Below are 53,642 nucleotides of genomic sequence, written 5' to 3' on the forward strand. Positions count from 1 at the left end.
CGAAAGGCAGCTGAACGCAGTGTCGAGGCAACATGGCAACGTATCGGAAGCCTGCTGGACCGCTTCCCGCCACAGGAATGCGCAAACTATCTCAGGAACGCTGGCTATGCTTCGATCTAACGGGATTCCGGTCTAGGCGCCGACCAGCGCGCCATCCTCATCCGATTGAGGATCTCCCTTCTTGATCCGGAGGCGGCCGCGGCCATCGACCCAGAGGCGATATTCGCCGAGCCGGGGCAGATTGCGACTGCGGTAATCGCTGCCCAAGCGGATGCCGCTGCCATTGCCGCCGATCTCGATCGGCTCGAAGCCATTCTCGGTGTCCACGCGCCCGGTGCAGCCGAGCAAGGTGATCTGCGCTTTCTCGCGGCTTCCATTCAGCCTGGCCAGGCCAGCTTGCTTGGCCTTACCCCCGCCAAAGCCGGTGCAACCGACCATCACCAGATGGCTGATGATGAAGCTGCGGACCAGATGCGTCTGCTGGTAGACCGAGTAGGCGGTACAGCCGATCATGGTGCCGAAATTCTTGATCATGGCGCCGGCATCGCCCTGCGAGAAATCCCTCGCGCCTTGATGATTGTTTTCGAAGCCGCAATTGGACAGCAGGGTACAGCCATTATCCGCCAGCAATCCGAATTGGCGATTGAGCAGGAAATAGCAGCCATGAAAGCTGACGTCGTAGCATCGGTTGACCATCGCGGCGCCATGCTCGCCATTATTGCCGAACACGGATCCGAAAACGTGAATGGCGGACAAAATGCCGCCTCCCCGGCCATGGGCGAAGGTGATCCCGTTACCCTTATTGTCCCGGAAGTAGCAATTGACGAGCTGGCCTTCGAATACATTGCCAATGAGGCGGCAGCCATCGCCGCCACATCCCTGCACAACGATGTCGCGCAGGCAAAAATTGTAGAAGTAGCGACCCTCAGCCTCGCAGGCGATCGAGATGCCATGACCATCGCGTCCGGAACCACGGATTTCCAGCCCTTCGACCAGAATGAAGCGAGTGGTCGCATTGCTGACCAGTTCCACCACACTGGCGCCATTGTCGATGGCCGATATCAGGCGCGCCCCATGCGCAACGATGCCGCTGAGCCGCGTAACGTTGGCACGCGGCGCAATCCGCAGCGGCCGGCTGACCCGGTATTCGCCCGGAGGGATGGTCAGCATGCCGGGGGGCTCATCGAGCAGAGCCGCATCGAAAGCACGCTGCAGCGCATGCGTATCGTCCGCCCGGCCATCTCCGACGACACCGAAATCCCTGGCCGAAAGCTGTCGGCCTACCGGCCGGTCTTCCCCCCTCCCCGTCGCCGCATGAGCCGAGGAAAGCATCCCACCGAGCGCCAAGCCGCTGCCGAGTGAAAGGAGGTCTCGTCGCTGCATCGTTTTTCCCTCAGTAATGTCGAGCCAATCCCGGCTGACGCAAGCGGCCGCCGAGCCGCAGCGGCGAGAGCGGGCCTCTGGATTGCGGCAAAGGAACAACGTTCGGCGCCAGCGTTCTGCAGCACAGCGCGCCCAAACCGGCCGCCATCAGCAGGACGACCCAGGTTTTTGGCCCGACATAGGCGCCGGACGCTTGGCCGAAAATGACCCACACCCCCCAGCAGAACAGAACGCTGGGCGCTCCAATCACGCGGAGCCACAACGAGAGGGCGGCCAGTGTCGCGATGCCCCAGACCAGGCCGAGGTAGATCCAATGGAGCCAGAAGTAATTGGTCAGCACCTCGGCAGCCTTCGAGAAACCCCAGGCGGCCGAGTACATCGAGGACTTCATGAACGTGGTGGCGACCAGATCGCCGAGGAAGGGCTCGCCGGTCAAACCCGCTCCGGCCCAAGGGTAGGTTTTCAGGACCTCGAAAGCGACCATCGCCGGCCCGACCACACGGTAGAAGAAGCTGGGATCCTGACCAGTGGCGATCTGGCTGAAGCGCTCGGCATAAATGGTCGTGCCGAGCAAGAGGAAAACAGCCAGCAGGATTGACCCAAAGATCAATATGCCGGCCCGATAGCCGGGTATTCGCAGATGCGGCGGTGTCGCCAGCGGCGTGATGAAAAAGTAATAGAGCGGCAGGATCACGAGGGACAGAAGCAAGGTCGGTCCCGGCATCACCGTCAGACCTGCAGCGAGAAACCCGACATAGACCAGGGGCTTCCAGCGCGACGTGCTTGCAAGAAACCATCCGAACAGGAAAAGAGTGTAGCCAAAAGTGACGGCTGACGGCTCGGAGGTGAACAGCTTCGGGCGAATCTTGCCATACAGAAGCTGATCGCGCAGATCCGCGTCATAAACGCCGGAGCTGTAAATTTGTCTTCTTACCGCATCGCTGATCTTGTCCAGCCCGGCATATTGCTCGAGCAGGCAGCCAACGATGATAAAGATCAGGAACCAGAAGAACAGCCGCGAAAGCTGCTTTCTGTCCGCCTCCAGGATCGTCAGGAACATCGCATAGGAAATCACCAGCGAATACACGAGCTGAATGAGCCCGGTGAAGCGTTTGCCCAGAAACTCCAGATTGGTGGCGGACAGGATGGCTGCTACGTAAATGGCGACCACGAAGAACAAGGCAGAGACATGCTGTGCTGTGATACGATCGCGCCGGCGCCAAAGCAGTACGATGCCGGCCAGTCCGGAAGGCGCCGCCGGGAAGGGGATTCTATCCGTTATGGGAATCGCGACGCCGAGATATATCCCGGCAAAGAAGATGACGAGCAGCAGGATATCGACGCCGCCGAGCCGCCGCTGTTCAGCAATAGCCATCATGCGGCACCAATCGCGTTCATGAGCTGACGCCCCCGGCTGGGCCAGTCGAAGGCATCCTGACAGGAGGCAAAGGCCCGGTCCTGCAGTCGATTCAAACGATCGCAATCGTCGATGACACGCAGGACGCCACGGGCCAGGGCCTCGAGGTCCGGGTATAGCAGAATGCTGTCCTCCTGCTGCAACGGGACACCGGCCACGGATCCGTACAAGGCCAGGATCGGCATCCGGTTGAAAACGTAATCCAGCACCTTGAGCTTGAAACCGCCGCCATGGCGTTCCGGCACCAGGGCGATGCGGGATTGCCGCATGTAGGGGTCGATATCCTCTACCGCTCCCGTGAACTGGGTGGCGTGTACCCGCTGGCGCAGACGCTTAAGGAATTCCGCTTCGGCGCTGCCGACGACCTGCAGCTCCGCGCCATGCTCGGCGAAAAGCGGATCGGCGATCGAGATGAATTCTTCCAGATTCATGCGCTTGGCGATCCAGTCGAAGCTGCCGACGATGATGGCGCGCCGCGGCAGATCCTGCGTGATACGGCGTTCGTCGAGGCGGTCGCCGTCATAGCCAGGCGGCAGAACCTCGATCGGACAGCGGATCTTTTGCTGCAGATAGAGCTTACGGTCCTCAGCCGTGATCGCCGTGACGAGATCGACGGTATCGAGCAGCGCGCGCTCCAGCATGACCGCTTTCGCCGCATCGTATTGCAGAATCTGGCGCTTGATCGGATTCTGCTGCCCGCGCGCCACTTCCGGCCGCAGGCTGGTCTCGTGGTTATGAGATACATAGACCAGCTTCGGCCGCCGGCCTGCTCCGTTATAACACTTCAGCACCGGCCGGAGCGCCCAGGCCGCGGAAATCCCATCGAACACGATCACATCGGGCGTTTCGGATGCCAGTCGGCTGGCGAGCATGCGCTGCAGGGCCGGGGTGCGGCCGCGATCGGCGACATGCGGCAACGGCGAAAGCAGGCTCATCCAACTTGGCTTCGCCTGAAAGTCCGCCAGCCACCACCGCACCGCATCGGTCGATCGTTTGGTGCTCGCGCTCTGTCCGGGTCGCGCCAAGCCGACAACGTCAACCCTTGCCCCGCTGCCCGCCAGCGCATCGATCAGGCCACCGGAATAGACATACTGACCGTTATGTCTCGGCTCGGGATCGGCATAGGTCACCCAAAGGCAGTGCATGGGATGATCGCCCTCCGGTCAGTAGGCCTGGCGTCCGGTGAAGCCGCCGAAGATCGTCCGAAAGATGATCAGAAAATCCAACCAGATAGACCAGTTCCGGATATAATAGAGATCGTACTCGACGCGTTTCTCGATCTGCTCGACCGTCTCCGTCTCGCCTCGCCAGCCATTGACCTGCGCCCAGCCGGTGATGCCGGGCTTCATCCGATGGCGCGCGTCGTAATAGCGGACCGCCTCCTGATAGAGCAGCCCGCCGGCTTTCGCCGCCAGCGCATGGGGCCGCGGCCCCACGACCGACATCTCGCCGCGCAGGACGTTGATGAACTGCGGCAACTCATCGAGGCTGGTCCGGCGCAGAAAGGCGCCCAATCGCGTGACACGAGGATCATTCCGCTGCGTTAGCTGCTCGGCCTTGGGATCGCTCGCATGGTTGTGCATGGTGCGAAACTTCAGCACTTCGATCAGCTGATTGTTCAATCCATACCGCTTCTGCCGGAAGAAGACGGGCCCCGGACTATCCAGCTTCACCAGCACGGCGATCACGGCCAGTATGGGCGAGATCAGCATGAGGATGATCGCCGCAACCACGCGGTCCTCGATGTTTTTCGCAATCCCGCGCCAATCCCTCAAAGGGCGCTGCTCGGCGCATAGCAGGTTCACGCCGGCAACATGCCAGGTCTCATCACCACCTCGAGCCAGGCCATTGCTGCTTAGTTGAAAACCATACTGGTCCGGACAAAGGCAGATATCGACCGCCGCCTGGCGCAGTTGCGCCATGATTTCAGCAATGCGCCGCTCCGCCGATAGCGGCAGCGCAACAATCACCATGTCGATTCCGCCATGACGCACGCGATCGATCAAATCAGCTACCGTGCCAAGCACCTTGTGGCCCATGCAGCGCTCCGGCAGACGTGCCAGCCTGTCGTCGTAGACGCCGACGACCACGACATTCCGATCAGCCTGTGCATTGATGCGCCGCAACAGGCGCTGGCCGATGGCGCCACTGCCTAGAACGGCTATGCGCCGCTGCAGACGCCCCTGGCGGCGCCACCTGATCATCAACAGGGCACAGACGGCGCGGGATAGCAGCGACAGGATTGCCCCATAGCCGAGCCAGGAGGCCAGCCAGGTGCGTTCGGGTCCAGCCGGAACATGGCTCAGCAAGATCACGCCACCTGCCGCCAGCGCAGCAGCGCCCCAAGCAAGCAGCAGGTGAGTGGCGGACAGGCTGAAGGATCGCACCACCCTGGTGTGATAAGACCCGAGCAGGTGCAGAATGTTGACGACGAGCAGAGCGCCGAAAAGAGATATTGCCAGTGGCAACGGTGCGCTGGCATCCGCTCCGCCAGCCGGTGTGAATGCGGTTGCGGCGAATCCGGCGGAGAAAGCGACCGCGGCATCAAATCCGCGCAATATTCCGGCCACGACGATCAGGGAGATACGCCCCGGCAGCCGCTCCGGCTCCGTGGCAGGTGCCTGCGCCGCGCGGCGGGTCTGGACGACCGGAAACGATGCCGTTCCAGCATTGCGCAGCGCCAGCCCCGAACGCTCGACGGATGCCCTCTCGTATGCGGCATTGCGCGCCAAGGGCCCGCGCGGCTGTGGCGCATTGATGGCGGCATGGGCGCGGGCCTTGACCGCAGGCTTGGCAAGGATTTCGAGCGTCATCAAGAACCCTCTTTCTGCCTCGTATCAACGGCGCCGGCATCGTCCCGTTCGAACCGGGAATGCCGGCGGATACAACTTCTGCGGCCGTTGCCTCCCAAGCAGGATTTGCCACAGCCGCAGGGGCCGGTGTTGTGACCAAGATGGGGCCCGCAAAGCCCTGATCGTCGCGAAGAAATCGTTCTGGATCTGCGGCCTAGGACGTGCGCAGGCTGCCGAAGACATGGGCAGCGAATGCTTCCGGCGTTCGGTCCGATACAAACTTGGCCGCCGATTTCTGATCGAAGAATCGATCCGGTCCCTCGATCGCCAGTTTCGTCAGCGCAGTCGCCAGCAGGCTCGGCTGGGTCACATCAGCCGCGAGCCCGAGGCGATAATCCTGCACCAGGCGTCCCACCAATCCGTAATCCTGGGTCAGCAGCGGTTTTCCAGCCCTCGCCGCCCATAGCAGAACACCGCTCGAGCCGACGAATCGCTGATATGGCGCCAGCACGACGTCGCAGCGGCCGATCAGCGTCTCGATTTCCTCGCTGCTCAGCCAGCGATCCTCGATACGCAACCAGAGCTGTTTCTGCTCTTTGCGCAGTGCTGCTTCAAGTTCCGCCAATTGTCGGCTCACATCAGGCGCAACCTTGCCGGCGATGACCACCGCCACCCTGCCGGCAATATCCTCCGGCAGCAGCCGCAATGCCTCCAGCAGGGCGAGGACGCCTTTACGCGCCGTCAGAACGCCAAACATCACGAAGGTAATCCGCTCGTTCGGTATCTGAATCGACGCCGCCTTGACGGATATCGCCATGCGGGGATGCGCCGGGTCTGGGACGGCATGGACCTTGTGCCCCCCCAGGTAGCGCTGCGCGGCATAATCCGGAAAGAACGGATCCAAGGTCAGGACGGTATCCACGGCGCGATTGAGCAGCATCATGCGATAGAGCAGCGCCTTGCGCAGGTCGCGAATGCGCTCTCGCAATGTTGGCCGATAGCTCCCGAGCGAGGGATAGTGCACCGAAGGCCGAAACAGGATTCCGCTCAGCTTCCGTCCGGAGGCGCCGAGCCCGAAGGCCAGCGGCAGGGACAGATGATCGAGCGACAGAAAGCAGCCGGCATCGGCCCCGGTCCGGCGAAGATAGCGTCGCATCACCCACCATCGGGCAAAGCCGCTGACCGGCAAAATCGAGTGGGTGCAATACCGCCACTCTGACCGGGTCAGGGCAATCAAATGAATCCGCGGCCGCAATTCGCTGGAAATTTCCGGTTCCAAAACAGCCTTCAACTCGCCGGAAACAACGAGCCACATTTCCTCGATCCTGTCTTCGGCCTCGATGTGCCGCATCAGATGCTCCAGCCACTCCCGCGGATGACCGTCGCGGTCCGGCTCCAGGATCAGGACCCTGTGCCGCTGCCGCTCGAGCCGGTCGAGCATCGCAACGAACTTGGCCAACAGCCGGTCGCGGGCATGCTCTGCCTCGATGTAACGGCGTCCGCGCCGCCCCATCTCGACCCGCTCCTCCTCGGCCTCCAGAAGCTCCAGCGCGGTCCGGCAGAGCGCCTCACGGTTATCCGGCGGCACGCAGACGAAGGCGCCGGTTTCCTGAGACAGGCGCCATAGAGCGCTGCCCGGACCGGCCGTTGCAATGAACGGCCGGCCAGCGGCCATGATGCTGTATATTTTGGAGGGAATGGCGAAATCGGCGGCAAGCGGATTTTGCGGGACCAGATGGATATCGCCATGGGCAAGGCCATCGTTCAGGTCCTCCCGCGGCAGCAGGCTCTCGAAACGGATATTGGATAATTCCCGCTGCGCCACCCAATCGGTCATGGCGCCTTTTTCGCTGCCGTCGCCACGCAACAGGATCGCCACGTCCGGTCTGGACTGCGCGATATCTTCGGCAAGCTCCAGCACCTGCCGCAATCCCTGCTTACGCCCGAAATTGCCGCTATAGAGCAGCGTCGGCGCATTTGCCTGCGCATCGGCCTGCGGCTTGATATGATCGGTATCGACCCAGATAGGCAGGATTTCGATCGGCGTCCTCACTCCGATGCCGAGAAGCTGCGCCCGCATCTCCTGGGTCAATACCAGAACGAGATCGACCCGGTTGAGGGTGATTCGCTCGCACCAGCGCATGATCCGCAGCATGGCGCCGGAGCGCACCATATTCAGCCCCTGCGCCAAGCCGGACTGAATGTCATGCACCAGGGCGATATGATGGCCGCCGCGGCGGGTGGCGACCACCCCCAGCATCACGGCGAAGATCGATGGCGAAAGCGAGACGACGGTGGTGTGGCGCGACACGCGCCCGCTCAGTACGGCGATCATGCCGACCAGCAGGAACAGGCATTCGCTGATGATTCGCAGCATTGCGGAGCGGCGCTCCGGATGCCAGCTGCGCAACCGTTCCACAGTCACATTGCCCTCGGTTTCCCGTTTCGGAACCGAAGCATTGAAACTGCGGAACTCGGCCGTATTCGGGTAATGTGCGAGTCCGGTCAGGACGGTGACGGCACGGCCCTCCCGGCCCAGCCACTCCGCCAGGTCGGTAACATAGGACGCCGAACCGATGACCTCTGGCTTATAATGCTGGGTTACAATCAGGACTGGATCGGCCATAGACCTATGCCCAATCGGCAGTCTTAACCAGCATTGGCCGTTCGTATTCGTAGCTCAGATTGGTGTAAGCGTATTTGCGATACTGCTTCGGATCGACCCGGGCCAGTACGAGACCGGCGATATCGGCATTCACCTCCAGCAGTTCCTTCAACCCCTCCATCACGGTCTCGCGGCGTGTGGCCCCCCAGCGCACGACAAACGCAACCTTGTCCACCATGCGCGCAAGCGTGAGGACCTCGGCGCCCACCAGCACCGGCGCCGTATCGATCAGAACCAGATCGTAGCGCGGCGCCAAGGCGTTCAGGATCAGCCGCATGCGCTCGGATGTCAGATACCGCATTGCCTCCGGCGTAAACATGCCGGCCGGGATCACATCCACGCCAGACAGCGAATCGGTGAAGATCGCCTGATCGAGGTTATCCTCCTCGTCCCGGAGCAGCGCCGCCAATCCCCGGCTGTTGGCGCAGCGGAAGAGTTGATGCAATCGGGGATTACGCCAATCGCAATCGATCAGCAGGACCCGCCGCCCCTGGCTCGCCAGCATACGGCCAAGCGACGCCACCAGAACCGACTTGCCCTCTCCCGGAATCGCCGAGCCGAACAGAACAGTTTTGGGCGATTGCGAGGCCTCGGACAGTTCGAGGCCGATATGCAGCTTCCGCAGAGCTTCGGTATAAGGCGATATCGGCCGGCGCAGCACATGGACAATCGGCTCCATGCGTCCGCGGATGGAGGGAACGAGCGCCAGTACCGGCAGCCCGGTCATCGACTCGACCTGGTCTCCGCGCCGAAACGTCTGGTCCGCACTGTCACTGAGCATGGCAATGACGACGCCGATCAAAAAGCCTCCGAAAACCCCGAGGAAGAGGATGAGGGTTTTCGGCGGGAAGCTCGGCCATAGCGGCGAGGCAGCGTTGGAGATCAGTTTCGCATTCGGCTTCTGCAGCTGGTCCTGGCCGATCGTCTCCTTCGCCCGCCCAAGCATCTGCTCAAGCAGATTGTGGTTGACGGTTGCCTCTCGCTCCAGTGCCTCGAGGTGGATCGACTTCTCGTTCACCCCGCCCAGTTGCTTCTGCAGCCGCTCGAAGTTCTGGCGCAACGCTTCATAACGGGCCGTTGCGGTCCGCGCCTCATGCCGCAGGCCACCTATGATGTTGTTCACCTCATTGCGGATCTTGCCGCGAATATCGGCGACCTCCGCCCTGGTGCTGATCACCTTCGGGTGGCGGGGGCCAAAGCTGCTGGACAGATCGGCCAAGCGGCCGGCCGCCTCGGCTTCCTGCTGCTTCAACGCCTGGATGGTCGGCGAACTGAGGACTTGCGGCACGCTCTCGCCAGTGATGCCGGTCTTGCTCAGGGCCTGCGCTTCCTGCAGCCGTGCATCTGCCTCGGCCTTGGCGGTCTGGGCAACGATCAACTGCGTGTTGAGCTCGGTCAACTGCTGCGTGGTGACGCCGGAACTGGTGCCCTGGTAGAGCTTGTTCTCGCGGCGATATTCCTCGACCGCCCGGTCGGACTCTTCCACCTGTTTGCGCAATTGGGCGATCCGGTCGGCAAGGAATTTCTCGACTTCTTCGGTCGCTTGGATCTTGTCGCGCCGCTGCCGAGCCAAATACTGATCCGCAAGGGTGTTGGCGATATCCGCCGAGGTCTGCGCATCGACGGATCGGGCCTGGATGGCAAGGACGTGGGAACGCCCGAGCGTCTCCACGTTCACCTTGTCGAGCAGCGAATCGATGACGGCCGTCATCTCGCGTTCACGCGGATCTGCCTCGTCCGTTGCACTGGCCGGCTCACTCCCGGTTATCGCCGACAGCCAGGAATCCGGGATGTAGCGCAGCGGATTGAGATACGAGAGCGCGACGGCGACAAAGGACGGCTTGCGCAGAAACGGGTTGAATTCCGGATTCTTGTCGAGATGCAACTTGCCGATCGTGGCCTGGGCCACCTCGCGCGACGTGATGATGTAGCTTTCGTTCTGCACGAGATCGGCATCGGGGGCGATATCCGCGATAATCGACTCGATGTTGAGCGCCCGCAGCGGCGGGATTCCGATCAGCACGCGCGATTCAGCTACGTAATAGGATGGCAGCGTCTTCACGATCACGAAGGTGATGATGGCAAATGCCATCGTGACCAGAAAAATCAGGCCACGTCTGCGCCAGAGCTTGCGCAGGACATCGATGAAATTCGGCGGCTCCTGCGGCGGTGCATAGACCGGCGGCGGGGCCGCTTGCAGACCGGCGATCTGCGTCGCCGGCTGCATCCACGGACGGAAACGATCAGGTAGGGTCATTAGAAATACCGCTCGCGTACGGTTATGACATCGCCCGGCAGGACCGGCGTATCCGGCGATGCGCTCAGTTTGGTTTTTTCGCCATTCTCGCCGGTACGAGTGACGTAGAAGGAATTTTCTTTGGCGCGATAGGTAAAGCCACCAGCCAAAGCAACTGCGTTGATCACCGTCATGCCGGAGACGTAGGCGTAGCTGCCTGGGGTACGAACTTCCCCGACGATGTAAAACGGACGATAGGTGAGGACTTCAACGCTGACGCTCGGATCCTTCAGGTAGTCCGGCTTCAATTTGCTGACGAGCAGTTGTTCAAGCGAGGCTGCCGTCAGACCACCGGCCTGAACCTGGCCGATCAATGGAAAGGCCAGGGAGCCGCTACCGTCGACTGAATACTCGCCGGTAAGTTCTGGCTGCCCGTAAACGGTGATGCGAACCCGATCGCCCGATCCCAGACGATAACCTGGCTCTACCTGCGGATGGGCGCCTGGCATTGTCTGAGGCGCGGCGCGAGAATCCGTCGAAGCGTTGGTTGTGCGGGCGGCTTGTCCCCAAGCTGCTCCAGCAGCGAAGGCGACGACGGCCAAAAGCATGACCGCCAGGCTGGCGAGCCGCCGCAAGCTCGCTGCCGCTGTTCCGGTACTGCTGTTCGACATGGCTGGCTTCCCTGCAAAAGATAAGACCTGCGCGCCGCGCTTTCGCGGCTACGCAGGTCTCAGCTCTTACCAACTCTGGGAGCCAGTCTGGTGTGACTAAACAGGGGCAAACAATTGCCCCTGTAAGTAGTCGAAAACCCTAAAAAATTACAGGTGTCCGGTCACCCGCAGGAAGACCACATTTTCGTCAAAATCAGCCCCGCTCTGATCGGAGTTGCGGGTCCGATAGCCGTAGCCGCCGGACAGCGACAGATAACGGTTCATCAGATATTGCGCCCCGATGCTGGCCAGGTAGTAATTGTCGGTCCGCGAAACGCCCTCGAAATCGTCGTTCTGATAGGCCAGAGACGCATTCAGTATCAGATTGCGCAGCAATTCGTGGTCGGCCCGCACTTCCGCCTTGGTGGAAAAATATCCCGAGGCGTTCGACACCGTGGTTTCTTCAACCGTGCGCGACAATGTACCCGTGACGGTCGTCAGGCGGGTGACATTCCAGGTCAGCTTCAATGCAGATGCCCAGCCGCCAAGGCTCTTGAGTGCCGGATCGTCATAATCCTGGACGCGGTAGCCGACGTAACCCTCAAGGAAGGTGACGCCATCAATGTCGTAGTCAGCGCCGACGGCCAACAGGTAGCCGGTCGAATCGCGATCGAAGCCGCTATTCACCTCGGAGTCGTAGTTACGCCAGTTGTAAGCGCCGAGCAGATAAACCTGGCGCAGCGGCGCCAGCTCGTAACCGGTGCGCAACGAAACCTGGGTCTGATCGCGGTCGCGGTCGCTGAGGTCGGACACGGTGCCGTTCGACAGCGTCACGTCACCGTAACGGAACCGGTCGAACTGGCCGTCGAGGCGGGTCGAAAGGCGGTTGAACACCTTCTCGATGCCGGCCGTGGCCTGATAATCGTCATACCGGGCCCGCTCGGTGCTGCCGCTGACATTGTCGGGCGACGACCGCGCCTCATGGCGCCGCAGGTAACCGGCGCCGCCGTATAACCGCAGATCGTGCAGAACATCCAGGCGGCCGTCGGTGGTGAGCGTGTAATCCTCGATGTCCTCGCTCGAGTGATCCGCATAACGCTCGATGCTCGAGTCGGCGTGGAAATTCAGCGCATGATTGTTCCAGTTCGAACGCAAATTGGCGGACGGCTGGATCGTCGTGATGAAATCGTCCTGGGTATTATTCTCGGTGGCGAAGATGTTGCTGTTATAGCTTTCGCCGACCGTGAGGCCGGGCAGCAGCATGAAACCGCCGAGGCGAATCCCGATAGGATCGTAGTCGGGTCTGGGCCGTTCCATCACGGTCTGTCCGCGCGGCACCTCCTCCGTCAGCGGCGCAGGGTTGGTCTGCGCCGGCGGCGTGGCGGTCTGGGCTTTGACCTCAATGGCCGAAAACGCCGACACGGCAATCGGAATTGCAACAGAAACCAGAAGTTTGCGAGCCAACATCTCCCCCCGCTCCGGCGGTTAATCCCGTGCAGCCCGTCTACTGGGCGGCTTGTGCCCGGGATAATACACGCTGATGCCAGCTCCATGCAGTAGAAATCATGGCATCTAACCCAGAATGAAGGGGGTTCCAGCCCAAAAGCTGGCGCGCCCTCGTCGGGTCGGCGAGCAGCACCGCGGGGTCGCCGGGGCGGCGCGTCTCTACTCTTACGGGAATTATCTCTCCGGTTATACGCCTTGCCAGGTCGATCACCTCGCGCACCGTGGCGCCGTTGCCGCTGCCCAAATTGAATACATGGGCTCCGACCGACTTATCGAGATAGCGAAGCGCCGCGACATGGGCGGCTGCCAGATCGCAGACATGCACGTAGTCGCGCACACAGGTGCCATCCCGGGTTGGGTAATCCGCCCCGTAAATGGCGACATGCGAACGGTATCCGGCCGCAACATCTAGAACCAGCGGGATCAGATGCGTCTCTATATGGTGGGCCTCGCCGATTTCCCCCTCCGGATCCGCCCCGGCGGCGTTGAAATAGCGCAGCGAGACCGAATGCAGTCCATAGGCTCGCGCATAATCTTGTAGGACCCGCTCGACCATCTGCTTGCTGGTGCCGTAGGGGTTGAGCGGCCGCTGGGGATGGCTCTCACCCATTGGCATGGTTTCGGGTTCGCCATAGACCGCGGCGCTGGACGAAAACACGATCCGGTCGACGGCATTGCGGCGCATGGCGTCCAACAAACAGAACGTTCCGGCGACATTGTTCGTATAATACTGTCCCGGATCGACAACCGATTCGCTGGAAATGATCAGTCCGGCCAGGTGGATCACCGCCGTCGGGCGATATTGCCGCATCACCTCGTCCAGGCGTCCGGCATCGACCAGGTCGCCGCATTCCAGCGGTCCCCAGCGCACGGCCCAATGATGCCCGGCCGAAAGATTGTCGTAAGCCACCGGCAGAAAGCCGGCTTCGGCCACGGCCTTGCAGACATGGCTGCCGATATAACCGGCGCCGCCGGTTACCAGCAGAGCGGGACGGGGATTAGCAACGGCCATAGGTATCCGCCAGGCGCACGATGTCGTCTTCGCCGAGATATGAGCCGGATTGCACCTCGATCAGGTGTAACGGCAGCTTGCCGGGATTCTCCAGCCGGTGCGCCGCACCGATCGGGATGTAGACGGATTCGTTTTCGCGCAGCAGCAGGGTCTCCTCGTCGCGCTGCACCAGCGCAGTGCCATGCACCACCACCCAGTGTTCGGCACGATGGAAATGCTTCTGCAGGCTGAGCTTCGCCCCCGGTTTCACCATCAGCCGCTTGACTTGGAAGCGCTCGCCTATATCCACGGACCGGTAATAGCCCCAGGGCCGGTAGGTGGTGGTATGCGAAACCGGCTCCGGCCGATTGCGCTGCCGCAATTGCTGCACGATTCGCGATACGTCGTCGACGCAGTCGGCGCGTGCGACCAGCACGGCGTCATCCGTCGATACCACGACGACATCCTCCATGCCGATGACCGCCAGCAGCTTGTCCTCGGTGCGCAGATATGAATTGCGCACATCCTGCGCCATTACATCGCCGGCGATGACATTGCCATCCTGATCCCGTGCTCCGGTGTCGCGCAAGGCCTGGAACGAGCCGAGGTCGCTCCAGGCCATGTCGACTGTCACCACCGTCGCCGTGTCGGTCTGCTCCATCACGGCCCGATCGATCGACAGCGCCGGCGCCGCACTGAAGCTTCCAGCGTCAAGGCGGAAGAAGCCGAGATCGTCATTGCCGGCGGCGACCGCCCGTTCGCAGGCCTCCAGCATGGTCGGATGCAATTCGCGCAATTCTTCGAGATAGCGGCGCGCAGACAGCAGGAAGATGCCGCTGTTCCAGCAGAACGCACCGCTTTCCACATACCGCGTCGCAGTCGCAGGGTCCGGCTTTTCGACAAAACGGTCGACAACGCGGACTTGATCTGATCCGTCGAGCAGCGGCCCGACTTTTATGTAGCCATAGCCAGGCTCCGGCCGGGTCGGCTTGATGCCGAAGGTGACCAGCCGTCCCTGCTCGGCCGGTCCGATTCCGGCCTGGATGGCGCGATGGAATTCGCCGATGCCGCCGATCGCATGATCGGCCGGCTGCACCAGCATCATCGCGTCCGGTTCGAACTGGCTCAGCCATAGGGCAACAGCGGCGAGAGCCGGACCCGTATTGCGGGCGACCGGCTCAAGGATGATCTTGCGCGGCTGAATACCGATCTCGCCGAGCTGCTCTTCGATCAGGAAGCGATGCTCGTCGTTGCAGACAAGAATGGGCGCCGAGAATCCGACGTCGTGCGCCGTACGCTCGACCGTTTCCTGCAACAGAGTCCGATCCGAGGTCAACGCCAGCAGCTGCTTGGGATAGACGGACCTGGACAGCGGCCATAGCCGCGTACCCGATCCCCCCGCGAGTATGACCGGGTGAATGCGGAAGCTGTCCTGCTCCAGCATCTGGCTCGTTTCGATCACGGCGTTCATATCGACCTCGTCGACAGGGATTTGGGGAGGGAAGCCCTGTGACTATGGACACTTATGCCTGGAGCGACCAGTGATCAAACTGTGGCGTCCTCGTTGGACGGCAAAGCCGCCTCAATCGGCGGCAGACAGCATGACCTGCACACTCAGACCGCCGGTGATCCGATTCATCGCAGCAACGCGTCCGCCCAGCGCCTCGACATTGCGCCGCACGATCCATAGGCCGAGACCGGAATGATCGAGATTGCGGCGCCCCTCGCGCCGGACGTCTTCGATCTTCTTGGGCCGCAGCGAGAAATAACGCTCGAAGACATGCACAACCTTGTCTGGTGCAATGCCGGGCCCCTCATCGTCGATGCGCAGCAGGATCTTTCCATATTCCTGGGTCAGCGTCACCGTGATGGTGCTTTCCGGCGGCGAGAAGCTGATCGCATTGTCGAGGATGTTCTCGACGACAACATCCAGAACGCCTTTGCCGGCATGTACGATGACGTTGTCCGCCAGGGTGCGGACCAACCTGATCTGGCGCTCCGCAAGGGTTTCCCGATAGCGGAAGAGAACGTCGGCAATGACGTTGGTGAGGTTCACCGCTTCGCGCGGCGCATCGATCAAATCGGCGGTGTTATAATCCAGGCGCTGCGAGGCGTTGACGAGGGCATGCAGCCTCTGGATCGAGGATTCGATCAGCACGATGGCGCGCTTGGCGCGTTCGCTGCCTTCCGGAACGATCCGCTTCAACGGCTCCAGCGAGGATTGAATCGTGCAGATCGGCGCCTTGAAGGAATGGGCATTGTCCTCGGCCGTCTGGCGGATCTCCTGCGCAACCTTGTGCAGATCGCCGACGAAACGGTCGAAATCGGCCGCGACACTGGTCAGTTCGGGCACCACATTGCGGTCGGCGAATGTGCGGCCGTCGGCGCGCCCCTGCCGGACCTGGCGCGCGACGCGGCGGAAGTGATGCAGACTCCGCCACACGCTCCATGCGATCAGGATCGCCAGCAGCGCAAAGGTGAAATAGATGGCCGCGGCGATGCGAATTTCCTGCGTCTGCCAGTATGAACGGCCGATCGACACATTGAGGAATTCCGATACCGGATGCGCCGATATCAACACCCAGCAGCCCCAGCGCGTCTGGATCGGCTGCAGCGCGGTCATGATCTCTTCCTGCCCATTGGCTTGCCGATAGCGCAGATCGAGCGACGATGACCATTCGCAGCTTTGCGACAATCGCTGCAATATGCCGTGCCCGGCGAGGCTCTCAAGCTCGGCGCCGACCTGATCCGGCGTCGCCTCGGGCGAGGACGCCACGTAAAAGAAGCGGTCGCCGGTCTTCTCGCTGGCCGGCGAATACATCAGCTTGAGGATCGTGCGGCCGTCGTTGTAGCGCTGCAGCTCCTTGTTCAAGGCGGAGTGCAGCGGGCCGGAAGGACTGTCAAGCATCGGCGACAGTGCCTGCGCGATCAGCCAGTTGCGATGCTGTATGCCGCGTACGACCAGTTCGCGACGCTGTGCATCAGCGCTTTCGAACTGGCCATACAGGACTATCGGCAACGCAATGAAGACAGCGACCAGACCGACCAGTTTCAGCGTCAGCGATGCGCCGAGGCGGCGCAGCCGACGCCAAAAATCAGGCCGGTTCGCTGACGGTATGGACGTCGGCGGCGCCTCGCCAGCGGTAGCCGAAGGCAAGGAAGTTTTCGATCTGGGAAAAATCTGGATCGAGGGCGCGGAACTTATTGCGGATGCGTTTGATCGAGGATCGTACGTTTGTCCGGTATCCATCTTCGCCATTCCCTGCGATGAAACCCGCATGATGAACGCAATCGTATATTGACCGGTACGTGACGTATTCGCCTGAGCTCTGCACCAGAAGAGAAACGATGTTGTACTCGACCACTGTGAGGTTGACGTCCTCGCCGCGCCACAGAGCGCGGCTGACCTGCGGCCGCAAGGTCAGATCGCCGCAATGAATCACTTCCTGACGCCGCTGCTCAGCCGGCAGTTTGGCCGGACTCAGGCTGAGGCGGATGCGCTTGGCAAGGATCGCCGCACCGCGCGACTTGTTGACGAAATCGAGAGCGCCGCTGTCAAGCGCCGCACTCTCATAGGCAGTCGCCGGCATACCGGTCAGGAAAATCGCCGGCAGCATGATGCCGCGGCGACGCATCTGGCCCAAAAGATCCAGGCCGGACAGCCCCGGCAGGCGCCAATCGAGGACGATGACGTCGCCCGTGCCGCCCTGGCTGAAGTAGTCGAACATGCTGGCGCCGTCGCTAAAGCCCTGCACGCTGAAGCCTTCATCGGTCAGCTCGCCAGTGATCGCTTCCCGGAAATCGTCGTCATCGTCAACTAGGATAACGCGAACTGTCTCTTCATTGCGGAAGAGTTCATTTCGACCTGGCATGGGAGCGTAGCTCGGACCAGCATTGGCGCTTTCCCTGATCAGTGTCGTCATTGCTTTTCACCTCGTAGCTTAGGATTCGGAAAACCCTGGTTTCTACATCGGGGTAAAATGAGACATTCAGATGGCAACTGGCCTGTTTGTACCGCCAAATTTTTGCCGGCGGACGATCTTCGACAACCGTTGGCTTGCCCAACAGATCACGCAACTCGTCTTCACGAAGACCGGACAACGACATGTCGCGATCTTCGCCAACTGATGGTGGTACGGCTGAAGTGAGAACCACGCTGGTATCGCCCGGAGAGGACGATTGTTCGGAAGCGTTCGTCGCCTCGTTCTTTTCTGCCTTGTCTGCCCCCTTTTTATGTTTGGAACCAGATCCAGACTGATGTGACGATGCGGCCATCGGCTGCGTCGCCCCCGGCCATTTACTGCCCATCGGCCAATACCGTGCGTCGCAGCCACCCAGCAGAACCAAGCAGCCACTTACAAGCAACCACGACGCACACCCCCTCGCAGAACGGTCCTTCATGGCCCGCCTCGCTGTGCCGGCGTCGTTGCCGGCCTGCGTAGACCTCATCCACACAGAATTGGTAGCGCCGGTTGTCATTGCGCTCGGTCTCGCTCCACGACAATCCATTCGCCAGGCATCTCCCGATGCCCAGCATCTGCCATCTCAAGCTTTCCCCCGGTCATCCCTTTGCGGGTTCGTGCCTGCATCGCTGCAGGGCGAGCATGATTTGGCAACGGCCGTCATAGAACAGGGCCGAAAAGCCGCCGTCATTCTATGAGTGCCGCTGCCGCGTTCAAGCACGGAGAGGCAAAACGATGACTGGGCCACGGAAAAGTCACAGCAATCTCGTTTATGTCATGACCACACAATTAACACACAGCATAGATGATGGTTTCGCCTTAATGTGCGCGACCTTGCACGAGGCCGCCGCGCGCCAGTGAAACGGCGCGAATGTCTCGCCGCGTCTGCCGCCTGTTGAAAGGAGTGAGGTAATGTCCAGGCACCAGTTCGATGCCAGCATCCTGCGCGAATACGATATCCGCGGCATTGTCGGATCGACGCTTACCGTAGCGGATGCGCAGGCGCTCGGACGAGCGTTCGGCACCTTCGTCGCCGACAATGGCGGCCGCGTCGTCGCGCTCGGCCAGGACGGCCGGCACAGCTCGCCGGCACTGGCCAACGCCTTTTCAAAAGGCCTGCGCATGGCCGGGATGGACGTCCTGCGCATCGGCGTCGGGCCGACGCCGATGCTGTATTTCGCCGGCCGGCATCTCGGCGCCGATGCGGCGGCGATGATCACCGGATCGCACAATCCGCCCGAATACAACGGCTTCAAGCTGGTCCTCGGCGGACGCAGCGTGCATGGCGCAGATATCCAGCGGCTCGGAACGCTGATGAGGAACGGCGAATTTGCCAGCGGCAACGGCCGCTCGATCCGCCGCTCCGTCTTCGGCGCCTATGTCCGCCGCCTGATGCACGACGCGGAACTGGCGCGTTCGCTATCGGTCGCCTGGGATCCCGGCAACGGCGCTTCCGGCGCGGTGGTCCAGCGCATCACGCATTATCTTCCCGGCCGGCATATCGTGCTCAACGGGACGATCGACGGCAGCTTTCCCGCGCACCATCCCGATCCGACTCTGCCCGAGACCTTGGAGCAGCTCCGCGCCACGGTGCTGAGCGAAGGATGCGATCTTGGCATCGCCTTCGATGGCGATGGCGACCGGCTCGGCGTCATCGACAACCGCGGCAACATTCTCTGGGGCGACCAGCTGATGATCCTCTGGTCGGAGGAAATCCTGCGGCGGCAGCCGGGCGCCACGATCATCGCCGATGTGAAGACCAGCCAGACGGTCTTCGACGCGATCGAGCGCTTGGGCGGCAATCCGATCATGTGGAAAAGCGGCCATTCGCTGATCAAATCCAAGATGCAGGAATGCGGTGCCGTCTTCGCCGGCGAGATGAGCGGCCACATCTTTTTCGCCGACCGATATTTTGGATACGACGATGCGCTCTACGCCGCGGTGCGGCTGTTGAACATCGTCGCCCGCAGCAGTCGCAGCCTGGCCGATCTTCACGACCGGCTGCCGCAGACCGTCAATACACCCGAGTTGCGCATCGAGGTGGACGAAGCGCGCAAGTTCGCCATCATCGACGAGGTGAAACTGCGGCTCAAACGCAATGGCGCCGAGGTCAACGACATCGATGGCGTGCGTGTGACGACACAAGATGGCTGGTGGCTGCTGCGCGCCTCGAACACCCAGAATGTTCTGGTCGGACGGTGTGAAGCCGCCGATCCTGCCGGCCTGCAGCGGCTGAAGAATGCCCTCGCCGAGCAGATGGCGGCGAGCGGCATCCCTGCCGAAGAGCTGGGGCCGATCCTTGGGGATGGCTCGATGCCGATCGCAGACGTCCAGGGCAAAAAGCCGCCTGGCGCCAAATCCGTCGAGGCGGTCGCCTAGGCGGCCGTCTTCTGCCTGTACTGACGGCAGCTCAAGATTGCATTCCGAGCTACGAACAAGAAAAGGTCTACGACCGAAGGACTGGGGGCGGAGCCCTTCTTTTGGATACAAGTGTAGTTCTTCCAAACGCCAGGCATGCTGCGGCGCAATATAGCCAATCACGAATAAATCGACTGTAGGCGGCAGCCAATCCATCTTTGGTTGCGTGCGGCCCGGGTTCAACGGTATACAGATAGAACCTTAGCGTGGGCACGCCGATTTCGGGCGTTCGCTCGCAGCCTGACCGCCCCATCGGGACCCCGGCGGCCGAACCCACCGCCGAAAATCCTGATGTCGCGACCGAGCATGGAGCATTCACATGGCCCGCATTCTTCTGGTTGACGACGAACCCCTGCTGCGCGAGACGCTGAAGACGGCGCTGCAGGCGGCCGGCCACACGGTCGCCGTCGCGCCGAATGGCGATGCGGCGCTGAAGACGCTGGCGACCGGGGCCTTCGATGTGATCGTCACCGATGTGCTGATGCCGGAAACCGACGGGCTGGAAATGATCATGCGCATCCGCAAGCAGAGCAACAATGTGCGCATCATCGCCATGTCCGGCGGCGGCAGGATGCGCAACATGGATATGCTGGAATTCGCAAAGAGCTTTGGCGCCGACACGGTCATCGCGAAGCCGTTCCTGCCGAAGCAACTGATCGCGGCGATCAGGACCCTTCTGGGGGAGGCGATCTGAAGCCCTGGCGGGCCCCAGGTTATTGTTTTTCTAAGTTGTCGGCCGGCGCCGACATATCTAGGTTCAAACGGTATTCGCAGGAGGGGGGCCGGATGCGGCAGGCGGGGGATGCCAAGCCTGATTTTTGAGCTGGACCGGCAACGATTCGCCATCGGCATCGCGGCCGTCGAGGAGGTCCTGCCGTTCGTGCCGGCACGGCATGTTCCTCAGGTCCCCGCTATCGTCGAGGGCATCGTCGATCTGCGCGGCGCCGCCCTGCCCGTTCTGGACATCCGCGCCCGCTTCGGCCTGCCGCCCAAACCCGATGCGCTTTCCGATCACCTGATCGTCGTCAGGATTGCCGGCCGCAGGCTCGCCCTGCATGTCGACCGGGCCGGCACGGTCGCCGAACTGCCAGACGAGGCCGTCACCGCCGCCGCCGCCATCGTGCCCGGAAGCCGGTACATTTCCGGCGTCGCGCAATTCGATGGCGACATCATCTTCATTCACGACCCCGAGCTGTTCCTGCGCGAAACCGAGCTGGCGGCGCTGGCGGAATTCGATCAGGCGGTCCCATGAGCGCCGAAACCGAACTGCACTGCGCCGACGTGCTGGAATGGTTCGCGCATTTCAGCGGCGGGACGATTCCCGCCAACCGGCGCGGCGAACTGGAGGCCGGCATACGGCGTGTCATGAGCGCCAACAAGATCGCCAGCCCGGCGCGCCTGAAGGACGCCCTGCTTGCCGGCCATCCGGTTCTGGACAGCCTCGTCTCCGAACTGACGGTTGCGGAAACCTATTTCTTCCGCGATCCGCAGCATTTCGACCTGATCCGGGAACGGGTCATTCCCGAGTTCACGGCCACCCATCCAGCGAATGCCGTCTTCCAGAGTTGGAGCGCAGGATGCGCGACCGGAGAAGAGGCCTATTCGCTGGCGATCCTGCTCGACGAGCTCGGTCTCGGCGAGCGCTCCTGCATTCTTGCCACCGATATCTGCCGCGCTTCCCTGCAGAAGGCGATGCGGGGCAGTTACAGCGACTGGTCCTTCCGCGGCGAGGCCGCGGCGGGAGCCAGGCGGTTTTTCCGCCGCTATGGCGCCCGTTTCGTCCTGAGCGAGCGTATCCGCAGCCGCGTGTCCTTCCAGTTCGGCAATCTCGCCGCCGATCCGGGCGATGCCGCCGCCGGCAGGGCCGGCAGCGACATGAATCTGATCCTGTGCCGGAACGTGATGATCTATTTCGATCCGGCGGCGATCCGTCGACTGGCCGGCCAGCTCTTCGAGGCCCTTGCGCCGGGCGGCTGGCTGATCATCGGCCCATCGGATCCGCCATTGTGGGATTTCGCGCCGTTCGAGGTGGTCTCGACCGGCGCGGGCCTCTTCTACCGTCGGCCGGCGCGGGCATTGGCGGCGGCCTCCCGGATGCCGGGCGCGAGCATCGCCGCCGCGGCCAGGCGGCCCGAGCGCGCCCGGGCCGCCACCCCCCCGCTGGCTTCGATGCAACCGCCAATGCCGGTGCCGCGCGCCAGGCCGCTGGCCCTGGGCCGAGCGGCAGCGCGGACAAAGCCGCAGAACCCCGCCCGCACGTCGGAACAGGCCGCCGAGAGCGAGGCGGCACGCGCCGCGCAGCAGGTCCGCGCGGCGGCCGATGCTGGCACGCCGGACTTCAGCGCCCTGGCACAGGCTGCCGCCAAGGCCCATCCGCTGAATGTCGAAATCCAGTATCTGCATGCCATGGCCCTGCTGAGCGCGCGGCGCTTCCAGGCCGCCTGCGCCATTGCGCGGCGGGTCGTCTATCTCGATGGCTCTCTCGTCATGGGGCATTTCATCCTGGCGACCGCGCTGGCCCGGACCGGCCAGAAGGAGGCGGCTCGGCGTTCCTACCGCAAAGTCGAGGCGCTCTGCGCGGCGCTGCCGCCGGAAGAGAAGGTCCGCTTTGCCGATGGCGAGACCGCCGCCATGCTGCGCGAGGCGGCGCGCCACCATCTTCAAGCGGAAAGGATGATGTGATCCGATGCTGACCGCAGCGACAATCCGGCATAGCGAAGCGCCATGAGCACAGATCGGACCGCATCGGCGACGCTTGCCCCCGGTTTCGATCCGATCGAAGCCAGGATCATCGAGGAACGCGCCCGCCGGCTCGCCGCGCCGCCGGCAGCGGCTGGCGACGATGCGATCCATGTGATCCTCGTTTTCCGGGTCGGCGCCGAATTATATGGCCTCGATCTGGCCTTCGTCGCGCAGGTGGTCCGGGTCGGTTCTCTGGTGCAGATTCCCGGCGCCAGACCGCCCTTCGCCGGTATTTTCACGCTGCGCGGCGGTATCGTCAGCGCCTTCAGCCTGAGCCAGGCGATCGGCCAGCCGCAGAAGCCGATGACCGAGCAGACGCGGGCCATCGTCTGCGGGACGGAGACGTCCCGCTTCGCGCTGCTTGCGGACGAGGTGCTGCAAGTCGAATCCGTGCGGGCCGGCGCGCTGACGCCGCCGGAAAGCACGGCGGCGCTGACCGGCTGCACGCGCGGCCTTACCGCAACAGGCATCATTGTGCTCGACGGCGAGCCGCTGGCGAAAACCGGCGGGCCGCTATTCACCGGCCCCGAAGGGCTTGGAAGCGTTGGTCAAGACTAGAATGTCAGGGGGAAACATGACCCGGTTCACCGTACAGCAGAAGCTCATACTGGGATTCCTCATCGGCCCGGTCATCTTGGCGATCGTAGGCTGGATCGCCTACAACAATACCCGCAGCCTGCTCGACAGCCGCGAACCGATCGTGGGTGCCTACAGCATTCTCGTCGACCTGAACGCCGTCGAAGCAGACCTGCTGGGGACGGAAAACAACGCCCTCACCTACCTGTTGACGAAAGATCAGCGCTATCAGGCCGATTATACGGCGGCGGTCGCAAATTTTGACCGGCATGTGCAGCACCTCACCGATCTGGTGCGCGGCGCCGATTACAAGCTGCCGGAATTGCAAAAGATACTCCGTCTCATCGCCGAGCGGCGCGGCATCACGCGGGAGGCCATGGAGACTTTCGGTACCGCCGGTGCGGACCAGGCGCTGGCGACGGCCGCGCGGGCCAAGCAGCTGACCGCCGAAATGCGGGCATCGCTCGACGACATCGAGCGCGAACTGCAAGCCCGGCTGGAGGCCAGCAAGCAGGACTCCGCCGCCATCGCGAACCGCAGCTTCGATGCCATCATCTGGGGGACGGCGCTCAGCTTCGTGCTGCTGGCGGTCGGCGGCTTCTATCTCATCCGCAGCATCACCGTCCCGATCGGCGGCGCCGTCGACGCCCTGGCCTCGGCATCGGCCGAAATCCTGGCCGGAACCACGCAGCAGGCGAGCGGCATGCGCGAACAGTCGACGGCGGTATCCGAAACCGTGACCACGGTCGATGAGGTGCTGAAGACCTCCGAACAGGCTGCACAGCGGGCCCAGTCGGTGGTCGAGGCGTCCCAGCGCGCCGTCGAGGCCGGCAACAACGGCCGTCGGGCGATCGGCGAATCGATCGAGGTGATGGGGGCGGTCAAGGATTCGGCGAACTCCACCGCCGAGGCCATTCTTGCTCTGGCGCGGCAGGCGCAGTCGATCAGTGAGATCACGGCTTCGGTCAACGAGATCGCCGAGCAGACGAACCTGCTGGCGCTCAATGCCGCGATCGAGGCGGCCCGCGCTGGCGAAGCCGGGAAAGGCTTCGCGGTTGTCGCGAGCGAGATCAAGGCATTGGCGGAACAGTCCAAGAAAGCCACCGGGCAGGTCCGCCAGATTCTCGGCGAGATTCAGCAGGCCACCAGCGCGGCGGTGATCGCGACCGAAGAAAGCGGAAAGAGCGTCAGCGGTGCGATCGACACCATCAATGCCGCGGGCACCACGATCAATGAACTGGTCGAAACCATCAACAGCGCGGTGCAGGCTGCCGTCCAGATTGCCGCCTCGGCGAACCAGCAGAATACCGGCATGGCGCAGGTGCATCAGGCCATGGCCCAGATAAATCAGGTTGCAAGCCAGAACCTGGCGGCGACCAAGCAGTCCGAGCAGGCCGCGCAGAATCTCAACGCGCTTGGCGCTCAGCTCAAGCAACTCATCAAGGGCTGATCGCCTTGGCGGTTGACAAGGACAGGCTGGCGAAGCGGCTCCTGGCCACGTTTAGGACGGAGCTGCAGGAGCATTGCGGCAACCTGGAACGCGGGTTGCTGGAGCTCGAGGCGTGCGATCTGGAACGGCGCCAGCATGTCCTTGAAAGCCTGTTCCGCACGGCGCACAGCCTCAAGGGTGCCGCACGATCGGTCAATGTCGAACTGGTCGAGCATTGCTGCCACTGGCTGGAGGAGGTGTTCGGCGCCGAACGGCGGGGCACCATCCATATCGACAATGCCAGGCTGGAGCTCTGCCTGAAGGCCGCCGACGCCATCCGCGACGCGGGCTTGCGGCTGGAGCGCGAGCAAGACCTGTCTTCCGGTCCGCTGCCTGTGCTGCTGCCGCAACTGGCGGCCATGGCGAGCGATGCCAAGGCCAGTCCGCAGCGGCTGGAAGTCCCCGCCGCCAGGCCGAAAGCTGCGTCGGAGCCCGCCGCCACGGATATGGCCGTCCGGCTCCTTCCGGCGCAGCTCGATGCATTGAGTCAGAAAAGCACCAATCTGGTGATGGTCGGCCGCCGGCCATTGGCACAGCTGGACCGCATGGCCGATCTGATCGACCGGGTCCGGCAGCGTCGCCTGGACCGCGGGCTGCGCGGCACGGCGGACAGGCCGGCAGCCCCGCAAAGCGTGGCGGCCGGCACGACGGAAGCGGCTCCGGCCGGGGGCAGCCGACTGCGCCGCGATCTGATCGATCTGGAGAAGGACCTGCAGGCCATCGTCAGAGTGCTGACCGAGGATCTGCATGATCTTGGGCTGGCGATTTCCGAACTGGACGGCGACGTGCAGAGCATACGGATGTCGCCCTTTTCGGAAGCCTGCGAGCGTCTGCCGCGGGTTTTGCGCGACCTCGCCGCCGCCACCGGGAAGAAAGTCGAGCTGATCCTTCGCGGCGAGGATGTGCGTGTCGATAGAACGATCCTGCAGCGCCTGCGCGATCCGCTGCTCCACATGGTACGCAATGCCGTCAGCCACGGCATCGAATCGCCCGAAGTGCGTGCCGCCGCGGGAAAACCCGCCACCGGGCGGATTACGGTGAGTGCGCGTTTGCGCGGCTCCACGGTGGAGATCATGGTCGGCGACGATGGTGCCGGCCTCGATTTTTCCAAAATCCGCGAACATGCGCGTGCCCAGGCCATTCCTGAAGTCGCCGATGAAAGAGGGCTTGCGGAGACCATATTCCTGTCGGGTTTTTCGACCGCCTCTGCCGTCAGCCGGATATCGGGGCGCGGCGTCGGCCTCGATGTCGTCAAATCGGAAGTCGAGGCGATGCGTGGCGTCGTTGCCGTGGAAACCGAAAGCGGCCGCGGCACGCGCTTCATTCTGTCGCTGCCGCTGACCCTGAGCACGGTTCGCGGCCTGCTGGTCCAGGCGGGAAATGCCGATTTTGCCATCGATACCTTCCTCGTCAGCAAGATACTGCGCCTGCCTGCCGGCGCCGTGCTGTCCGCGCAGGGGCGCAGCGTCCTGCAGCTGGATGGCAAGGTCATTCCGGTAGCGTCGCTGGCGGATTTGCTCGGCCTGCCGAAACAGGGGGTTGACCGGACCGGAAAGCTCGCCATCGTCGTGCTCGCGAGCGCCCAGGGAAGCGCCGCGATCATTGTCGACGGTTTGAATGCCGAGCGGGAGCTGGTCGTGCAGGCGCTGGATTGGCGCTTGCAGCGCTCATCGGCGATCTCGGCAGCCGCGGTGCTGCCTGACGGCTCGATCGCGCTGCTGCTCAACGCCGCCGAACTGATCGCCGCCGCCAGGGCATCGTCTGCCGGCCGCACCGCCCTCGCCAGTTACCAGGAGGAAGCCGGGGAAACGATGCGGCGCATTCTCGTGGTCGACGATTCGATAACCACCCGCACCCTGGAGCAGAACATCCTGGAAGCCGCGGGGTATGAGGTGATCCTGGCCTCGGACGGGCTCGAGGCCTGGCACCTGCTGCAGGAACGGGCCGTGGACCTGATCGTCAGCGACATCGAGATGCCGCGGATGGACGGCTTCGCCCTGACGGAGGCTGTCCGCAGCTCGCCCCGTCTGTCGGGGATTCCAATTGTGCTGGTCACGGCCCTGGCAAGCGAGGATCATCGGCTGCGGGGCATGCAGGCAGGGGCCGACGCCTATCTGGTCAAGAGCGCCTTCGATCAGGAAACCTTGCTGGACGCTGTCCGGCAGGTTCTGTGAGGAGGCCGGGCCGATGCGGGCGCTGATCGTCGAGAATTCTCCGCATATCGCCCAGACGATTGCCGATGCGCTGCGGCGCGAACCGGATATCGAGGTCTGCGCGATCGCGGCCACCGGACCGGAGGGGGTCGCGGCGGCCATACGGCTGAAGGTCGACATCGTCATCATGGGGATACGGCTGCCGAAGATGGACGGCTTCGAGGCGACCAAGGAAATCATGATCGAATCGCCCACCCCGATCGTACTCCTGGTGGACGACCGCGATGCCGCCCAGGTCGAGATTTCCATGCGTGCGCTGCGAGCCGGGGCGCTGAGCGTCATTCCCGCGCCGAAAGGCGGCGAACTGCACGAGGCCGAAGCCGCACGCCGGCAATTCATCCAGACCGTCCGCCTGATGGCCGGCGTGAAGGTCGTGCGACGCTGGCGCCGCTCCGCCCCCGCGCCGCAAACGATACGAGAGCAGCGGACGGCGACGTCCGCTTCGGCACGGCCCGGCATCATCGCCATCGCGGCCTCCACCGGCGGCCCTGCTGCCTTGCAGCGCGTGCTTGCCGATCTTCCGGCGAGCTTTCCGATACCCATTCTCGCCGTGCAGCACATTTCGCACGGCTTCATCTCCGGCATGGTCGACTGGCTGAACACGGTCTGCTCCCTGAAAGTCCGGATTGCGACCAACGGTCAGCGCATCGAGCCGCATACCGTCTATTTTGCCAGCGATGATCGCCATCTCGGCGTGTCTTCCCGCGAAATGCTCCAGGTATCGGATGCGGCGCCGCTGGACGGTTTTCGCCCCTCGGCCAATTACCTGTTCTCCTCGGTGGCGCAGCATTTTGGCGCTGCGGCCGCGGGAGTCGTGCTGACGGGGATGGGGCGCGACGGCACGGAGGGGCTGAAGGCCTTGCGCAAAGCGGGCGGCAGAGTGATTGCGCAGGACGAGGCGACCTCAGTGGTTTTCGGCATGCCGGGTTCGGCAATTTCCGCCGGCGTGGTGCAGGAGGTACTGCCGCTGCCGGAGATTCCCTTCCGGTTGGCAGGCCTTGCCAGCCTCACATCCAATAAGGAGATCAAGGGCCATGGTTAAGATCCTTGTCGTCGAGGATAGCCGGACCCAGGCCGAAAAGCTGAAATTCTTCCTGGAAGATGCCGGCCACGAGGTGACGGTAGCCGGCGACGCCGCCGAGGCGATCTCCATGTTCCCGACCGGGCGCTTCGATATCGTCATCTCGGATATCGTGATGCCGGGACAGTCGGGCTACGATCTGTGCCGCACGCTGAAAGCCAGCCGGGGCGGCCGCGATGTGCCCTTCATCCTCTTGTCGAGCCTCAGCGATCCGATGGACATCATCCGCGGCCTGGAATGCGGCGCCGACAATTTCCTGACGAAGCCTTACGATCCGGACACGCTGCTGGGGCGGATCAGCACCGCGGTCCAGAACCGGAGACTGCGTCACGAAAGCAAGATCAAGCTCGGCGTCGAGGTATTCTTTCTCGGCCAGGCCTTCACGATCACCTCCGACAAGGAGCAGATCCTCGATCTGCTCATTTCGACCTTCGAAGATATCGTGCGCACGAACCATCAGCTGCGCGCCAGCCAGTCGCAACTGGCCGAGGCCAAGGCCCAGATCGAGGGGCATGCCCGCCATCTCGAACAGGTGGTCCAGCAGAGGACGACGGCTCTCGAAGAGGTCAACCGCTCGCTGGAAAACGAGATCGCCGACCGCAGCCGGATGGCGGATTCGCTGCGCGAAAGCAATGCCCTGCTCAGCGCCGTCATTTCATCCTCGCCGCTGCCAATCTACGTGCTCGACACCGACGGCAATGTCAGCCTGTGGAGCGCTGCCGCACAGAAGGCCTTCGGCTGGTCGGTGAACGAGGTTCTGGGCAAGCCGCCGCCGTTCATCGAAGAAGCCAACCGGCACGCATTTCTCAGGGATTTCGTTAAGGCTGCCGTAACGCGCGACTTCGAGGGTAGCGAAATCGCCGGGCGCACGCGCGACGGCAAGGCAATCGCGTTGCGCATATCCGGCGCCTCGCTGGTGGGCGACCCCGATTTTCCGCACAGCGTCGTTCATGTCGCGGAGGACATCACCGAACGCAAGCTGATCGACCGCCAGCTGGTCCATGCGCAGAAGATGGAGGCGGTCGGGCAATTGACCGGCGGCGTGGCCCACGATTTCAATAATCTGCTGGGCGTGGTGATGGGAAATCTCGACATGATCGCCGAGATGTTTCCGCAGAAATCGGACGTCCAGGGGATGATCGACGCGGCGATGCAGGCCTGCCAGCGCGGCGCGACCCTGACCCGCCAACTGCTGGCATTCTCGCGGCGGCAATCGTTGAATGCCGAATTGATTGACGCCAGTACGGCCGTTTCGGAGATGTCCAAGCTCCTGTCCACGGCGCTTGGCGAGAATATCACGCTCAATCTGGTCGCGACGGCAGAGCCCTGCCTGATCATGGCCGACCGGGCCCAGTTCGAGTCTGCCATCATGAATCTTGCCGTGAATGCCGCGCATGCCATGAGCGCCGGCGGGACTTTGACGGTGGAAACGAAGGTTCTGACCCTGGGCGACGATTACGCCTCCGCACATGCCGAAATGGAGCCGGGAGAATATGTGCTGCTGGAAATAACCGATACCGGGTCCGGCATTCCGCCGGAGATACTGGATCGCGTGTTCGAGCCGTTTTTCACCACCAAGCCGGAAGGCAAGGGCACCGGTCTGGGGCTGAGCCAGGTCTTCGGCTTCGTCCGGCAGTCCGGCGGGAATGTGAATATCTACAGCGAGGTCGGCGTCGGGACGACGGTCCGGGTCTATTTCCCGCGTGCAGCGAATGCCGGCGGGCGGCGCCCCGGCGTCCAGGCCGAGGCCGAGCACCAGGCCGAGCGCGGCAGCGAAGCGATCCTGCTGGTCGAGGACAATGCAGGCATGCGCCAGACGCTGGTCGCGCAGCTCAAGAATCTCGGCTACCAGGTGGTCGACGCCGCCAATGCGGAGACCGCATTGGAGATGTTGGCGGGCGGCGCGCATTTCGACCTGCTGTTCACCGACATCGTGATGCCGGGCAGCATGAGCGGGCTCGAGCTTGCCCGGCTGGTGGGCCAGCGCTATCCGAAGCTGAAGGTTCTGGTGTCTTCGGGATTTCCGGGCGCCGCGATTTCAGGGTCCATGGGCCTGCCCGCGGGGGCGCAGTTCCTGAATAAGCCCTATCGCTATAAAGACCTCGCCAAGAAGATACGGGAGGTGCTGCAGGCGTAAATGCCGTCCCGCCGGGCTTTCCCGGGGCGGCATCCCGGGACGGTATCCCGAATCGAAGCGCTGAAAAGCGTTGACTGACGGGCCTTATTCGCGTTCCGCTGGCGGGGAAGGCCGGTTCTTCGACTTATCGCAGGCGGGCGCCGCGCGGATCGGATCGGGCGGAGGGTGAATTACAGGACGGATCTTGGACGGAGAGGGTAATGGCATTGGGAGAGTTGTTTCGGCGGATCTTCAGCGACGACCCCGCGGAGGCGCGGATCGCGGCTCCGTCCGGCCGCGATCCCGGCTCCACCGCGCCGGTTGACGTGGATGACTTCTCGCAGCAGCTCAACCGGCTTCTGCTGCAGCAACGTTCGATCCTGTCCGGCAATATCCATCTGGTCGGGCTGAGCAAGATTCGGGAGCGGCTGGGCGACGAATGGCCGCGCATCGCTGACCGCGCCCAGGATGTGGCGCAGAAGGTGATCCAGCGCATGTGCCGGCCCACGGATGTCTATACGCGTTACGACGATTTGTCGTTCATCATCATCTTCTCGGATCTGACGGTCGATCAGGCGCAACTGCGCTGCCATGAGATCGGCGAGGAAATCGGCCGCCGCCTGCTGGGCGAGAATTTTGCGGCCGAGGCCAATGACGTGAGCACCGGCGTATTCGAAAGCGATGGCTCTCTGGTGTTCAGCGCCGTGGACAAGGAGGAACTGATCCAGCGCCTGACCGGCTCCGCGGCCAATGCGACCACGGCGGAGCAACCTGTCGCGGAGCTCGAAGCCGGGGCGCCGGACTTTTCCTTTGCGCAGATCGACAGGGCGAAGGCTCTGGCGTCGATGGAGGTCATGTATCGGCCGATGTGGAATCTGCGCCACAAGGTGATCGCGAATTACTTTGCCACCGTGGGTGCCGTCAACGTATTCGGCGACCGCCTGTGGGACACTGCGCTGCGGCGGGAATACGAGGGCGTTCTGTCGACCGCCGAATTCGATATCTTCATTGCCCGCCGTGCGCTGCGCGACATGGCGGCAAATGTCGCTCAGGGCCAGAAGATATTGCTGGGCTGGCCGATCCATTTCGAGACCCTGGCCAGCCGCACGGGCCGGCTGGCCTATCTCGATCTCTGCCGCACCATACCGGATGCGGTGCGCCAATTGCTGGTTCTGGAACTCGACGGCATGCCGGAAGGCACGCCGCAAAGCCGCCTCCTGGAGATCATCGCGGTCATCAAGCCATTCTGCCGCGGCCAGAATGTCCGCGTGCCGTGGATGTTTCGCAATTTCGGCCAGATGACGGGCGCCGGCCTCAACGGCGTCGGCTTTGATCTGGCGGCGACGCCGAGGGGCGATGCCGAACGCATTCGGATCCTGAACGAATTCGCGGCCGCCGCCGGCAAGGTCGGTCTCAGATATTACGTCCACGGCCTGAACACCCGCGCCCAGGCCCTGGCCGCTCTGGCCGCCGGATACGAATGGATCAACGGCGATGCGGTCAACCGGCTCACCGACCTGCCCGGCAAGATGGCCCGCTTCAATGTCGAGGATCTTTATCGCGGCCTGTAGCTCATGGTGAGACGATCAGGCGGATTTCCGGCGTCACGCTCAGCCAGTCGCCGCTCCGCAAGCCGCCATCCTCGCGATGCTGAAAGAACTGGCAGACAAAGAGCATGTCGGGTTCAACCGATTCCTGACGGTGCAGAGGCATAAGCAAAGTATGGGTCAGGCCGTTGACGATATTGCCCGCGTCGTGGAACAGACTGGAGGAATAGACTGGCCGTCGGCGCTCGACCGCCAGGCGGATCAGCAGCGCGGCGAATTCGCGATACCTGTCGGGTTGCACCTCATCGAGAAAATAGCCGGCCAGCGGCCGCCCAACTGCATAAGTTATCTCCTCGCCGGCCAAGCGGATGCGGAACCGCTCGGAGCCGCTTCCATCCTCCGCCAGAACTCGGTCGAGGAGGCCGACATTCGGCAACAGCCGGGGGAAATCCAGCGGATTGATGGCCTCGCGAGGTGGTACCCCGGTTCCGTCGCGGCGCGCGAACCAATATTCCGCCAGTTCGCGCAATCTCGCATCGGCGATCGCGGCGATGCCGCTCTCGCCGATATCCAGCCTGAAGCGAGGGCTTCCCGCAGCCAGCGTCATGACGATACGCTATCTCAGTCGAAGGGAAGGGATGGGCCAGCCTGACGTGCCGGCCCATCTCCTCGCCTCGTCAGGCCGCCGCCGGCAGTGCCGGCAACTTACCGCCGGTGAGACGATCCAGGGCAAGCAGCGGGATGAGCTGTTCGCCCACCGTGGCGATGCCGTCGATCAGTCTGGACGACCACATCTCCCCCTCGGAGGGTTCCGTCACCGTCTCCTCGTCGATCGCGACGATGTCGGACACGCCATCGACCAGCAGGCCGAGCGGCCTGCCCTCCATCACCGCCACCACGATGACATCCTGGGGTCGCGGTTCCGGTGTCGGCTTGCCCAGGATGCGGCGGGCGTCGAAGACCGGCAGCACATGGCCGCGTAGATTCAGCACCCCAAGGCAGGATGCGTCCGCGTCCGGCAATCCGGTGACCGGCGTCCAGCCGCGGATCTCCTGGATCTGAAGAAGCGGCATGGCATAGGTCTGATCGCCGACCTGGATCAGCAAAGCGTCACAGCGGCTCATTTTCAGAACTCCTGCCAGTCGTCTTCGGCGTGGTCGGCGACCCGCAGGTTCGAGCCGACGGTTTTCAACGCCGGCACCGGCTTGGACCTGGCAGCTTTGCCCGGCGCCATGACCGCGACCGTTGAAGACGCGCCGTCGGTCCTGAAGAAACTGACCAATTCCGAGAGCTGCGCGGACTGCTCGGCCAGCGATTGCGCAGCGGCGGAGGTTTCCTCCACCAGAGCGCCGTTGCGCTGGGTCGTCTCGTCCATCTGGCTCACCGCGGTATTGATCTGTTCCAGTCCCGTCGCCTGCTCGCGGCTCGCCGCCGATATCTCGGCCACGATGTCGGAGACTTTCTTCACCGCGGTAACGATCTCGGTCAGGCTGTCGCCGGCCTGGGAGACCAGCTGGCCGCCTTCGCGGACCTGGCCATTGCTTTCGGTGATCAGCGTCTTGATGTCCTTCGACGCATTCGCCGAACGCTGCGCCAGGGCGCGCACTTCCTGCGCCACTACAGCAAAGCCCTTGCCGGCTTCACCTGCGCGTGCGGCTTCCACCGACGCATTCAGCGCCAGCAGGTTGGTCTGGAAGGCGATCTCGTCGATCATGCCGACGATCTCGCTGATCTTGCTGGCCGAGCCCTCGATCCCCTCCATGGCACGCACGACATTGCCCATCACCGCGCCGCCCTTATCGGCGGCATCGCGGGCAACGGTTGCGAGCTGGTTGGCCGCCGCCGCATTGTCGGCATTCTGCTTCACTTAGTGGTGATCTCGTGCATCGACGCGGCGGTTTCCTCGATGGAGGCCGCCTGGCTCTCGGTCCGCTGGGCCAGGTCCTGGCTGCCGGTCGAAATTTCACCGGCAGCTTCCTTCACCGCCTGCGCACTGGTGTTCAGCTTGCCGGCGATGTCACGCAGCTTCGCGGCCATGGTGTTGACGCTGTCCTTCAGCGTGCCGAACACACCCTGGTAGTTGCCGCGGATGTTGCCGGTCAAATCGCCGCGCGCCATCGCCGCGGTTGTGGCAGCGGTTTCGCCGGTCATCTGCTGCAGCAAACCGGCCAAGCCGTTGAGGCGCTGGCTGATGGTGAGCAGGAAGCCCTCCTTGCCGCTTTCGTCGATGCGCGTCGACAGGTCGCCGGCCACTGCCTTTTCGCACAGGGCGGAGATTTCCTCGATCGCCTTGCGTTCGCGGGCCTCGCGAGCCGCCCGCTGCTCTTCGGCGATACGGCGCTGCTCGGCCGCTTCCGCTTCGAGGCGGGTCTTCTCTTCCAGATTGCCCTTGAAGACCTCCATGGCGCGGGCGATATCGCCCACCTCGTCCCTGCGGTCGGCGCCGAAGATGTGCACCGAGGTGTCGGCGCGCGACAGGCGGACGACAATTTCGATGATCCGGCTCAGCGGGCGCCCAATGCCGGCAATGCCGATCAAGAGGCCCACAGCGACGCCGATCAGGACGCCGACGGCGGCGGCGATCAGCATTGCGGTATTCGCCGCGGCCGCCGCATTGGCGGCGCGCTCGCTTACCGCATCGGCGCTATCGGAGGCATTTTCGGCATAGGCGGCGACGACACGCTGCAATTCGGTGGCGACGGCACGACTGTCGACGACACTTTTATTGATCTGCTCCTGCGCGTCGCTGAGCACGACGCTGCCGCCGACCCGCTTGGCAATGGCCAGAGTTTCCGCGGTTTCCCTCTCGTAGCGCTGATACATGTCGTGAATTTGCGCTAGCACCCGCTTCTGCTCGGGTGCAGCGGTTCTAAGCAGCGTCTCCATATGCTTTGCGAACAATTGCTTCTGCCGGCTGAAGGTCTGCTCGACCTCCTTCAGGGTTTCGCTCTCCGGATCCGCCGCCATGCGATATTCGGCACGGTTCAGGGCGAGGATGCTTTGGTTCAGCCTGGCTGCCAGCAGGGCTTCGTTGCCGCTGACCGCGATATCTTCCGCCCTGCGGCGCAGATCGGAAACGCTACTGACGCCGATGTAACCCACGCCCAAGGTGAAGGCTGACATCAATACGATGAGAAGGATGATTTTCCACGTAATTTTCAGATTTTTCACTACAACTGCTCCAGATGGGATAGCAGTCTCGGGAAGCGGCGGAACCTGCCATGTCTTGCCGAAGACCTGCCGACGATCCTTCTCAGCCCTTTGAAAACAGGAAGGAAGTTCGAAACGCGGATACTGGGCCAGCGCCATGACATCGGCGTGAGACACCCGTTTTGTTAGTTAAATAACTTTTGGGTGATTGCTGGTTGGGCGCAACATAATGAATTATCTCAGAAATCCGGATTATTTTCCGTACACGTTATCAAACGGTAACAACTAGAAATTCTATCTAATTCTTACATATGCAATCTCCAGCGCACATTGGATACAAAAATCGTTCTCTGCCTTATATTCGCCGCGCACCACCTTCGCGTCAGTTGTGTCGGAGCTACGCGAATCGGTTCACCGTTTAGACCTGCACCACCCGCAGATTATTCGTCGTGCCCGACTGCCCGAACGGGATGCCGGCGGCGACGACAATCAGGAGGCAGAGCCGCCGCGAAACGGCCTCGGGGGTGATCGCCAAAATCGGTACTGCGGGCCGTTTGCGCGCGATGCGCGGGGCGGTGGTTCCGCTCGAGGTGAAGGCGACGATCACCGGCGCATGAATGGGGCGTCGGCAAGATGGCCCGCTTCAACGTCGAGGATCTTTATGTTGGGGTTTAAGGTGATTATGTTCCCGCCTGGATACAGGCGGGCATGGTGCCCCAGGCCGGACTTGAACCAGCACGCCCTTGCGGGCAACGGATTTTGAGTCCGTCGCGTCTACCAATTCCACCACTGGGGCCCCGGCGCAGAACGCCCGGTTAAACGGCGCGGGCGGATATTACCCATTGCTCCGGCTGAATCAACCATCGGCCGGCCCGGAGGTCGCCAGCACTGCCGGCGCACCGCCTTGTCACGCCCTGCGGCGGCAGCGCGCATGGACAAGCCCGCCGCCCTCCGGCATACACATCGCATCCTCCCGCCGCCCGGAGCCTCCCTTCGTGTTTCGCCGCCTATACGACTGGACCATGCGTCAGGCCCGCCGCCCCAATGCGCCACGGGCGCTGGCGGTGGTTTCCTTCCTGGAAAGCTCGGTTTTTCCCATCCCGCCGGACGTGATGCTGATCCCGATGTGCCTGGCCGCGCCAGCCCGGGCCTTCCAATACGCCCTGATCTGCACCATCGGCTCGGTGCTGGGCGGCGTGCTGGGCTACGGCATTGGCCATTTCCTGATCGAAACCGTCGGCCAGTGGATCATCGATTTCTACGGCTACGGCGATAAATGGCAGGCCTTCGAGGCGGCCTATGCCGAATGGGGCGTATGGATCATCCTGATCAAGGGTCTGACGCCGATTCCCTACAAACTGGTCACCATCGCCAGCGGCGCCGCCCATTTCAGCTTCGCTGTCTTCGTGCTCGCCTCGATCCTGACCCGCGGCGTGCGCTTCTTCCTGATCGCCGGCCTCCTGTGGAAATTCGGCGCCCCGATCGAGAGCTTCATCGAAAAGCGCCTTGCCCTGCTCGGCTGGATCTTCCTGATCGGCCTGATCGGCGGCTTTATCATCGTCCGCTACCTGATCTAGACTGACGCCATGCTGATGGAGACCGCCGCCTTGCCCTCCGCCAATCGCTTCGGCCTGATCGTCGCCGCTGTCAGCGCGGCAACGCTCGGCGCCGCCTTCATCGCGCAATACGGCTTCGGCTTGCAGCCTTGCGAGCTCTGCCTCTGGCAGCGCTGGCCCTATGCCGTCGCCATCCTGCTCGGCCTGGGCGCCGCCCTGCTGCCGCGCCGGCGGGCGCCGTTGCTGGGCCTCGCCGCGCTCAGCTTCGCCATTGGCGGCGGCATCGCCATTTTCCATGTCGGCGTCGAGCAGCATTGGTGGCAGGGACTGGCAAGCTGCAGCGGCGCACCGACGCCGAACAGCATAGAGGCCCTGCGCACTCAGCTCATGACCGCGCCCGTCACGCGCTGCGACGAGCCGGCCTTCCGCTTCCTTGGATTGACCATGGCCGGCTGGAATGTCCTGTGGTCCGCCCTGCTCGCCGTCACCACCGCTTTCGCGGCCCGGCGGGCACTGGCGAGGGATGCCGCCTGATGCAGCGGCGCAGGCTGGCCGGCGATCCCGATCCGCGGCAATTGCTCGAGCGCATCCTGCGTGTCGATCATGCCGGCGAATACGGCGCCAAGCGTATCTATGACGGCCAGCTTGCCGTGCTCAAGACGGCGCCGTCGCACAAGACCGTCCGCCACATGGCCCAGCAGGAGCAGGCGCATCTCGACGCCTTCGACCGCCTGCTGCCGCAGCGGCGGGTCCGCCCCACCCTGCTGTCGCCGCTATGGCATGTCGGCGGCTTCGCCCTGGGCGCCGCCACGGCGCTGCTCGGCGAAAAGGCGGCGATGGCCTGCACCGAGGCGGTCGAAGAGGTGATCGATCAGCATTACGCCGGCCAGATCGAGAAGCTGGGCGCCGCCGAGCCGGAATTGCGTGGCCTGATCGAGGAGTTCCGGGCCGACGAAATCCAGCATCGCGATACCGCCCGGGCCGAGGGCGCCAAGGAGGCGCCGGGCTACGAGCTGCTCAGCAGGGGCATCCGGGCGCTGACCCGCAGCGCCATCTGGCTGTCGGAACGGATCTAGCCGCCGAAGACCTGTTTCGCCGCCGCCTCCATCTCCTGAGGCGAAAGATCCTTGATATGGGTGGCGACGCTCCACATCACGCCGAAAGGATCGAGCAGCTTGCCGTAGCGGTCGCCCCAGAACATGTCGGCCACCGGCATGGTGATGCGCGCGCCGAGCGCTTCGGCTTTCGCCACCACGGCATCGACATCCTCGACATAGAGATGCACGCCGACCCCGGCGCCGTCGCGCACCGGCGGCGGACCGCCGAATTCGGGAAAGCTGTCGCACAACAGAACGGGCGAAGTGCCGATCCTGATCTCGGCATGCATCAGCCGCTCGCCATCCGGCGCCGGCATGCGGAACACTTCCCGGGCTCCAAGGGCCTGTTTGTAGAATTCGATCGCCTTGGCGGCACTGGTCAGCACGAGATAAGGCGTGACGCTGCCAAATCCCTGCGGAATCGGAGATACCATCGCACTCTCCCTGCGCCTGGCGCCGAAGCCGCGTTACGGCTCCAGCTCGCTGTCCCAATATAGGAAGTCGCGCCAGCTTTCGTGCAAATAATTGGGCGGGAAAGCCCGCCCATTCCTCTGCAGTTCCTGCACGGTCGGCATATGCGGTCTGGTGCGCGGATGCATGTCGCAATCGTGCGGCATGCGGCCGCCCTTGCGCAGATTGCAGGGCGCGCAGGCGGCGACCACATTGTCCCACCGGGTCAGGCCGCCGCGCGAGCGCGGGATGACGTGATCGAAGGTCAGTTCGTGGCGGCTGCCGCAATACTGGCAGGAGAAGCGGTCGCGTAAGAACAGGTTGAACCGGGTGAAGGCCGGCCGCCGGGCCGGCGCGATATAGCGCTTGAGCGCCACCACGCTGGGCAGCCGCATGCTGAAGCTGGGAGACCGGATTTCCTGATCGTATTCCGAGAGAATGGTGACGCGATCCATGCAGACCGCCTTCACCACTTCCTGCCAGGGCCAGACCGAAAGCGGGAAGTAGGACAGCGGCTGGTAATCCGCATTCAACACTAACGCTGGACAACTCTCGGGCTTCATTCTTCCCTCAGGTCCGGTTGCGTGCTCTGCCATTACCATATGCGGGGTTACCGCGTCATGACAACTACCTTATTTTGTAAGACGTGGCCGCGACGCATTGCCGCACGGCCAATATCTAAGGCCGACGCGAAAAACCGCCACAGTTTTCGGCCAGAAAGAGACCGCCCAATTCCAGCCCGTCCGGCGCAATGCCATGCCCGACGCCCGCGCTGATATGCCAGCGGGCGGCACAGCCGGCCTCGCCCAGTCCCTGCAGCGCGGCGAACAGCGCGTCCGCCGGCACGACGTCGTCGGCGTCGCCATGGACCAGCAGGATCGGCGGGCAGCCCTGCATCTGCTCCTTCAGCCGTTCGGCGCCCAACAGCGCACCGGAATAGCCGAGGATGGCCGCCGCCACGGGCGAGCGGCGCAGCCCGACATGCAGCGCCATCATCGTGCCCTGGCTGAAGCCGACCAGCAGCAGACGGTCGCCCGGCAGCCCATGCCGCGCCAGCTCCGCATCGAGGAAGGCATTCAGCCCGGTGGCCGCCTGTTCGGCGCCGGCCAGCATGCGGGAGAAAACCTCCGCCGCGTGACGCGGATCGCGGCGCAACAGGTTCGGATCGTAGGCATCGAGCGAAAACCATTGCCGGCCGCCGCCCATGCCGGGCGGAAAGCCCGGAATGCGCAACGGCGCGTGCGGCGCCACGAAAGCCGCATGCGGCAGCAGGCGCCGCCATTGCGCGCCGAGCTCGATCAGATCGTTGCCATCGGCGCCATAGCCATGCAGCAGCACGACAAGCTGCTGCGCTTTGCCCCGGACGGGCGGCAGGCGTGGACCATCGATCATGGCGGCGTGTTGTCCGTGGTCAGTCGCTTTTGCGTGACGGCATAGTAGCGCCACAACAGCCGCGAGGCGATGCCGCGATAGGGCCGCCAATGCTCGGCCATCGCATCCATCTCCCTGACGCTGGGGCGCTTCGCCAGTCCGAACAGCCGCTTCGCCGCTTCCTGCAGGGCAAGATCATGCGCCGGCCAGATATCGGGCCGATCCAGCGCGAAGAGCAGGAAGATCTCCGCCGTCCATCGCCCGATGCCTTTGACCGCGGTCAGCATCTCGATCGCGGCATGATCCTCAAGCTTGGGCAGCAGGGCGAGATCGAGCTCGCCCTTCTTCACGGCGCGGGCGAGATGCCGAAGATAGAGGATTTTCGGCCCGCTCAGGCCGCAGGCCTTGAGCTGAGCATCCGTCTTGCGCAGCAGCCGCTCGGCGCTGAATGGCGATACCGCCTTTTCCACGCGGGCCCAGATCGCCGCAGCGGAGGCCACCGACAGTTGCTGCTCGACCACGATACGGGCGAGGCTGGCAAGATCGGCCGGGCGGCGGCGGTCGGTGACATGCTCGACGAGGCTCCAGGCTTGGGCGAATTTCGGCTCGCGCAGGCAGAGCTCTTCGATCGCCGCCAACGTGCGCTTGCGCCGGTCAGGCTTGATTGACGATTGCTTGGTCATGCTCCCCGATCTCCGCCGTCTCGACCCGGTTCCGGCCGCTTTGCTTGGCAAGGTAAAGCGCGGCATCGGCGCGGCGCATCCAGCTGTCGATATCATCGCCGATGCCCCATTCCGCGACGCCGATGCTGGCCGTGACGCGGCCGGGCGCGGCAAAAGCATGGTCGGCTATGGCACGGCGCAGCTTGTCTGCCATGTGCCCGGCATTCGCCAGCGGCGTTCCGGGCGCGAGGATGAGAAACTCCTCGCCGCCCCACCGGCCGATCGTATCGGTGGAGCGGATCGAATGGCGGCCGAGCGCTGCGATCTGCCGCAGGACATCGTCGCCCGCCGCATGGCCGTAGCGATCGTTGATCGACTTGAAATGATCGACATCGAGCAGGATGAGAGATACCGGCTGCCGATAGCGCCGCGCCCGCTCGACTTCCAGGCCGACGATCTCGTCGAGATGCCGCCGGTTCCAGATCCCCGTCAGCGCATCCGTGCGCGCCAGCGCCTCGATATTGTGCCGCGCGGCGTCCAGTTCCCGTTCGAGCCGTTCCCTGATCAGCAACAGCAATCCGTAGGCGCCGAGAATATCGCCCGCAATGCCGACCAGCAGGGCGAACTTGATGTTGGCGCCCCCCCAGGAATCGATTTCCGCCGCCGGCTGCCAAATCCGCCAGATCTGAAACAGATCGTTGGCGATCAATACCAACAGAATGGCCGCGAACAGAAAGAAGGACGGGCTGGTGCGCATCTCGCGCGAGCGCAGCAGTTCGACGCAGCAGCGGATCAGCACCGCCATGCGTGCCAGCGAAAAGACGACGATCCGGCTTTGCTGATCGGGCACGACAAAGGTGAAATGGAATTGCGCTGCGAGAGCCAGCGCCACCGGCAGATAATTGGTCAGTATCAGCAGCCGCCCGGAGCGCAGGTCATGAAACCGGATGAAGCCGTGGCACAGCAACGCCGGGGCCGTCAGCAGGAAGAGGTTGGTCAGCAGGATAGAATATGGTCCGGGTTCCGGACCGCGATTGGCGAATACCACGAACCCCGTCAGGGAGCATATCTGCCACGCCACCCAATAACCGAAGCCGGCATAGGTGCGCCGGCTGAAGTAGACGACGACGAACAGCACCGCCACGGTAAGGAAGACCAGGGAGGCGATGAAGGCCAGGGTCGCAGTATCGAGCTTTTCGAGAAAAGCCATTGCCTCGAACTGCATTGCCTCTTGCCCCCGCGATTGTGCTAGGTGCTTATATCCGCGCTTGCCGGCGATCTCAAACCGCCGGTCGAACGATGCGATCTGAAATACGGATTCGATGCCGCATATTGTCACCCGCACCGCGCCAAGCCCGACCGGCTATCTGCATCTCGGCCATGCCTATTCGGCCGGGCTCGCCTATCTGCGCGCAAAGCAGGCGGGCGGGCGTTTTCTGCTGCGGATCGAGGATATCGACCTCACCCGCTGCCGGCCGGACTTCACGGCCGCGATCCTCGAGGATCTCGCCTGGCTCGGCCTGCGATGGGACCAGCCGGTGCGGCGCCAGTCCGAGCATTTCGCCGACTACAGATCCGCGCTCGCCCGGCTGGAGGCGCGCGGCCTGCTCTATCCCTGCTTCTGCAGCCGCAGGCAGATTCAGGCCGAGATCGCCGCCGCCGGCCATGCCCCGCACGATCTGGCGCCGCACGGCTTCGACGGCCTGCTCTATCCCGGAACCTGCCGGCATTTGGGCGCCGCCGAACGCGCGGCGCGCATGGCCAGCGAGCCTTACGCGCTGCGGCTCGATCTTGCCGCCGCCTGCCGCGAGGTGCAGGGCTGGCCGCTCGCTTGGCAGGACGAAACGGAGGGGCCGCAGCAGGTGACGCCTGAGCTTTTGCAGCACGGCTTCGGCGACGTGGTGCTGGCGCGCAAGGAAACGCCGGCGAGCTATCATCTTTGCGTCTGCCATGACGATGCGCTGCAGGGCGTCACGCTGGTCACTCGCGGCCGCGACCTTTTCCCCGCCACGCATCTGCACCGCCTGCTGCAGGCGTTGTTCGGCTGGCCGGTGCCGGCCTATGCCCATCATCCGCTGCTGACCGATGCCGCCGGCGCGCGGCTGGCCAAGCGCAAGAACGCGCCGGCCCTGCGCGACCTGCGGGGCCAGGGGGTCAGCCCGGCCGAGGTATGGCGCCAGGTTGGTCTGGACCCGGAGCTTTTCCGTTAACCGCATTCGTGACAGCTTTTGCCCGCCGCGGACCGCTGGCGACCGCTGCGGACCAGTTTTGATCATTCCGAACCGTTTTGACCCGTTTTGAGCGGCGAGCCTCCCCGGGGGCCAGTAGTTTCTAATGCGAAACTCTTATCGATATAAGAACATATAAAGTACATTGCGGTGGATAAAGTCAAGCCCGGCCATGCGGCCGAGCCTGACGGATCAAATACGGAAATCAGCGGTCGCCGGAGCCGCCGCGCGGCTTGCTTCCCACCGGTTTATTTCACGTCGGCTTATTTCACGTGGGCTTATTTCCCACCCAGCGGCAGGGAATAGGTCAGCATCAGGTTTTCGACGCCCGGATTATGCTCGCCCAGATTGGCGTTCGACATGTGATTGAAGGCGATGCCGAGGCGGGAGCGGTCGTCGAAGCGATAGCTCAGTTCGAGCTGGGATTTGAATTCGATGGTATTGCCGAGATCCTTGGCGTCCCCGCTGTTGCCCTTCCAATACAGGCCGGGGGCGAAGCTCGGCGTCAGGACCCAGCGGCGGCCGAAATAGATATCGACCAGCACGCCGGCGTAGCCGTACATCTCGCCATGCGAGGCCACCATGGCGCCAACCATCGGCTTGAAGATCCAGAACCGCTTGTCATGACGGTATTCGGCCCAGGCGGAGGCGCCGGCATGCTCGCCGTCGATGATATCGAAATAGCCTGCCGACAGGGACAGGAAGGCGGGATCTTCCGCATGGGCCGGCCGCGCGACGGAAACACCAAGCACCGTCAGCAGGGCCGCGGCGGCGGCAGTGAGAGCCTTACCAGAACGCAACATCTTGTTACCCCCCAGATTCTCGGACAGGCAGACTGCTGTCCAGCGATACTAGACAGGCCGGAACGGTTTCGCCAAGGGCTGCGATGCTGCATTCTCGCCATATTCGGGCAGCATAAGACCGGCCATGCGTAGCTTGCGTCGTGCCCTTCTTATCCTCGTCCTCGTCATTCTGGCCGTCCCCGCCCTTTACGGCCTTGCCGCCCTGATCCTCGGCAGTCTGCCGGCGCCGCACCGCGATCCGCTGCCGGGCAAGGACACCGTGCCGGTCTACCTGCTTTCGAACGGCTGGCATGTCTGGCTGGCACTGCCCGTGAAGGAGGGCGAAGGCGAGCAGGCCACCGACTGGACCGAGTGGCTGCCGCCGACGGATTTTGCCGCCGATGTCAGTGGCCGCGACTACATCGCCTTCGGCTGGGGCGATCGTGCCTTTTATTTGCATACCCGGCGGCCGGCCGACTTCCGGCCCGACCTGGCGCTTTTCGCCCTGCTTGGCCGCGGGCCCGCCGCCATGCATGTCATGCGGCTGCCCGAGCCGGACCCCACCGACGGCGATGTCCGCCGCATCGACGCCGATCCGCTGCAATATCACGCACTGGTATCTTACATACGACGCGGCTTTGCGCTCGGTCCGGATGGGCGGCCGCAGCAGATCACCGGCGCCGCCTATAGCGGCACCGATGCCTTTTATCAGGCGGTCGGGCGCTACAGCCCGCTTCGCACCTGCAACGAATGGATCGGCGCCGCCTTGCGTTCGGCGGCCTTGCGCGCCGGATTATGGACCCCCTTCCCCTTTGGTCTAATGAACTAGGAAGCTTTCGCCCAAGTAGAGTGGGGCGCGCCGCGTGACCTGTTTGGGGTCGCCTTGCGACTCAGCCCCAAAGGGGATAAATCCTGCACCGAATACAGGATCGACCGGGAGCCTCCCGCGGGTCCGCCACGCCTTTGCTACGGAGAAGAAACAATGACCGTACGCGTTGCCATCAACGGCTTCGGCCGTATCGGCCGCAATGTCCTGCGCGCCATCATCGAAACCGGACGTACCGATATTGAAGTGGTTGGCATCAACGACCTGGGCCCGGTCGAAACCAATGCGCACCTGTTCCGCTACGATAGCGTGCATGGCCGCTTCAACGGCGAAGTGAACACCAAGGAAGACGCGATCGATGTCGGCCGCGGCTGGATGAAGGTAACCGCCGAACGCGACCCGGCCAAGCTGCCGTGGAAGGAACTGAACGTCGATGTCGCGCTGGAATGCACCGGCATCTTCACCGACCGCGAGAAGGCCGCCGCCCATCTGACCGCCGGCGCCAAGAAGGTGCTGGTGTCGGCGCCGGCCACCAATGCCGACCTCACCGTGGTCTACGGCGTCAACCACGACAAGCTGAAGCCCGAGCATACCGTCGTCTCGAACGCCTCCTGCACCACCAACTGCCTGGCGCCGGTCGCCTATGTGCTGCATGAAGCCATCGGCATCGAGAAGGGCTACATGACGACGATCCATGCCTATACCGGCGATCAGCCGACGCTGGATACGCTGCACAAGGATCTCTATCGCGCCCGCGCCGCCGCGCTGTCGATGATCCCCACCACCACCGGCGCCGCCAAGGCGGTCGGCCTCGTCCTGCCGGAGCTGAAAGGCAAGCTGGACGGCTCGTCGATCCGCGTGCCGACCCCGAACGTGTCGCTGATCGACTTCAAGTTCGTCGCCAAGCGCAACACCACGGCCGAGGAAGTCAACGAGATCATGAAGCGGGCCGCCGGCAACCGGCTGAAGGGCATTCTCGCCATCAACGAGGCCCCGCTGGTGTCCAGTGACTTCAACCACAATCCGGCCAGCTCGACCTTCGACGTCAAGCAGACCCAGGTGATGGAAGGCAATCTGGTGCGCGTGCTGTCGTGGTACGACAACGAATGGGGCTTCTCCAATCGTATGGCGGATACTGCGGTCGCGATGGCCAAGCTGTAAGCGGACGAAGAGAAGAGGTCCGCAGCCATGAACGGCTTCAAGACGCTCGACGACGCCGATGTCGCCGGCAAGGCGGTGCTGACGCGGGTCGATCTCAACGTCCCGATGAAGGACGGCCGGATCACCGACGATCTGCGCATCAGCCGCATCCTGCCCACCTTGCACGAATTGTCGCGCAAGGGCGCCAAGGTGGTCGTGCTGTCGCATTTCGGCCGGCCGAACGGCAAGGTCGTGCCGGAAATGTCGCTCAAGCCGGTGGCCGCCGCCCTGGCCACCGCGCTCGGCTCGCCGATCGCCTTCGCCGAGGATTGCGTCGGCGAGCTGGCGCAGGACGCGATCGCCAAGCTCAAGCCCGGCGGCATCGTGCTGCTGGAGAATACCCGCTTCCATGCCGAGGAAGAGAAGAACGACGCAGAATTCGCCAGAAAGATGGCGGCGCTCGGAGACGTCTATGTCAACGACGCCTTCTCCTGCGCGCATCGCGCCCATGTCTCGACCGAGGCGCTGGCGCATCTTCTGCCGTCCTATGCCGGCCGCAACATGGAGGTCGAACTGAAGCATCTCACCGCCGCGCTGGAGGTGCCGGAGAAACCGGTGGCCGCCGTGGTCGGCGGCGCCAAGGTTTCGACCAAGCTGGAGCTGCTGGGCAATCTCCTGTCGAAGGTCGACAAGCTGATCATCGGCGGCGGCATGGCCAACACCTTCCTGTTCGCGCAGGGACGCGAGGTCGGCAAGAGCCTGTGCGAGAAGAATATGGCCGACACCGCCCGCGACATCCTGCGCGAGGCGGTCGCGCGCGGCTGCGCCGTGGTGCTGCCCGACGATGTCGTGGTGGCGCGCGAGTTCAAGCCGGGCGCGGCCAGCAAGGTGGTGCCGGCCGACCGCTGCCCGGCGGATCAGATGATCCTCGATATCGGCCCGGTGGCCGCTGCCCGTCTGGGCACGCTGCTGGCCGATTGCCGCACGCTGGTCTGGAACGGCCCGCTCGGCGCCTTCGAGACGCCGCCCTTCGATGCCGGCACGGTGACCGTCGCCCGCACCGCGGCGGCGCTGACGGCGGCAGGCCGGCTGCTCAGCGTGGCTGGCGGCGGCGATACCGTGGCGGCGCTGCGCCATGCCGGCGTGGCGGAAGAATTCTCTTATGTCTCCACCGCCGGTGGCGCCTTCCTGGAATGGCTGGAAGGCAAGGAGTTGCCGGGCGTCGCCGCCCTGCAGAAGGCCGCATAGCCAGCATATAGCGGGGCCGGGCGTCGGGGCGCAGAGCATCCGACCCCCTGGCCCCGAAATGATCACGTGCTAGAATCCAATCGACTGGGACAACCCATAAAGACTCATCGGGAGCCGCAGATATGAACCTCAAGGACCTCAATCAGATCGCCAAGGCGATGGTCGCGCCGGGCAAGGGCATCCTTGCCGCCGACGAAAGCACCGGCACGATCGAGAAGCGCCTGTCCAGCATCAACGTGCCGAATACCGAGGAGAACCGCCGCGACTATCGCGAGATGCTGTTCACCGCGCCGGAGGCCGAGAAATACATCTCCGGCGTGATCCTCTATGACGAGACGATCCGGCAGAAGGCCAAGGACGGCACCCCGCTGGTCGAGATCCTGAAGAAGCGCGGCATCGTGCCCGGCATCAAGGTCGACAAGGGCACGCAGGACCTGCCGGGCAGCCAGGGCGAGAAGATCACCGAAGGCCTCGACGGTCTGCGCAAACGGCTGGTCGAGTATTACGGCCTCGGCGCCCGCTTCGCCAAATGGCGCGCCGTGCTGAATATCGACGCCGCCAGCGGCAAGCCCTCGCGCCAGGCGCTGGTGGCGAATGCCGAGGCGCTCGCCCGCTATGCCGCGCTGTGCCAGGCGGAGAACATCGTGCCGATCGTCGAGCCGGAAATCCTGATGGACGGCGATCACGACATCGCCACCTCCTATGCCGCCACCGAGCGCACGCTGCATACGGTGTTCGAGCAGCTTGCCCTGCATAACGTCGCCTTCGAGGGCATGGTGCTGAAGCCGAACATGGTGATCCATGGCGAAAGCTGCAAAAGCCCGGCCGGCATTGAGGCCTGCGCCGATGCGACGGTGCAGGTGCTGCTGCGCTGCGTGCCGGCGGCGGTGCCGGGCATCGCCTTCCTCTCCGGCGGCCAGTCGGACGAGCATGCCTCGGCCCATCTCGGCGCCATGAATGCGCGGCATCCGAATCTGCCCTGGAAGCTCACCTTCTCGTATGGCCGCGCCCTGCAGGCCCTGCCGCTCAAGCTCTGGGCCGGCAAGGCGGAGAATGTGGCCAACGCGCAGAAGGGCTTCATCTTCCGCGCCCGCCTCAACAGCCTGGCCGCGACCGGCCAATACGACGCCAAGCTGGAACAGGAATTCAAGGCGGCGTAAGCGCCGGCTTCATCGTCGCTTCGCAAGCGGCTCCGGCGGCAACGCCGGAGCCGCTTTCATTTGCAGGCTACGGCTCAATCCAGCCGGCTCCGCCGGCTGCAGACGGCTTTCAAGGCATGCCATTCCGACCCCGTCAGGACCGGCCGTCTCGGTACATATCAATAGTACATAAAAGGAACATATCAAGTAAGAAAAACGCTCAGTGCGATTTCCGTCCATGCTGGCGAAAACACCAGCCGCCGCGCGCGGTTGGACCGATCCGCCGGAGCCACAATAAAGCCCGGGCGGTTTCCCGCCCGGGCTCGTCGCATCCGGTGATGCCATTTACGCGGCGGCCTTGGGCTGCGCGTCGATCACCGCATCGGTATTCGCGGCGGTGACGATCGGGATCTGCCGCGGCTTCTTGGCCTCGGGGATTTCGCGCTTGAGCGCGATATGCAGCAGGCCATCGCGCAGATCGGCGCCGACCACCTTCACGGTGTCGGCTAGCTGGAAGCGCCGCTCGAAAGCGCGGCGGGCGATGCCGCGATGTAGCACCGTCACCTTTTCCTCCGGCTGGGCCGGCTCGGCCGCCTTGCCGGTGATGATCAGGCTGTTCTCCCTGACGGTGACGTCGAGCTCCTCGGGACGGAAGCCGGCCACCGCCATGGTGATGCGGTAGGCGTCTTCGCCCAGCTTCTCGATATTGTAGGGCGGATAGCTGGGGGCCGTTTCATCGAGGCGGCTGGCCAGTTCGAACAGCCGGTTGACGTGATCGAAACCGATGCTGGACCGCAGTAGGGGAGAGAAATCGAAGCTACGCATGGGTCATCCTCCTTCAAAGCGATGATGCGTGTTGTCGGGCCTGCACCCGTGCAAGGACGGGGTTACGCCAGGCCGTTGCGCTGCCCGGACCCGCCATGGGCATCCGGACGCAGTCAGCATGTAGGCATTGCCCCGCCGCGCTTCAAGAGGCGCGCGCAAGGCGCTTATTTCAGGAGTTACAGGAGCTTAGCGGCTAGCCGACCGAGACCGGCGCCCACTTGAATTCGGTCAGCGCGCGGCCGCGCAGGAAATCGACGAGATGCTTGGGCCCGACGAATTCCGGCGCCAGATTGACGCCCTGGGCGGCCAGCACCACGGTCGAATTCTTGAACAGCGGCTTCATCGCCGCCAGGGAGCGGCTCGCCATCTCATCCGTCGCGATGGCCGCATAGGAGACATAGATGAGGGTGACGACCTCGTTGCCGAGCTTGAAAGAGGCGGATTGATAGACCTGGGCCATGACCGCACTTCGTTATGGGCGCCATCCGGGATATGGGCACCATCTGGCGCTATGACAGCTTTCCGATCGCTCGCGCGACCGACGCATGGTTAACGCAGCCAGCGTTAACGAACCGTGACGATGATACGAAGCCGGCGCCGCAGACGCCAGACGGAACATGATCCGGGCCCGAGCCCGGAAACAGAAGCGGCGCCCGATCGGGCGCCGCCTGTTCCGCAGCCTGCGTCCCTTCCGGGCCGCCGGGCGAATTACTTCTTCAGGCCGAAATTGCCGAAGCGCTTCTTGAACTTGGCGACCTGGCCGCCCGCCTCGTTCAGACGCGCCGGACCGCCGGTCCAGGCCGGATGCGACATCGAATCGATGTCCAGCATCATGGTATCGCCCGGCTTGCCCCAGGTGGAGCGGGTCGTATAGACGGTCCCGTCGGTCATCTGGACCTTGATCTCGTGGTAATCCGGATGGATATCGGGCTTCATGGCACTTTCTCCCGGGCCAGCGCCGTCCGCGGACCCTCGCAAAATTCCTCAATGGCCGCGCGTTATAGCCAGAACGGCCTCCCCTCGCAAGGGCGAAGGGAGCGCGCCACCTTGGGAAATACCCCCTAACCGTTCGCGCTGGCGGCCCGGCGCCGCCCCTTCCCCGGCTCGACCAACTCCATGCCAAGCTTGTCGAGTGCATCCAGGATCGGGATGAAGCCATTCAGGCTGGTATTCCGCTTCGTATTGTCCATGGCCCAGCCGATGCGGCGATGCCGACCACGTTGCCCTGTCTGTCCAGCAGCGGGCCGCCGCTATTGCCGCCATGGATCGGCATGTCGGCCTGGATCACGTCGAGACGGTCGGGCGGCATGGCCTGCCGATAGGCGCTCACCACGCCACGGGCGACGGTCCAGCCCAGGGCTTCCCTTTGCGGCGCGCCGACGGCGTAGACCTCTTCGGCGATGCGCACGGGACTTTCGCGGATCGGCATGGCCGGATAGTCGCCGCCATCCAGCTTCAGCAGGGCGACATCGCGCCGCTCGTCATTGCGCATGACCTCGCCGATGACGATGCGCCCCGGAAGCAGTTTGACGCGCACGAGATGCTGGCCGCCGACGACATGCTGGTTGGTGATGACCAGTCCATCCCGGCTCACGATGAAGCCGGACCCATGGCTGCTGTCGCCGGACTCGATGAGGACCGTGGCGGAGCGCAGCATGACCGGCTTTGCCTCGATCACCGGAGGCGTCACCGGCAGCGGATTGGCGCAACCCACCAAGGGAAGCACCAGACCCAGGATAAGAATGCGCTTGTTCATCATGTGAAGTCCCCCCGCCTCGAGCAGATCGAGGCGCATCCTGTCGCCTGAAATAAGAACATAAAAGGGATTTTTACAGATCATACAAATGCATGCGGACGGGCCCGGCTCCAGGCGGGTGCGACGATCTCGCGTCTCCGGCTGCGTTGTTCCGCCCGGCCATGCTCGCTATAACCGGCCGATATCCTTGGCCGACTGGGTGAAAATGTCCGGGTCCGAAACGCCAAAACGTCCGCCGCTGGGTGCGCCGCGCCGCATCCTGGCTTTTGTCGCGCCCTATCGCTGGATGGTGGTCGGCGCCGGCATAGCGCTGGTGGTCGCCTCGGCGGCCGTGCTCGGCATCGGCCAGGCGATCCGCCGCGTCATCGACGTCGGCTTCGGTGCCGGCAACGGCACCTATCTCGATCTTTACTTTGCCGCCCTGTTCGGCGTCGTTGCCGTGCTGGCGGCTGCCACCTTCGCGCGTTTCTATTGCGTGACCTGGCTGGGCGAACGGGTGGTCGCCGATATCCGAAAGGCAGTCTACAGCCATGTACTCCGGCTGAGCCCGGCCTTCTTCGAGACGACGCGCACCGGCGAAGTGCTGTCGCGCCTGACCACCGATACCGAGCTGATCCAGACGCTGGTCGGCTCCTCGCTCTCGGTGGCTTTGCGCAATCTGCTGCTGTTCCTCGGCAGCGCCGTCCTGCTGGTGGTCTCGTCGACGCGGCTGACCTTGCTGGTGGCGCTCGTCATTCCCGTCGTGGTGCTGCCGATCGTCATTCTGGGCCGCCGCCTGCGGCGGCTGTCGCGCGCCAGCCAAGACCGCATCGCCGACCTGTCCGCTCAGGCGAGCGAAACGCTCAACGCCATCGGCACGGTGCAGGCCTATACCTTCGAGGCCCGCGAAGCCGACCGTTTCGCTGCCAATGCCGAGGCCGCGTTCGGCACCGCGGTGCGGCGCACCCGGGCACGGGCCTGGCTGACGGCGCTGGTCATGCTGCTGGTCTTCGGCGCCGTCAACGGCGTCATGTGGATCGGCGGCAAGGCCGTTTTCGCCGGCGAAATGTCGGCCGGCGAACTCAGCGCCTTCGTCTTCTACGCCGTGATCGGCGCTTCGGCCGTCGGTGCATTGTCGGAGATCTGGGGCGACGTGCAGCGCGCCGCCGGCGCCGCCGAACGCCTGATGCAACTGCTCGCCACGGAACCCAGCGTGAAGGCGCCGGCCGAGCCGGCGCGGCTGCCGGCCAGGCCGAGCGGCCGGCTTGCCTTCGAGGACGTGCATTTCCATTATCCGGCGCGGCCGCAGACCGCGGCAGTCGACGGCTTGTCGCTCGCTGTCGCCGCCGGCGAAACGGTCGCCATCGTCGGACCGTCGGGCGCCGGCAAGACGACCCTGTTCCAGCTGCTGCTGCGCTTCTACGACCCGGAGGCGGGCCGCATCCGTTTCGATGGCGTCGATATCGCCATGCTCGATCCCGTCGAGCTGCGCCGCCATATCGGCCTCGTGGCGCAGGAGCCGGTGATCTTCGGCACCTCCGTCATCGAGAATATCCGCTATGGCCGGCCGGAGGCCAGCGATGCCGACGTGCATGCCGCCGCCGAAGCCGCCGCCGCGCACGGCTTCATCCAGGCCTTGCCGCAGGGCTACGACACCTATCTGGGCGAGCGCGGCGTGCGGCTTTCGGGCGGCCAACGCCAGCGTATCGCCATCGCCCGTGCCCTGCTGAGGGATCCGCCGGTGCTGCTGCTGGACGAGGCGACCTCGTCGCTGGACGCGGAATCGGAACGCAAGGTGCAGCAGGCGCTGGAACAGCTGATGCGGGGCCGCACCACGCTGGTGATCGCCCATCGCCTGGCCACCGTACAGAAGGCCGACCGCATCGTGGTGATGGATCACGGCAAGATCGTCGCCTCGGGCCGGCACGAAACGTTGATGGCCGAGGACGGTCTTTACGCCCGGCTTGCCCGCCTGCAATTCATGACGGGAACCGCCGATGCCGCCGCGTAAACGCAGTGGCGGGCCGGCGAAGCGGGGCTTGCGGCGCTACTGGTGGCGCTTTCTCCTCGTCGCCCTGATCGTCTATGCCGGCTACACCGTCTGGAATGGCGGTGCCTTGCGCAGCACCAAGGCCTTCGTCGCCGGACAATGCCTCGCCGTCGAAGCACCGGTCGGGCCGGAAGACCTGGTCATGCTGCCCGATGGCAGCGGCGCCATCGTTTCCGCCCAGGACCGGCGCCATCCCAACGCGCCCGGTGCGCTTTGGTATTACAGCCTGAATACCCGGCCGGGACAGTTCACCAAGCTGGGCATTCCGGCCAACCTGCCGCTGCATCCCGGCGGCATCAGCCTGTTTCGCGGCGGCGACGGGCAGATTTTCCTCCATGTGATCAACCATCGCAGCGAGGACCGTCATACCGTCGAGATATTCACGCTGCAGGACGACGGCAATGGCGGGCATATCCTGCATCACCGCGGCAGCGTCAGCAGCAGCCTGTTCGTTCATCCCAATGCCATCGCCGCCGTCGGGCCGGAGGCCTTCTACGTCACCAACGACCGCGGCTCCGGTCCGCACTGGATGCACATGGTGGAAAACCTGCTGCAGCTCAGCCGCGCGACGGTCGACTACTACGACGGCCGCGGCGTTCGCATCGTCGCCAAGGATATCGCCTTTGCCAACGGCATCGACGTGACCGCCGATGGGGGCACGGTGCTGGTCGGCTCGACCCTGTGGCGCGAGCTGCTCGCCTTCACCCGTGATCCCGGCAGCGGCTTCCTGCTGCGCAGCGGCACGCTTGCGCTGCCCGGCGGGCCCGACAATATCCACCGCGATGCCGAGGGCAACATTTGGGTGGCGGCTCATCCGAACGCCTTCGCCTTCATCGGCCATGCCATCGACGGCGACAGGCAGAGCCCGAGCATGGTGCTGCGCATCGGCCGCGGCAGCAATGGCGTCCTGCAGGTGCAGGAAGCCTTCGGCGATCCAGGTTCGCTGATCTCGGGCGCCAGTGCCGCCGCGCAGATCAACAACCGCCTGCTGATCGGCGCAACCTTTCAGCCCAAGCTGCTCGATTGCCAATTCGAGCCGGCTAAGCTGCGCAGCGCCCAATAATCAGGCATCAGAAGCGATAGGCGCCGCACTGATCGAGCCGTAGCACGCTTTCCTGATGGAAGCGCGCCTTATAATCCTCGGCGATCGCATCGAGCTTGCCGTCGATCTCGGCGGAGTTCGGCCGGGCCACGACGAGGACATGCGCCTCCTCGCGCACGATATCTGCATCGGCGGAGCGATAGGCGCCCTGCCCATCCAGGATCGTGAATCCATCGGGGAAGCGCGGCCGGATGGCTTCGTCGACGAAGCGCGACCAATCGGCGGGCTCGACCTTGCCGCCGCCGCCGATCGCCGTGCCGAAGAACAGGCTGCTGGTCTGTTGCCGGCAGAGCGCCAGAGGATGCAACCAGATATAGACGCCGGCCAGGACCAGGACGGCGAGCGCCGCAACGGCGAAAGCTAGAGCGTAGTTCGATGTCTCTGAATCGTGTCTTGGGACCTGTTTGAGACGGTGGTGAGTCCTTTGTGAGTCGGCGCCGGTTTTGGGTTTCGGGTTTTCGACGAATCAGATTCACCATCCCTGCTGGTAGGAGGTC

50 protein-coding genes and 1 tRNA gene are annotated in these 53,642 nt (G+C 63.8%); 21 read left to right on the forward strand and 30 right to left on the reverse strand.

Annotated elements, in window-relative coordinates:
• Nucleotides 1-132: 132 nt before the first annotated feature.
• From VF194_RS12495 to VF194_RS12545, 11 genes are all read right to left on the reverse strand, one after another.
• Entirely contained in the window at nt 133-1,383 is a 1,251-nt protein-coding gene (locus VF194_RS12495) for a glycosyl hydrolase family 28-related protein (protein WP_330891460.1), read from the reverse strand.
• A 10-nt stretch (nt 1,384-1,393) separates the two neighbouring features.
• Nucleotides 1,394-2,761: a hypothetical protein gene (locus tag VF194_RS12500; RefSeq protein ID WP_330891462.1), complete on the reverse strand. Its 1,368-nt coding sequence runs from the start codon at nt 2,759-2,761 to the stop codon at nt 1,394-1,396.
• Nucleotides 2,758-3,945: a glycosyltransferase family 4 protein gene (locus VF194_RS12505; protein ID WP_330891463.1), complete on the reverse strand. Its 1,188-nt coding sequence runs from the start codon at nt 3,943-3,945 to the stop codon at nt 2,758-2,760. The genes VF194_RS12500 and VF194_RS12505 overlap by 4 nt, the downstream gene beginning before the upstream one ends.
• An 18-nt stretch (nt 3,946-3,963) precedes the next feature.
• The gene (locus tag VF194_RS12510) at nt 3,964-5,613 is read right to left on the reverse strand and encodes an undecaprenyl-phosphate glucose phosphotransferase (RefSeq protein WP_330891465.1); all 1,650 of its coding nucleotides are present in this window, start codon (nt 5,611-5,613) and stop codon (nt 3,964-3,966) included.
• Between the two features lie 193 nt (nt 5,614-5,806).
• The gene (locus VF194_RS12515) at nt 5,807-8,218 is read right to left on the reverse strand and encodes a glycosyltransferase (protein WP_330891468.1); all 2,412 of its coding nucleotides are present in this window, start codon (nt 8,216-8,218) and stop codon (nt 5,807-5,809) included.
• Nucleotides 8,219-8,222: 4 nt separating this feature from the next.
• Nucleotides 8,223-10,514, reverse strand: a complete 2,292-nt coding sequence (locus VF194_RS12520; protein ID WP_330891470.1) for a polysaccharide biosynthesis tyrosine autokinase — start codon at nt 10,512-10,514, stop codon at nt 8,223-8,225.
• Complete coding sequence (locus VF194_RS12525; protein ID WP_330891472.1) at nt 10,514-11,164, reverse strand: polysaccharide biosynthesis/export family protein; 651 nt, start codon at nt 11,162-11,164, stop codon at nt 10,514-10,516. Before VF194_RS12525 ends, VF194_RS12520 begins: the two co-directional genes overlap by 1 nt.
• 147 nt (nt 11,165-11,311) lie before the next feature.
• Nucleotides 11,312-12,610 carry an outer membrane beta-barrel protein gene (locus VF194_RS12530; protein ID WP_330891474.1) on the reverse strand — a complete coding sequence of 433 codons (1,299 nt, stop codon included), beginning with the start codon at nt 12,608-12,610 and terminating at the stop codon, nt 11,312-11,314.
• 37 nt (nt 12,611-12,647) lie between these two features.
• On the reverse strand, nt 12,648-13,661 hold the full coding sequence (gene galE / locus VF194_RS12535; RefSeq protein WP_330891476.1) for a UDP-glucose 4-epimerase GalE: 1,014 nt from the start codon (nt 13,659-13,661) through the stop codon (nt 12,648-12,650).
• Nucleotides 13,648-15,111: a mannose-1-phosphate guanylyltransferase/mannose-6-phosphate isomerase gene (locus VF194_RS12540; RefSeq protein ID WP_330891478.1), complete on the reverse strand. Its 1,464-nt coding sequence runs from the start codon at nt 15,109-15,111 to the stop codon at nt 13,648-13,650. The genes galE and VF194_RS12540 overlap by 14 nt, the downstream gene beginning before the upstream one ends.
• A 111-nt stretch (nt 15,112-15,222) precedes the next feature.
• Complete coding sequence (locus tag VF194_RS12545) at nt 15,223-16,548, reverse strand: HAMP domain-containing sensor histidine kinase (protein ID WP_330891480.1); 1,326 nt, start codon at nt 16,546-16,548, stop codon at nt 15,223-15,225.
• Nucleotides 16,549-16,581: 33 nt separating this feature from the next.
• Here VF194_RS12545 and VF194_RS12550 point away from each other — a divergent pair, with 33 nt between their 5' ends.
• On the forward strand, nt 16,582-16,752 hold the full coding sequence (locus VF194_RS12550) for a hypothetical protein (RefSeq protein ID WP_330891482.1): 171 nt from the start codon (nt 16,582-16,584) through the stop codon (nt 16,750-16,752).
• On the opposite strand, the gene VF194_RS12555 is transcribed toward VF194_RS12550, so the two are convergent.
• Both VF194_RS12555 and VF194_RS12560 read right to left on the reverse strand, forming a co-directional pair.
• A complete protein-coding gene (locus tag VF194_RS12555; protein ID WP_330891484.1) occupies nt 16,736-17,563 on the reverse strand; it encodes a response regulator transcription factor in 828 nt (275 codons plus the stop codon). The two genes, VF194_RS12550 and VF194_RS12555, sit on opposite strands and share 17 nt — an antisense overlap.
• A complete protein-coding gene (locus VF194_RS12560) occupies nt 17,496-17,948 on the reverse strand; it encodes a hypothetical protein (RefSeq protein ID WP_330891486.1) in 453 nt (150 codons plus the stop codon). The genes VF194_RS12555 and VF194_RS12560 overlap by 68 nt, the downstream gene beginning before the upstream one ends.
• Before the next feature lie 566 nt (nt 17,949-18,514).
• Between VF194_RS12560 and pgmG the strand changes: the two genes are divergently transcribed.
• The 10 genes from pgmG (at nt 18,515) to VF194_RS12610 (ending at nt 31,808) form a co-directional block, all read left to right on the forward strand.
• Nucleotides 18,515-19,981: a phosphoglucomutase/phosphomannomutase PgmG gene (gene pgmG / locus VF194_RS12565; RefSeq protein WP_330891488.1), complete on the forward strand. Its 1,467-nt coding sequence runs from the start codon at nt 18,515-18,517 to the stop codon at nt 19,979-19,981.
• 358 nt (nt 19,982-20,339) lie between these two features.
• Entirely contained in the window at nt 20,340-20,714 is a 375-nt protein-coding gene (locus tag VF194_RS12570; protein WP_330891490.1) for a response regulator, read from the forward strand.
• Nucleotides 20,715-20,822: 108 nt separating this feature from the next.
• Nucleotides 20,823-21,272 (forward strand): chemotaxis protein CheW, encoded by a 450-nt coding sequence (locus tag VF194_RS12575; RefSeq protein ID WP_330891492.1) that lies wholly within the window; start codon nt 20,823-20,825, stop codon nt 21,270-21,272.
• On the forward strand, nt 21,269-22,702 hold the full coding sequence (locus tag VF194_RS12580; protein ID WP_330891494.1) for a protein-glutamate O-methyltransferase CheR: 1,434 nt from the start codon (nt 21,269-21,271) through the stop codon (nt 22,700-22,702). Before VF194_RS12575 ends, VF194_RS12580 begins: the two co-directional genes overlap by 4 nt.
• Before the next feature lie 42 nt (nt 22,703-22,744).
• Nucleotides 22,745-23,320, forward strand: a complete 576-nt coding sequence (locus tag VF194_RS12585; protein ID WP_330891496.1) for a chemotaxis protein CheW — start codon at nt 22,745-22,747, stop codon at nt 23,318-23,320.
• A 16-nt stretch (nt 23,321-23,336) separates the two neighbouring features.
• A complete protein-coding gene (locus tag VF194_RS12590; RefSeq protein ID WP_330891498.1) occupies nt 23,337-24,788 on the forward strand; it encodes a HAMP domain-containing methyl-accepting chemotaxis protein in 1,452 nt (483 codons plus the stop codon).
• A gap of 5 nt (nt 24,789-24,793) precedes the next feature.
• Nucleotides 24,794-27,001: a hybrid sensor histidine kinase/response regulator gene (locus VF194_RS12595; RefSeq protein ID WP_330891500.1), complete on the forward strand. Its 2,208-nt coding sequence runs from the start codon at nt 24,794-24,796 to the stop codon at nt 26,999-27,001.
• Between the two features lie 13 nt (nt 27,002-27,014).
• Entirely contained in the window at nt 27,015-28,082 is a 1,068-nt protein-coding gene (gene cheB / locus VF194_RS12600; RefSeq protein WP_330891502.1) for a chemotaxis-specific protein-glutamate methyltransferase CheB, read from the forward strand.
• Entirely contained in the window at nt 28,075-30,258 is a 2,184-nt protein-coding gene (locus VF194_RS12605; RefSeq protein ID WP_330891504.1) for a response regulator, read from the forward strand. The genes cheB and VF194_RS12605 overlap by 8 nt, the downstream gene beginning before the upstream one ends.
• A 200-nt stretch (nt 30,259-30,458) precedes the next feature.
• A complete protein-coding gene (locus VF194_RS12610) occupies nt 30,459-31,808 on the forward strand; it encodes a hypothetical protein (RefSeq protein ID WP_330891505.1) in 1,350 nt (449 codons plus the stop codon).
• Nucleotide 31,809: 1 nt separating this feature from the next.
• Here VF194_RS12610 and VF194_RS12615 read toward each other — a convergent pair whose 3' ends face one another.
• The 6 genes from VF194_RS12615 to VF194_RS12640 all read right to left on the reverse strand — a co-directional run bounded on the left by VF194_RS12615 (nt 31,810) and on the right by VF194_RS12640 (nt 35,730).
• Entirely contained in the window at nt 31,810-32,313 is a 504-nt protein-coding gene (locus tag VF194_RS12615; protein WP_330891507.1) for a PAS domain-containing protein, read from the reverse strand.
• 148 nt (nt 32,314-32,461) lie between these two features.
• Nucleotides 32,462-32,908 (reverse strand): chemotaxis protein CheW, encoded by a 447-nt coding sequence (locus tag VF194_RS12620; protein ID WP_330891509.1) that lies wholly within the window; start codon nt 32,906-32,908, stop codon nt 32,462-32,464.
• A gap of 2 nt (nt 32,909-32,910) precedes the next feature.
• The gene (locus VF194_RS12625) at nt 32,911-33,651 is read right to left on the reverse strand and encodes a methyl-accepting chemotaxis protein (protein ID WP_330891511.1); all 741 of its coding nucleotides are present in this window, start codon (nt 33,649-33,651) and stop codon (nt 32,911-32,913) included.
• Nucleotides 33,648-34,955 carry a HAMP domain-containing protein gene (locus VF194_RS12630; RefSeq protein WP_330891513.1) on the reverse strand — a complete coding sequence of 436 codons (1,308 nt, stop codon included), beginning with the start codon at nt 34,953-34,955 and terminating at the stop codon, nt 33,648-33,650. The genes VF194_RS12625 and VF194_RS12630 overlap by 4 nt, the downstream gene beginning before the upstream one ends.
• Before the next feature lie 397 nt (nt 34,956-35,352).
• Nucleotides 35,353-35,541 carry a pyruvate kinase alpha/beta domain-containing protein gene (locus VF194_RS12635; RefSeq protein ID WP_330891515.1) on the reverse strand — a complete coding sequence of 63 codons (189 nt, stop codon included), beginning with the start codon at nt 35,539-35,541 and terminating at the stop codon, nt 35,353-35,355.
• A gap of 102 nt (nt 35,542-35,643) precedes the next feature.
• Nucleotides 35,644-35,730 (reverse strand) — tRNA-Leu (locus tag VF194_RS12640).
• 199 nt (nt 35,731-35,929) lie between these two features.
• Between VF194_RS12640 and VF194_RS12645 the strand changes: the two genes are divergently transcribed.
• Genes VF194_RS12645 through VF194_RS12655 form a run of 3 tightly spaced genes read left to right on the forward strand, consistent with a single transcriptional unit; the run spans nt 35,930 to nt 37,566 of the window.
• Nucleotides 35,930-36,511 (forward strand): YqaA family protein, encoded by a 582-nt coding sequence (locus VF194_RS12645; RefSeq protein WP_330891517.1) that lies wholly within the window; start codon nt 35,930-35,932, stop codon nt 36,509-36,511.
• A 9-nt stretch (nt 36,512-36,520) separates the two neighbouring features.
• The gene (locus VF194_RS12650) at nt 36,521-37,024 is read left to right on the forward strand and encodes a disulfide bond formation protein B (protein WP_330891519.1); all 504 of its coding nucleotides are present in this window, start codon (nt 36,521-36,523) and stop codon (nt 37,022-37,024) included.
• Nucleotides 37,024-37,566 (forward strand): demethoxyubiquinone hydroxylase family protein, encoded by a 543-nt coding sequence (locus tag VF194_RS12655; protein WP_330891521.1) that lies wholly within the window; start codon nt 37,024-37,026, stop codon nt 37,564-37,566. The genes VF194_RS12650 and VF194_RS12655 overlap by 1 nt, the downstream gene beginning before the upstream one ends.
• On the opposite strand, the gene VF194_RS12660 is transcribed toward VF194_RS12655, so the two are convergent.
• The 5 genes from VF194_RS12660 to VF194_RS12680 form a co-directional block, all read right to left on the reverse strand.
• The gene (locus tag VF194_RS12660) at nt 37,563-38,021 is read right to left on the reverse strand and encodes a VOC family protein (protein ID WP_330891523.1); all 459 of its coding nucleotides are present in this window, start codon (nt 38,019-38,021) and stop codon (nt 37,563-37,565) included. The two genes, VF194_RS12655 and VF194_RS12660, sit on opposite strands and share 4 nt — an antisense overlap.
• A gap of 33 nt (nt 38,022-38,054) precedes the next feature.
• Nucleotides 38,055-38,600 carry an HNH endonuclease gene (locus VF194_RS12665; protein WP_330891525.1) on the reverse strand — a complete coding sequence of 182 codons (546 nt, stop codon included), beginning with the start codon at nt 38,598-38,600 and terminating at the stop codon, nt 38,055-38,057.
• Between the two features lie 115 nt (nt 38,601-38,715).
• Entirely contained in the window at nt 38,716-39,429 is a 714-nt protein-coding gene (locus VF194_RS12670; protein ID WP_330891527.1) for an alpha/beta hydrolase, read from the reverse strand.
• On the reverse strand, nt 39,426-40,091 hold the full coding sequence (locus VF194_RS12675; RefSeq protein WP_330891529.1) for a DNA-3-methyladenine glycosylase 2 family protein: 666 nt from the start codon (nt 40,089-40,091) through the stop codon (nt 39,426-39,428). Before VF194_RS12675 ends, VF194_RS12670 begins: the two co-directional genes overlap by 4 nt.
• The gene (locus VF194_RS12680) at nt 40,063-41,295 is read right to left on the reverse strand and encodes a GGDEF domain-containing protein (protein WP_330891531.1); all 1,233 of its coding nucleotides are present in this window, start codon (nt 41,293-41,295) and stop codon (nt 40,063-40,065) included. The genes VF194_RS12675 and VF194_RS12680 overlap by 29 nt, the downstream gene beginning before the upstream one ends.
• Nucleotides 41,296-41,392: 97 nt before the next feature.
• Here VF194_RS12680 and gluQRS point away from each other — a divergent pair, with 97 nt between their 5' ends.
• Nucleotides 41,393-42,280 (forward strand): tRNA glutamyl-Q(34) synthetase GluQRS, encoded by an 888-nt coding sequence (gene gluQRS, locus VF194_RS12685; RefSeq protein ID WP_330891532.1) that lies wholly within the window; start codon nt 41,393-41,395, stop codon nt 42,278-42,280.
• A gap of 296 nt (nt 42,281-42,576) precedes the next feature.
• Here the strand turns inward: gluQRS and VF194_RS12690 are convergent, their stop codons facing one another.
• On the reverse strand, nt 42,577-43,101 hold the full coding sequence (locus VF194_RS12690; protein ID WP_330891534.1) for an acyloxyacyl hydrolase: 525 nt from the start codon (nt 43,099-43,101) through the stop codon (nt 42,577-42,579).
• Between the two features lie 124 nt (nt 43,102-43,225).
• On the opposite strand from VF194_RS12690, the gene VF194_RS12695 reads away from it, so the two are divergent.
• From VF194_RS12695 to VF194_RS12710, 4 genes are all read left to right on the forward strand, one after another.
• Nucleotides 43,226-43,909: a TIGR02117 family protein gene (locus VF194_RS12695; protein WP_330891536.1), complete on the forward strand. Its 684-nt coding sequence runs from the start codon at nt 43,226-43,228 to the stop codon at nt 43,907-43,909.
• Nucleotides 43,910-44,062: 153 nt separating this feature from the next.
• Nucleotides 44,063-45,067 (forward strand): type I glyceraldehyde-3-phosphate dehydrogenase, encoded by a 1,005-nt coding sequence (gap, locus tag VF194_RS12700; protein ID WP_330891538.1) that lies wholly within the window; start codon nt 44,063-44,065, stop codon nt 45,065-45,067.
• A 27-nt stretch (nt 45,068-45,094) separates the two neighbouring features.
• A complete protein-coding gene (locus VF194_RS12705; protein WP_330891541.1) occupies nt 45,095-46,294 on the forward strand; it encodes a phosphoglycerate kinase in 1,200 nt (399 codons plus the stop codon).
• Nucleotides 46,295-46,416: 122 nt separating this feature from the next.
• Nucleotides 46,417-47,454: a class I fructose-bisphosphate aldolase gene (locus VF194_RS12710; protein WP_330891543.1), complete on the forward strand. Its 1,038-nt coding sequence runs from the start codon at nt 46,417-46,419 to the stop codon at nt 47,452-47,454.
• A gap of 324 nt (nt 47,455-47,778) precedes the next feature.
• Here the strand turns inward: VF194_RS12710 and VF194_RS12715 are convergent, their stop codons facing one another.
• The 4 genes from VF194_RS12715 to VF194_RS12730 form a co-directional block, all read right to left on the reverse strand.
• Nucleotides 47,779-48,258, reverse strand: coding sequence for an Hsp20 family protein (locus VF194_RS12715; protein ID WP_330891545.1), 480 nt, complete (start codon nt 48,256-48,258; stop codon nt 47,779-47,781).
• Nucleotides 48,259-48,451: 193 nt separating this feature from the next.
• Nucleotides 48,452-48,718, reverse strand: a complete 267-nt coding sequence (locus tag VF194_RS12720; protein ID WP_330891547.1) for a hypothetical protein — start codon at nt 48,716-48,718, stop codon at nt 48,452-48,454.
• A gap of 248 nt (nt 48,719-48,966) precedes the next feature.
• The gene (gene rpmE / locus VF194_RS12725; protein ID WP_330891549.1) at nt 48,967-49,194 is read right to left on the reverse strand and encodes a 50S ribosomal protein L31; all 228 of its coding nucleotides are present in this window, start codon (nt 49,192-49,194) and stop codon (nt 48,967-48,969) included.
• A gap of 223 nt (nt 49,195-49,417) precedes the next feature.
• On the reverse strand, nt 49,418-50,053 hold the full coding sequence (locus tag VF194_RS12730; protein ID WP_330891550.1) for a serine protease: 636 nt from the start codon (nt 50,051-50,053) through the stop codon (nt 49,418-49,420).
• Between the two features lie 166 nt (nt 50,054-50,219).
• On the opposite strand from VF194_RS12730, the gene VF194_RS12735 reads away from it, so the two are divergent.
• Together VF194_RS12735 and VF194_RS12740 are read left to right on the forward strand one after the other, a co-directional pair.
• Nucleotides 50,220-52,004: an ABC transporter transmembrane domain-containing protein gene (locus tag VF194_RS12735; protein ID WP_330891551.1), complete on the forward strand. Its 1,785-nt coding sequence runs from the start codon at nt 50,220-50,222 to the stop codon at nt 52,002-52,004.
• On the forward strand, nt 51,991-53,106 hold the full coding sequence (locus VF194_RS12740; protein ID WP_330891552.1) for an SMP-30/gluconolactonase/LRE family protein: 1,116 nt from the start codon (nt 51,991-51,993) through the stop codon (nt 53,104-53,106). Before VF194_RS12735 ends, VF194_RS12740 begins: the two co-directional genes overlap by 14 nt.
• Before the next feature lie 7 nt (nt 53,107-53,113).
• Here the strand turns inward: VF194_RS12740 and VF194_RS12745 are convergent, their stop codons facing one another.
• Nucleotides 53,114-53,452: a DUF3574 domain-containing protein gene (locus VF194_RS12745; RefSeq protein ID WP_330891553.1), complete on the reverse strand. Its 339-nt coding sequence runs from the start codon at nt 53,450-53,452 to the stop codon at nt 53,114-53,116.
• Nucleotides 53,453-53,642 lie beyond the last annotated feature (190 nt).

The organism is Ferrovibrio sp., from assembly GCF_036381655.1.
In the GTDB taxonomy this organism is placed as follows: Bacteria; Pseudomonadota; Alphaproteobacteria; order Ferrovibrionales; family Ferrovibrionaceae; genus Ferrovibrio.

Bases quoted from the DNA above. Each gene is read 5' to 3' on its own strand.
- VF194_RS12650 (WP_330891519.1), top strand. From the start codon at position 36,521: ATGCTGATGGAGACCGCCGCCTTGCCCTCCGCCAATCGCTTCGGCCTG.
- galE (WP_330891476.1), bottom strand. From the start codon at position 13,661: ATGGCCGTTGCTAATCCCCGTCCCGCTCTGCTGGTAACCGGCGGCGCC.
- VF194_RS12515 (WP_330891468.1), bottom strand. From the start codon at position 8,218: ATGGCCGATCCAGTCCTGATTGTAACCCAGCATTATAAGCCAGAGGTC.
- pgmG (WP_330891488.1), top strand. From the start codon at position 18,515: ATGTCCAGGCACCAGTTCGATGCCAGCATCCTGCGCGAATACGATATC.
- VF194_RS12530 (WP_330891474.1), bottom strand. From the start codon at position 12,610: ATGTTGGCTCGCAAACTTCTGGTTTCTGTTGCAATTCCGATTGCCGTG.
- VF194_RS12665 (WP_330891525.1), bottom strand. From the start codon at position 38,600: ATGAAGCCCGAGAGTTGTCCAGCGTTAGTGTTGAATGCGGATTACCAG.
- VF194_RS12655 (WP_330891521.1), top strand. From the start codon at position 37,024: ATGCAGCGGCGCAGGCTGGCCGGCGATCCCGATCCGCGGCAATTGCTC.
- VF194_RS12580 (WP_330891494.1), top strand. From the start codon at position 21,269: ATGAGCGCCGAAACCGAACTGCACTGCGCCGACGTGCTGGAATGGTTC.
- VF194_RS12505 (WP_330891463.1), bottom strand. From the start codon at position 3,945: ATGCACTGCCTTTGGGTGACCTATGCCGATCCCGAGCCGAGACATAAC.
- VF194_RS12715 (WP_330891545.1), bottom strand. From the start codon at position 48,258: ATGCGTAGCTTCGATTTCTCTCCCCTACTGCGGTCCAGCATCGGTTTC.
- VF194_RS12495 (WP_330891460.1), bottom strand. From the start codon at position 1,383: ATGCAGCGACGAGACCTCCTTTCACTCGGCAGCGGCTTGGCGCTCGGT.
- gap (WP_330891538.1), top strand. From the start codon at position 44,063: ATGACCGTACGCGTTGCCATCAACGGCTTCGGCCGTATCGGCCGCAAT.
- VF194_RS12675 (WP_330891529.1), bottom strand. From the start codon at position 40,091: ATGACCAAGCAATCGTCAATCAAGCCTGACCGGCGCAAGCGCACGTTG.
- VF194_RS12740 (WP_330891552.1), top strand. From the start codon at position 51,991: ATGCCGCCGCGTAAACGCAGTGGCGGGCCGGCGAAGCGGGGCTTGCGG.
- VF194_RS12500 (WP_330891462.1), bottom strand. From the start codon at position 2,761: ATGATGGCTATTGCTGAACAGCGGCGGCTCGGCGGCGTCGATATCCTG.
- VF194_RS12720 (WP_330891547.1), bottom strand. From the start codon at position 48,718: ATGGCCCAGGTCTATCAATCCGCCTCTTTCAAGCTCGGCAACGAGGTC.
- VF194_RS12590 (WP_330891498.1), top strand. From the start codon at position 23,337: ATGACCCGGTTCACCGTACAGCAGAAGCTCATACTGGGATTCCTCATC.
- VF194_RS12610 (WP_330891505.1), top strand. From the start codon at position 30,459: ATGGCATTGGGAGAGTTGTTTCGGCGGATCTTCAGCGACGACCCCGCG.
- VF194_RS12570 (WP_330891490.1), top strand. From the start codon at position 20,340: ATGGCCCGCATTCTTCTGGTTGACGACGAACCCCTGCTGCGCGAGACG.
- VF194_RS12510 (WP_330891465.1), bottom strand. From the start codon at position 5,613: ATGACGCTCGAAATCCTTGCCAAGCCTGCGGTCAAGGCCCGCGCCCAT.
- VF194_RS12705 (WP_330891541.1), top strand. From the start codon at position 45,095: ATGAACGGCTTCAAGACGCTCGACGACGCCGATGTCGCCGGCAAGGCG.
- VF194_RS12550 (WP_330891482.1), top strand. From the start codon at position 16,582: ATGCTGTATGCCGCGTACGACCAGTTCGCGACGCTGTGCATCAGCGCT.
- VF194_RS12620 (WP_330891509.1), bottom strand. From the start codon at position 32,908: ATGAGCCGCTGTGACGCTTTGCTGATCCAGGTCGGCGATCAGACCTAT.
- VF194_RS12575 (WP_330891492.1), top strand. From the start codon at position 20,823: ATGCCAAGCCTGATTTTTGAGCTGGACCGGCAACGATTCGCCATCGGC.
- VF194_RS12710 (WP_330891543.1), top strand. From the start codon at position 46,417: ATGAACCTCAAGGACCTCAATCAGATCGCCAAGGCGATGGTCGCGCCG.
- VF194_RS12555 (WP_330891484.1), bottom strand. From the start codon at position 17,563: ATGACGACACTGATCAGGGAAAGCGCCAATGCTGGTCCGAGCTACGCT.
- VF194_RS12680 (WP_330891531.1), bottom strand. From the start codon at position 41,295: ATGCAGTTCGAGGCAATGGCTTTTCTCGAAAAGCTCGATACTGCGACC.
- VF194_RS12735 (WP_330891551.1), top strand. From the start codon at position 50,220: ATGTCCGGGTCCGAAACGCCAAAACGTCCGCCGCTGGGTGCGCCGCGC.
- VF194_RS12730 (WP_330891550.1), bottom strand. From the start codon at position 50,053: ATGCGCCTCGATCTGCTCGAGGCGGGGGGACTTCACATGATGAACAAG.
- VF194_RS12660 (WP_330891523.1), bottom strand. From the start codon at position 38,021: ATGGTATCTCCGATTCCGCAGGGATTTGGCAGCGTCACGCCTTATCTC.
- VF194_RS12605 (WP_330891504.1), top strand. From the start codon at position 28,075: ATGGTTAAGATCCTTGTCGTCGAGGATAGCCGGACCCAGGCCGAAAAG.
- VF194_RS12540 (WP_330891478.1), bottom strand. From the start codon at position 15,111: ATGAACGCCGTGATCGAAACGAGCCAGATGCTGGAGCAGGACAGCTTC.
- VF194_RS12695 (WP_330891536.1), top strand. From the start codon at position 43,226: ATGCGTAGCTTGCGTCGTGCCCTTCTTATCCTCGTCCTCGTCATTCTG.
- rpmE (WP_330891549.1), bottom strand. From the start codon at position 49,194: ATGAAGCCCGATATCCATCCGGATTACCACGAGATCAAGGTCCAGATG.
- VF194_RS12520 (WP_330891470.1), bottom strand. From the start codon at position 10,514: ATGACCCTACCTGATCGTTTCCGTCCGTGGATGCAGCCGGCGACGCAG.
- VF194_RS12585 (WP_330891496.1), top strand. From the start codon at position 22,745: ATGAGCACAGATCGGACCGCATCGGCGACGCTTGCCCCCGGTTTCGAT.
- VF194_RS12690 (WP_330891534.1), bottom strand. From the start codon at position 43,101: ATGTTGCGTTCTGGTAAGGCTCTCACTGCCGCCGCCGCGGCCCTGCTG.
- cheB (WP_330891502.1), top strand. From the start codon at position 27,015: ATGCGGGCGCTGATCGTCGAGAATTCTCCGCATATCGCCCAGACGATT.
- VF194_RS12525 (WP_330891472.1), bottom strand. From the start codon at position 11,164: ATGTCGAACAGCAGTACCGGAACAGCGGCAGCGAGCTTGCGGCGGCTC.
- VF194_RS12560 (WP_330891486.1), bottom strand. From the start codon at position 17,948: ATGGGCAGTAAATGGCCGGGGGCGACGCAGCCGATGGCCGCATCGTCA.
- VF194_RS12545 (WP_330891480.1), bottom strand. From the start codon at position 16,548: ATGCTTGACAGTCCTTCCGGCCCGCTGCACTCCGCCTTGAACAAGGAG.
- VF194_RS12670 (WP_330891527.1), bottom strand. From the start codon at position 39,429: ATGATCGATGGTCCACGCCTGCCGCCCGTCCGGGGCAAAGCGCAGCAG.
- gluQRS (WP_330891532.1), top strand. From the start codon at position 41,393: ATGCCGCATATTGTCACCCGCACCGCGCCAAGCCCGACCGGCTATCTG.